The following is a 57671-nucleotide window of genomic DNA, read 5'->3' on the forward strand; positions in this document are numbered from 1 at the left end:
CGCCGATGATGTCGTCGGGCGGACCGTCCTCGGCGATCACGCCGCCGTCGAAGAACAGGGTGCGGGTGCCGACATCCCGGGCGAAGGCCATCTCGTGGGTGACGAGCAGCATCGTCATTCCGTCCGCCGCGAGGGAGCTGATCAGCGCCAGCACCTCGCCCACCAGCTCCGGATCGAGGGCCGAGGTGACCTCGTCGAACAGCATCACCTTGGGCGCCATCGCCAGGGCGCGCACGATCGCCACGCGCTGCTGCTGCCCGCCGGAGAGCTTCGACGGGTAGGCGTGCCGCTTCTCGTAGAGGCCGATGCGCTGGAGCAGCGCCTCCGCCTCCGCGACGGCCTGACGGCGCGGCATCCGCCGCACCCGGATCGGCGCCTCGATGACGTTCTCCAGCACGGTCATGTGCGGCCAGAGATTGTAGCTCTGAAAGACCATGCCGATCCGAGTGCGCAATTCGCAGAGCTGCTGCGGCGTCGGCTGGCGGCGGGCGCCCTGCTCGTAGTCGAAGGCGAAGCGCTCGAAATCCATGAAGCCGGATGTCGGCGTCTCGATGAGGTTCAGGCAGCGCAGGAACGTGCTCTTGCCCGAGCCGCTCGCGCCGATGATCGACACGACCTCACCCTCGTGGATGTCGAGGGAGATGCCCTTCAGGACCTCGTTGGCGCCGTAACTCTTGTGCAGCTTCCTGATCTTCAGGATCGGGGGCGCGGTCGTCTCGATCTGAGCCATCGTCAAACCTGATGTTATGCGATCATGCGCCGAATGATTGATTATACCTGCGCGTTATTCGCGCTATGACACTACATGTTTGCTCATCAAATCTCTTAATGTGGGGATTTTATTTCGATTTTGGCGCGGTTTTACGTTGCCAAATCCGATGCCATGTCTTAGCAGAGCCGGTATACCGCCGGCATTCAAGCGGTATTTTTGAGCATGGCTGCCTCCAACATGGTCATTGAGCCCATGGATCCCGGTATTCCCTGCGCGAGCGCGCCTGGCGCGTGCCTCATTGTTCAGCCGATCGACCGGGTCGGTCCGGCGCCGCGGCGGGCTCCGGCCGCGGAATCCCGGGGCGGCAACGGCCGCGCTCCCGCGATCCGCGCCGAACCCGACGTCGGGGAACGGCGGCTGGACGACGCGCGCACCGGTCAGCCGGCATGACCGGCCTCGCGATCGACCCGGATTTCTGCGCGGCGCTCTTCGCCGAGCTCCTCGGCTTCAGCCAGCACGCACCCGGCGTGACGCGGGCAGCCTACGGCGCTGGCGAGGAGCGCGCACACGCCCTGATGCGGGCCACCGGGCTGGCGCTGGGGCTCACCGCCGAGACCGACGCGGCCGGCAACCTGTTCCTGACGATGGCGGGACGCGACCCGACCCTGGCGCCCTGGATGGTCGGCTCGCACGTCGACACGGTGCCCCACGGGGGCAATTTCGACGGGGCGGCGGGCGTGATCGGCGGCCTCGCGGCCGTGGAGGCCCTGCGCCGGGCGGGCCTCGTGCCGGCGCGTCCCGTGACGGTGGCGGTGTTCAGGGCCGAGGAGAGCGTCTGGTTCCCGGCCTCCTATGTCGGCAGCCGGGCTGCCTTCGGCCTGCTGCCGCCGGAGGTTCTCGACCTGCCCCGCGCCGATACCGGCCGGAGCCTGCGGGACCACATGGCCGACCTCGGCCTGCGTCCGGAGGCGGTGGCGCGGGGCGAGCGGCTCCTCGATCCGGCGCGGATCCACGGCTTCGTGGAGATGCATATCGAGCAGGGACCGGCGCTGGAGGCGGCCGGGAGCCCGGTGGGGTTCGTCACGGCGATCAGCGGCAGCTTCCGCTATCGCAAGGCCGCCTGTTTCGGCCGCTACGGCCATTCCGGCGCCGTGGCGCGGAGCGCGCGCAGCGACGCCGTCTTCGCCCTCGCCGACCTGATCACCGGCCTGGATGCCCTCTGGGGAACACTGGAGGCGGAGGGCTGCCCGGCCACGATCACGCTGGGCGAGGTCGCCACCGACCCGGTCCAGCACGCCTTCGCCAAGATCCCCGGCGAGGTCCGCTTCTGCCTCGACGTGCGCAGCACCGAGCCCGTCGTGCTGGACCGGGTCGAGGCGGCGCTCGCCGAGCGCGTCGCCGCCATCGAGGCCGCCCGCGGCGTGCGCTTCGTCCTCGGCGAGCGCACCGGCAGCACCCCGGCGCGGATGAGCGCGGCACTCGTCGAGGCCCTGTCGGGCCACGCGCGCCGGCTCGGGATGCCGTTCCGCACGATGGCCAGCGGGGCCGGGCACGACACCGCGACGCTGGCCGGCCAGGGCGTGCCGAGCACGATGATCTTCATCCGCAACCAGAACGGCAGCCACAACCCCGACGAGGCGATGCGGATCGAGGATCTCTGCGCGGCCGCGACCCTGGTGGCCCACCTCGTCGCGGAAGCCTGAACCCCGCGCGCAAGAAAGGATGCACCGATGATCGTCGATCTGAACTGCGACATGGGCGAGGGCTTCGGCGTCTACCGCTTGGGCGACGACGCCGAGATGCTGACCGTGGCGACCTCGGCCAACATCGCCTGCGGCTTCCACGCCGGCGACCCTCTGGTGATGCACGAGACCCTGAGCCGCGCGGCCGCGAACGGCGTGCAGGCCGGCGCCCATCCGAGCTTCCTCGACCTCTGGGGCTTCGGCCGGCGGCCGATTCAGGGCGAGCGCCCGGCCGACATCGAGAAGGCGGTCCTTTACCAAGTCGGCGCCCTCCTGGCCCTGGCGCAGGATGCCGGCTGCCCGGTGCGCCACGTGAAGACCCACGGGGCGATGGGCAACATGGCCAACGAGGATGCCGACCTCGCCCTGGCGGTGGCCCGGGCGATCCGCACCCTCGACCGCGACCTGATCTTCGTGGTCATGCCCGGCCTGGAGACCGAGAAAGCCGGCGAGAAGCTCGGGCTGCCGATCGCTCGGGAGATCTACGCCGACCGGGCATACGCGGATGACGGCACCCTGGTGTCGCGCAAGCTCCCGGGCGCGGTGCTGCACGATCCCGATTCCGTGTCGGAGCGCGTGGCGCGGATGCTAGAGGACGGGGCGATCATCTGCCTGTCCGGGCGGCGCATCCCGACGCGGATCGACACGGTCTGCGTCCACGGCGACACGCCCGGCGCCGTCGCCATGGCGCACCGCCTGCGGGACGACTGCGCCGCCAAGGGGATCGCCCTGCGGCCGATGGCCGAGGTGCTCGGTGTCTGAGCCCGGCTACCGCCTCCTCGATAGCGGCGACCGGGCGCTCACGGTGGAGCTCGGCCGCGCGGTCGACCCCGCGATCAACGCGCAGGTCATCGCCCTCGACGCGGCGCTCCGCGGTGCCGGGCGCCCGGGGCTCCTGGAGACCGTGCCGACCTACCGCTCGCTCCTCGTCCTCTACGATCCGGACCTGCTACCCCGGGCCGATCTCGCGGCGCTGATCGCCGCGCACTGGCCGCCCCCGGACGGGGCGACGGGGTCGCTGCGCCGCTGGCGGGTGCCGGTCCATTACGGCGGCGCGCACGGCGCCGACCTCGCCGACCTCGCCGCCGGAGCCGGGCTCACCCCGGAGGCGGTGATCGCCCTCCATGCCGGCCGCGACTACCGCGTCTACATGATCGGGTTCGCCCCCAGCTTCGCCTATCTGGGCGGCCTCGATCCCCGGCTCCACGCGAGCCGGCGCACCGATCCGCGCCCCAGGACCCCGGCGGGCAGCGTCTCGATCGGCGGCAACCAGACCGGCGTCTCGCCGCCCCTGGAGCTGCCGAGCGGCTGGCAGCTCATCGGTCGCACGCCCGCGCGCTCCTACGATCCGGCCCGGGCCGAACCGTTCCTGTTCGCGGCCGGCGACCTGATCCGGTTCGAGCCGATCGACCGCGCCGCGTTCGACGCCCTCAGCGAGGCCGCCCGCGCCGGCGAGACCGTCGCGACCCTGGAGCGGATCGATGCCTGAGGGACTGCACGTCATCGCCCCCGGTGTTTCCGCGACCCTGCAGGATGGCGGGCGGCCGGGCTACCTGCGCTACGGCATCTCGGGGTCCGGGGCGATGGATCCAGACCTTCTGGCGCTCGCCAACGGCCTCGTCGGCAATCCGCTCGACGCCGCGGTAATAGAAATGGCGATGGTCGGTCCGACCCTCGTCTGCGAGACGGAGGTCTGCCGCGTCGCCCTCGCCGGGGCACCCTTCGCGATGAGCCTGAACGGCCGCGCCCTCGATCCGTTCACCGCTCACGACCTGCGGCGGGGGGATCGACTCATCCTCGGCGCCCCGCGGGAGGGCCTGCGCGCCTGCCTGGCGGTTGCCGGGGGCTTCGCCGTCGCGCCAATGCTCGGCAGCGTCGCGACGCACACCCGCACCCGTCTTGGCGGCCTCGACGGCAACCCCCTGGCCGCGGGCGACCTGCTGCCCCTCGCGGCGCCCGCGCCCCGCGACCGCCCGCTGACCCTGCCGCCGGCCCACCGGCCGACCTTCGGCGGCCCGATCCGTGTGGTGCTCGGGCCGCAGGCCGACGGCTTCACCAATGAGGGCCTGCGGACCTTCCTGTCCGAACCCTACACCCTCACGGCGCGGGCGGACCGGATGGGCTGCCACCTCGACGGGCCGCCGATCGCCCACGCGGACGGCTTCAACATCGTCTCGGACGGGATCGTGAACGGCTCCATCCAGGTACCCGGCCACGGGCGGCCGCTGATCCTGCTCGCCGACCGGCACACCACCGGCGGCTACCCGAAGATCGCCACGGTGATCTCGGCGGATCTCGGTCGCCTCGCGCAGGTGCGGCCAGGCGAGACGATCCGGTTCGCGGCCGTTGCCGTCGCGGAGGCCCAGGCCATCGCCCGCGCGGCGCGGCGCAGCCTGGACGCGCGGCTGGCGGCGCTGGTGCCGGCCGGCGGCGGCGCTCTCGACAGCGCGTTCCTGCTGTCCTGCAACCTCGTCGGCGGCGTCGTCTCGGCGCGCGCCCCGGATCCGGCGCCCTGACAGCGCCACCCCCTCCCCTGCGAAGCAAGAGACCGTCGATGCTCACGCCGTTCCATCTCGCCTACCACGTCACCGATCTCGACGCGGCCCGCCGCTTCTACGGCGGCGTCCTCGGCTGCCAGGAGGGCCGCAGCACCGAGACCTGGGTCGATTTCGACTTCTTCGGCCATCAGCTCTCGCTGCATCTGGGCGAGCCCTTCACCACCACCCGGAGCGGGAAGGTCGGCAATCACACCGTGATGATGCCGCATCTGGGCGTCGTGCTGCCGCTCGAGGCCTGGGAGGCACTCGCCGGCCGCATCGAGGCGGCCGGCATCGCCTTCGACATCCCGCCGGTCGTCCGCTTCGCCGGGGAGCCCGGCGAGCAGCGCACGATGTTCTTCTTCGACCCGAGCGGCAATCCGATCGAGATCAAGGGCTTCCGGGATCTGGCCGCCGTCTTCGCGCACTGAGGCTCAAGCGCCCTCCCCGTGGCAACGGCCCGTCGCCGGAGCGGCGACGGGCGGCCGGGGCGCACCGCCCGTCAGACGCGGCGGGCGTTCCAGAAGACGAACTGGCCGTCGACCACATCCCGGAGATCGCGCCGGAAGGCCGTCCGGTAGAAATACTGGCCGGTCGGCAGGTACGGCACGTCGCGCATCGCCAGCGTCTGCATCCGGGCCGCGATCGTCTTCCGCGCCGCCTGATCCGGCGCCTCGATCCAGGCCTCGCGCAGGCTCTCCAGCTCGGGCAGGTCCGGCCAGCCGAAGAAGCCCTTGGGGCCTCCGCAGCGCAGGACCTGCTCCACGACCGGGTTGGCCATGTCGAGGCCGGTCCAGGTCGTGTTGAAGATGTTCCAGCCGCCCTGGTCCGGGGGCGCCTTGCTGGCGCGGCGCGTGACCAGCGTGCCCCAGTCGGACACGACGTATTGCACGTTCATCCCGAGCCGCTGGAGCAGGTCGTGCATGATCTCGCCGAGGGCGCTGAGCACGGGATTCTCGCTCGTCGACATGAGCACGACGCGCTCGCCCGTGTAGCCGGCGGCCACGAGGTCGCGCTTGGCCTTGGCGAGATCGCGCGGCCGGGTGAGCACGTCGAGCCCGGCATCGGTGGCCATGGCGGTCCCCGGCGTGAACAGGCCGACATCCTTGCGCCACAACTTGGGATCGTCACCGGCCGCCGCCGCCATGAAGTCCGCCTGCGACAGGGCTTCGAGGACCACGCGACGGACCGCGGGCTTGTCGAAGGGCGGATAGAGGTGGTTCATGACGCCGGTGCCGAGATTTCCGAGCGGCGAGGCGAGCTGCGTGGCGATCTGCGGGCTGGCCTGGAGCGTCGGCACGAGATCGCTGATCGGGTTCTCCCACCAGTCGACCTCGCCGTTCTGGAGGGCGGCGGCCGCGGTTCCGGGATCCGGCATGACCTGCCACTCGACCCGCTCGAAATGGACCCGCTTCGGCCCCGCCACCCAGGACACCGGACCGTCGTCGCGGGGCCGGTAATCCGGGTTGCGGTCGTAGACCACGCGGGCGCCGACCAGCCGCTCCTTGGTGTTGAACCGGAACGGCCCGGAGCCGATCAGCTCGGGGATCTGCTGGGCCGGGTCGGTGGCGGCGAGACGCTCGGGCATGATGACGAGGACCGGTGGACCGAGCTTCGCCAGGGTCTCGAGCATCAGCCCATAGGGGCGCTTCAGGCGAATGACGAAGGTCCGGTCGTCCGGGGCCTCCAGGGCGTCGGTGCGGGCCATCAGGGCCTGCCCGAGACTGTCGCGCTGCGCCCAGCGCCGGATCGACGCGATGCAGTCACGGCCCCGCACCGGCTCGCCGTCGTGGAACTTCAGTCCTTCGCGCAGCCGGAAGGTCCAGCGCCGACCGTCATCCTCGACCGTGTGCCCCTCCACCATCTGCGGCTGCGGCGTGAACTGCGCGTCGAGGCCGTAGAGCTGGTCGAACACCATGAGCGCGTGGTTGCGGGTGACGTAGGCGGTGGTCGTCACCGGATCGACGATGGTCAGGTCGGATTGCGGCACGAAGCGCAGGACGCTCGCCCGGCCGCCCTGGGCCAGGGCCGGGCGTGCCGGCAGGAAGGGGGCGGCGGCCGCGGCGGCGGCACCGCCGAGGAAGGTTCGTCGCAGCATGGAGGTCACTCCTGGCTTTCCGGGTCAGGCGGGCGGGGACGGTTGCGCCGGGCGGCGCTTCGCGAGGCAGCCTTCTGCGGGCGCGCATGCCGCGGGAACACAACCTGCAAGCGCCGTTCCGCCCGGGCCGGTCACGGGGCGCGGACGGCCTCTTCGGCGCGCCGGCGTAGGGCCGCGCGGTCGATCTTATTGGTCGAGGCGAGGGGCAGCTCCTCGACGAACCAGACCCGGCGCGGGTGCTGGTAGGCCGGCGCGTGGGCGAGCGCGTGCGCCTTGAGAGCGGCCTCGTCGACGGTGGCGCCGGGCCGGCGGACCACGAAGGCGACGGGCTTGGTACCCTTGATGGAATCCTCCACAGGCACCACGCAGGCCTGGAGCACGTCGGGGTGGCGCTCCAGCACCAGCTCGACCTCGCCGGGGAAGATGTTCTCGCCGCCCGAGACGAACATGTCGTCGGTCCGGCCGAGGAAGTAAAAGAACCCGTCGGCGTCGCGGCGGAACACGTCGCCGGTGTCGTAGAATCCGTCCGCGGTGATCGGAACGGGGACGTCCGGCCGGTTGTGGTAGCCGAGCATGATCGCGGGGCTGCGCATCTGCAGAACGCCGGTCGCCGGCCCGTCTGGCCCGACGAGGCGCACCGAGACCTGGGGATGCGGCGCGCCGACCGACGCGACCGGCGTCGGCAGGCCGTCCGGATGGTCGCCGAACACGACCGGGCCGCCCTCGGTGGTCCCGTAGGCGTTGAGGATGCGGGCGTTCGGCAGGAGTGCGCGGATCTGCCGGGCCAGGGCGTCGTTGACGGGCGCCGAGCCCATTCGCACCGTCCGCACGCCGGTGAGGTCGGCCTCCGCCAGGAGATCCGGCTCCCGCAGCATCATGGCGATCATCGGCGGCACGGCGGTGAGCCACGTGCAGCGATGGCGATCGATCGCCGCAATGTAGGCCCGCGCCTCGAATTGCGGCAGCAGCACCATCGTGGCGCCAGCCGCGCAGACGAGGAGCGCCAGGGCCAGCGCGTTCATGTGGTAGAGCGGGGCCGCGACGAGCAGCCGGTCGTCGCGCAGGTTCGTCTCCGCGGCGCGGGTCCGCGCCACCCAGAGGTGGCTCGCATGGCTCAGCCGCACGCCCTTCGGCCGGCCCGTGGAGCCGGACGTGTACAGGAACAGAGCCGCCTCGCCGGGCTCCGGCACGATCGGCACGAAGGGTCCGGGATCGAGCCAGGCCGCAAAACCCTCCGGCCCGTCATCGTCGAACCCGGCGATCCGGATATCGGGGTCGAGCCCCGCCAGCATCGCCCGGCGCGGGCGGTCGCAGAGCACGAGCCGCGCCCCGCAATCGGCGAGCACGGCCGCGATCGTGGCCGGCGGGAACTTGTGATTGACCGGGACCGGGACCACGCCGGCCCGCATCGCGCCGAGCAGCGCCGCGACGGTGTCGGGCCGGTTGGTCGAGAGGATCGCGACCCGCGCGCCGCGGGAGATCCCGCCGCGTACGAGGCCGCGGGCGAAGGCGTCGGCCCTGGCATCGAGGCCGGCGCGGGTCATCACCTCGGGCCCGCCCTCGGGGGCGACGCCGATGATGAGTGGCCGGTCCGGCGGCCCGGACCGGTCGACGAGGTCGCCGAGATTGGTCGCACCCGTGGTCGCACACGTCATAGGGCCGCCCGGCACGCGAGATGGAGGTCGAAGGCCGGCAGCGTCAGATCGGCCGCGTCCGGCCCGTGCCGGACCCAAGTCGCCTCCGGGAGGACGGCCGAGCGGGCTTCGAGGGCGTCGAGGCCGCGAAAGTCCAGGCCGAGGGCGGCGAAACGGGCGGCCGGCCCCGGCACGATCACGATCCGCGTCTCCCCGACCCGGATCGTGAAGCCGGCGCCCACGGCCTCGGCCGGAGCGCCGATCGCGGCCGCGTAGAGGTAAGCGTCGGCCTCCGGCGCCGGGCTCTCGATCGTCAGCGCGTCGATCCCCGAAAAGCCGTTCGGATGGTCGAGCCATTCGGGGCGCCAGACGAGATCCGGGGTCAGGTGCTCGCAATGGTAGAGGCGACCCGCCGGAAACAGGTGTGCCGGCACCCGCACCGTGCGGAATTGGGCCTGTTCCGTGCGGCCGTCGACGGTCACCGGGCGCGAGAAGGCGACGGGCGGACTGGCCGCGAGCCCCGCTGCCGCCAGCCGCGCATGGGTCGCGTCGGCGTCCCGGCTCGCCACCACGAGCCCATTCAGGCCGAACGGGCTGTCCAGAACGTCCTGCCGCTGCGGCCCCATTTCGGGCACGCCGACAAGCTCCAGGTAGGGGCCTGCCGTCATCATCAGGTGGTTGATCGAGCCCAGCGAGTGGTGGCCGCGGGGTGTCAGCGAGAAGCCGAGGGCGGCGAACAGGTCCGCCGCCTCGTCCATCCGCCGCAGCACGTTGATCACGACGTGGTCGAGGGCCCCGTCCGCCGGGGCGCCGGGGGGCGGCCCCGTCATTTCGCCGGCGCCGTCATGTAGACGCCGCGGCCGCTCGCGAGCAGACGTCCCGCATCGTCGAGGATCTGCGCCTCGGCGACCGAGAGCTGGTTGCCGAACTTCACCACCGTGCCGCGGCAGGTGAGATCGCCCTGCATCGCGGCGCGGTGATAATCGACCCGCAGGTCCACCGTGGGGACGCCCCGGCCGGTCTTGGAGACCAGCGCCCAGTCGGCAGTGAGGTCGACGAGCGTCGCCAGGATGCCGCCGTGGACGTAGCCGCGCTCGGCGTTGACGACCCATTCGGGCCGCCACGTCGCCTTCAGCTCGATCGTGCCCTCGCCGACGGCGACGACGGAGAGGCCGAGCCACTGGTGGAACGGGCCGCGCAGCAGCAGCGCCTCGACCTGCTCCTTGCTGAGGGGGGTGTCGGACATGGCTTCGGGATCTCCTCGGGCGGGGCTGGTGGCGACGACGCGCGGCGGACCGGCCTCAGACGGTGTCAGGGGTGACGACGATCTTGCCCATGACCTCGCGGTCGCGGATCATCCGCAGGCCCTCGGCGGCCTCTTCCAGGGGCAGGACCTTGTCGATGGTCGGCTTCAGCGTGCCGGCCTGAATCATGTCCATCAGGGCCGACAGGTCGTCGTCGTAGAAGCTGTTCGAGCCGATCACCTTGAGCTCGAAGCTCCAGATGTAGCGGAGATCCTCCTTGGGATCGTGTCCCGCGGTCGCCCCGCAGACGAGCAGCGTGCCGCCGCGCTTCAAGCACTTGAGCGAGGGCACCCAGGTGTCGCCGCCGGTGAAGTTGATCACCACGTCGACCCCGCCCTCGTAGGTCCGGCGTTGCGGCTTGCCGTACTGCTGGATCGCCCACTTGGAGAAGTCGGTCTCGCGGTAGTTGACGACGTGGTCGGCGCCGAGCGCCGTCAGCGCCGCCATCTTCTCCGCGCTACCCGCGCAGGCGATCACCTCGGCGCCGAGCTGCTTGGCCAGCATCACGCAGCCGGTGCCGACGCCGCCGCTGGCGCCCAGGATCAGGACCTTGTCGCCGGCCTTCACGGTGTTGTGGGTGATCAGCATGCGGTGGGCCGTTCCGTAGGCCACCGGCAGGGAGGCGGCGTCCGCGTAGCTCACGTCCGGCGGCATTGCGATCAGCTGGCCCGTCGAGACCCGGCAATACTCGGCCATGCCGCCGTCGAGCATCTCGCCCATCAGGCCCTTGGCCTTGTTGAGCGGGTTGACCAGAACCCGGTCGCCGACGCGCCACTCCGCGACGCCCTCGCCGAGCTCGACGATCTGTCCGGCCATGTCGAGGCCGATCACCACCGGCATCGGCACCTTGATGCCGGGCATGCCCTTCACGGTGAATACGTCGTGGTAGTTGAATGAGGTCGCGCCGACGCGGATCAGAACCTCGCCCGGGCCGGGGGACGGCTTCGGATAGTCGTTCACCACCTTCAGCGTGTCGATGTCGCCGTGCGCCTCCAGCACGAGCGCCTTCATCGTCTCAGCCATCGGGAAAACCCTCTTCTGCAGGTCGGAAAGGCTACGGGATCGTCTTCGACCGCTCGTAGGGGCCGGGAACCAGGGCGGTGTCGGGCAGGCTGCCCTGGACGGCGCCGACCGCCTTGAACACGTCGAATTCGCGCTTCAGCGAGGCGATGTCGGCAGGCTCTAGGCTGACCGTGTAGATGCCGTCCCAGAGACCCGCGTAGGCGGCGGCGTCGGCATCGCTTAGGTTCGCGGCGGCCTTCAGGATCTTGGCCACCCCGGGCTTGTCGGCTTGGCCGAACGCGTAGGCCTTGCGCATCGCGGCCACGACCTTGGCGGGCGCGTCCGGATTCTGGGTCATCCAGGCGTTGCGCATCAGGCCGACGCCGAGGACCGGCGGCGCGTCCTGCTGGGTGAGGCGCTTCCACTCCTCCCGGAAGGTGCCCAGACGGCGCAGCTTGACGCCCGGCAGGAGCGCGAGGGTCACGGTGCGCAGGGCTGCCGCGTCGATGTCCTTCTGGACGAGGAATTGCGCCAGCCGGGAATCGTTGCCGGGCACGGCCTGGTAATCGGCGGGCTTCAGGCCGTGATTGGTCTCCAGGATCGCCGCCGCAATGGCGGCGGTGCCGCTGCCCGCGGGCGAAGTGCCGATCTTCTTGGCCCTAAGGTCGGCCATCGTCTTGATCGGCGAGTCCTCAAGGACGACGAACTCGAGGTCGGCCACCTGCGTCGCCAGGACGATGCTCATCGGCAGGCCGTCGGCGGTCACGCTCAGCGCCGTTCCCGCGCTCGCCGCGATCGCGAAATCGATCGCCCCGGCGGCCATGGCCTTGGTGGGCGCGTTCACGTCCGGAAACTTGACGTATTCGGCCGTCAGCCCCTCCTTCTCCATGAACTTGCCGGCCTCCAGCACGGCGCCGAAGCCGAGGCTGATGCCGGAGCTCCAGTAGCCGATGCGCACCGTCTCGGCGCGCGCGAGGGCGGGCAGGCCGACCGCGCAGAGCGCGGCGACGGCGAGGACGCGGATCCGTTTCAAGGCGTTCTCCAGGGGGTGCAAAGAGAGGACGTGCGACGGGCGTTTCCCCGCGTGGCTTCGGCCGTCACGGCTGCGCCACCTTCTTCCAGGCGAACAGGCGCTGCTCGGCCGGCTTCAGGACGAGCGTCTCGAGTCCGATCATCAGGGCGACCAGGGTGAGGGTCCAGGCGAAGACCTGATCGGTCTGGACGAGGTCCGCCGCCTGCCGCAGGCGGTAGCCGATGCCGCTGCTCGCCCCCAGCGACTCCGCCACGAGCACGACCCGCGCCCCGAAGCCGATGGCGAGGCGCGCGCCCGAGAAGAAGGCGGGCAGGATCGTCGGCAGGTAGATCTTGGTCAGCACCTTGTGGCGCGGCATGCGAAAGGTGCGGGCGAGTTCGAGATGCTCGGCGCTGACCGTGCGCGTGCCCTGCCAGACGTTGGTCAGGATCAACGGCATCGCGGTCATGAACACCACGAAGATCGTGGTCCAGTTCGACAGACCGAACCAGATCAGCGCGAAGATCGCCCAGATCGCCGACGAGACGGTGTTGGTCACCGTCAGCACCGGCTCGAAGAACCGGCCTAGGCGAGGGCTCGCGCCGAGCAGCAGGCCGAGCGGCAGCCCCACCAGGGCCGCGAAGGCGAGGCCCGCGCCGATCCGGCCCAGCGTGATGCCGAGATCGGCGGCGAAACTCGGCGTGGCGACGAGGCCGAGCCAGGCGTGCCAGACCCGCGCGGGGCTCGGCAGGACGAAGCTCGGCGCGTGCAGCGATCCGAGTTGCCACGCGGCCAGCGCCAGGGCGAGGAGGGCGAGCCTCTGGAGGAGCACGCCCGCCCGGCGTCCGGCGCCGGACGTCCGTGTCTGCCGGATCAGGCGCGGCGGGGTCTTCACGAGCATCGCGCGCTCGCGGCGGAGAGGCTGATGCGCAGGCGCCGGACCTCCTCGGCGACCTCCGCCGAGAGGGGGTCGCGGGGATACGGCAGGTCGATCGCCCGGACCGCACCGATCCGGCCCGGACGCGGGTGCAGAACGACCACTTGGCTCGCCAACACCACCGCCTCCTCAACGTCGTGCGTGACGAAGACGAGGGTCATCGCCCGCAGGTCGGCGATGCGCAGCAGCTCCGCGTGCATCTGCGCGCGGATCTCGGGATCGAGCTTCGAGAACGGCTCGTCGAGGAGCAGGATCCGGGGCTCGGTGACGAGGCTGCGCGCGAGCGCCACCCGGCTGCGCATGCCCCCCGACAATTCGTGCGGGTAGGCGTCGCGGAAGGCCTCGAGCCCGACGAGCCGCAGGGTCTCGTTGACCCGCCGCGCCCGCTCCGCCCGGCCCATGCGTCCGGCCTCGAGCCCGAAGGCGACATTCTGGGCGGCCGTGCGCCAGGGCAGCAGCCGGTCCTCCTGGAACATGTAGGTCATCGCCCGCCAGTCGCGGAAGGCGTGCGACGGGATGCCGTTCAGGAGGACGGCACCCTGATCGGGCTCGACCAGCCCGGCGATCATGTTCAGGAGGGTGCTCTTGCCGCAGCCCGACGCGCCCAGGATCGCGACGATCGCGTGCTGCGGGATCGCGATGTCGATGGCGTCCAGGACGTGGAGCGGCCCGCCCTCGCGCCGGTCGAACCACTTGCTGACGTGGTCGAGTTCGACGGCGTTCACGGCTCGCCCCCCTCGGCCCGGGACGTCCGCACCGGCGCCACCACGGCGGTGTCGCGCAGGCTGGCGATGACCTTCTCCAGGGTCATGTCGCGGAACGTCTCGACGTGGCGGCGCGCCACCAGGGCGGCGCTGTCGGCATCCCCCGCCACGAGATGCTCGATCATCGCGGTGTGGTCGTTCTCGATGTTCGGCCTGACCCCCTGCACGCCGAAGCCGAGGGCGACGAGGCGGGTCATCTCGTCGAGGAGGCCCGACAGGGTCCGGTACAGGCGTCCGTTCCCGGCCGCGGCGGCGATCGCGAGGTGGAAACCCCGGTTGGCCTCCAGGAAGAAGTCGATCTGGTTGCCCATTTCCACCGTGATCTTGCGGCGGCAGGCCTGCTCGAGGCGCTCCAGATGCGCCCGGTTCACGCGGCCGGCGGCGCCCCGGGCCGCGAGGGGCTCGAGCTCCATCCGGAGGGCGAAGACCTCGTCGACATCCTTCACGGTCACCGGGCTGACCCGGTAGCCGTGCCGCGGCATCGAGCTGACGAAGCCTTCCTGGGCCAGGCGCTGCAGCGCGATCCGGCAGCTCGCCTTCCCGATCTCGAACCGCTCCATCACCTCGGCCTCGGTGAAGCGCGTGCCGGGCAGGAGGCGGCAGGCGACGATCTCGCGCCGCATCAGGTCGTAGGCCTGATTGCCCTTGCGCGTGGCGTCGGGGACGGCGAGCACCGTCGCCATCGAGCGAGCCGGCCGGGACCTGTCATCGCGCGTCGTCATGGCCCCTCGCTGTTCGGGCATTGAGGCTCCCACAGCACGCTGTGAGCAGCTCACCGCACGCAGGACATGTGCCAACCACGCGTCCGCCCGGCGGCGCCCATTGGGCATTGGTGAGCAGAACGATTGTCGGATGCCGGCATTCGCCCCGGGCTGGGAAGCTCAGATGCGCCGGGTGATCAGCTCAGCACGCCCTGTGGGCATGTCATGCCGTATTTATGCGCAACCGGCGCGCGCTCTGTAAATGGAATACCCGTCCAATTTTCCCGAAGGTATTGGGATAAGGAACCTTTCGAAACTCTTCGACGCAGAACAATCTGTGTCTTCTTTAGGCAGGCGCCGCGCCCTACACGATGTCGGGCTGGCCGCGCCGGTGCTCGTGCCCCGCGATGACGCGGCGCAGGAGCCGGGTCAGGGTGTCCTGCTCCGCCGGGGTGAGGGCCTCGACGGTCAGGGCGTGCGCGGCCCGCGCCGCCGGCTCCATCGCGCTGTGGAGCGCGGCCCCCGCTTCGGTCAGCCGACAGACCTGCGCGCGGCGGTCGAGGGGCGAGGTCGAGCGGCTCACCAGGCCGCGCGCCGCGAGGCGTTTCAGGGCGCCGGTCGTCGTCGTCCGGTCGAGGGCGACCGCGCTCGCGAGGGTCGTCTGATCGGCCTCCGCCAGGTCCCGCAGCAGCGACAGCAGGCTGTACTGCAGCGGAGTGACGCGAAACGCGGCACAGCTTTCCGCGAAAAGGCTGACGTGGATCTGGTGCATGCGGCGGGCGAGGAAGCCCGGGCGCTCGCCCAGGGGCCAGTGCCGCGTGTCCGCCGCCCCGTTCGCCTTTGCCGACCCCGCCGCGAATCCGGCGTCCAGGCCCTCATCCATCGTCCGACTCCGCAGAACGGTTCCAGTCTTGGCACGCCGCGTGCAACGCCGGAATACGAAGCATGCTTCGCTTTTGGCAAGGGCGAGGCCGGCGCGCGCCGGCCGGAACCACGAGGTCGACATGGACAATCGCCGCTACGATCTGGTTCTGCGGGGCGGGCGGGTCATCTGCCCGGCCTCCGGCATCGACGGCATCCGCGACGTCGCGGTGCGGGACGGGCGCATCGCCGCCGTGGCGGAGACGATCCTGCCCTCGGCCGCCGCCGAGGTCATCGACGTCGCGGGCAAGCTCGTCCTGCCCGGCATGATCGACACCCACGCCCACGTCTACCAGTACGTCACCGGCCGGTTCGGCCTGAACCCCGACATGGTCGGCGTGCGCTCGGGCGTCACGACGGTGGTGGACCAGGGCGGCCCGTCCTGCATGACCCTGCCGGGCTTCCGCCACTTCATCGCCGAGCGGTCGCAGACGCAGGTGCTCGCCTTCCTGTCGGCCTACCTCGTCGGTGGCCTGGAGGGGCATTTCTACCCGAACCTCTACAGCCCGGACGGCGTCGATATCGATGCGACGGTGAAGTCGGCCACCGAGAACCGCGACCTCGTGCGCGGCATCAAAGGCCATGCCGAGATCGGCGGCTTCGCCCGCTGGGGCATCAAGGTGATGGAGATGGCCGCCGAGATCAGCCGGCGCGCCGACCTGCCGCTCTACGTGCATTTCGGCCAGCTCTGGGGCCTGCCGGAATCCGGCGCCAACGGCGAGGATGCCGACACCATCGTCGAGCGGGTGATCCCCCTGCTGCGGCCCGGCGACGTGCTGGCCCATCCCTTCACCCGCCACCCGGGCGGCTTCATCAACGAGCAGGGCGAGGTCCACCACATCATCCGCCGAGCCATGGAGGCCGGGCTGAAGGTCGATGTCGGCCACGGCAGCCACTTCTCCTACCGCGTCGCCCGCGCCTCGCTGCCGGCGGGCGTGATCCCCTACACGCTGGGCGCCGACATGCACGGCTACAACACCGAGGTGCCTCAACCCGCCGGCACCCCGGACGAACACCACGACGACGAGAACCATCCCTTCCTCGGCCAAGCCCGCTTCAGCCTGACCCAGGCGATGAGCTCGATGATGGCGCTCGGCATCCCGCTGGAGGACGTGGTGCCGATGGTGACGTCGCATCCGGCCGAGATGCTGCGCATGGGCGACCGGATCGGCGCCCTCAAGGTTGGATACGCGGCCGACGTCTCGGTGCTGCACGACGATCGCGGCCGCTTCCTGCTGCGCGACAACGAGGACACGCGGGTGATCGCCGACCGCCTGCTGCGCCCGGCCTTCTGCCTGCGCGCGGGCCGGCGGTTCGAGGCCGACTCGCCGATCCTGCCTCAGGCGATCGCGGCCTGAGGTGGCGCCGATGCCCGCCTTCGTCCTCGACGACGCGACACCGCCGGATCCGCGCCGCCGCTGGGACAGCCTGGACGCGGCGGCCCGGGGCGCCTGCTACGACAACAACGCGGGCGTGCCCGACAGCGCCGCGCAGGTCGCCGCCCGCAACGCGGCCTCCGCGACCTACCGGGCCGCGCATCCGGACGGGCTCGACATCCCCTACGCCGCCGGAGCGCGCACGGGCTTCGACCTCTACCCGGCGACGGAGACGGGGGCGCCCTGCCTCGTCTTCGTCCACGGCGGCTACTGGCAGCGCAACGCCCGGGCCGATTTCGCCTGCTTCGCGGAGGGCCTGAACGCGGCCGGCTGGTCCGTGGCGATGCCGGGCTACACGCTGGCACCCGAGGCGAGCCTCACCGGCATCGTCGCCGAGATCGGTGCCGCCCTCGACTGGCTCGCCGTGCACGGACCGGCGCGCGGGATCGGCGGGCCGACGATCCTTGCCGGCTGGTCCGCGGGGGCGCACCTCGCCGCTCTCCACCTCGGACATCCCGCCGTGTCCGCGGTCCTGGCGATCTCCGGCGTCTACGACCTCGCGCCGATCCGCGAGACCTACCTGAACGAGAAGCTCGGGCTGACCGAGGTCGAGATCGAGACGCTGTCGCCCCTGCGGCTGGCGGTCACGCCGAAGCCCATGACGATCGCCTACGGCAGCCGGGAGCTGCCCGCCCTCGTCCACGACGCACGCAACCTCCACGCCCTGCGCAGCGCCGCCCACGCGCCGGGCGCCCTGCTGCCTGTGCCGGGCGCCGACCACTTCTCGATCCTCGACGGATTCCGCCGGCCCGACGGCATCCTGGTCCGGGCCGCGCAGGACCTTCTCGGAGGCGCCCGATGAGCCGCGAGGGCGTCGGGGCCTCCCTGCCCCGCAAGGAGGACGACCGCCTGATGCGCGGGCGCGGCCAGTATGTCGGCGACCTCCGGTTGCCGGGCCTGCAGGACGTCGCCTTCGTGCGCAGTCCGATGGCGCATGCCCGGATCCGCGCCATCCACGTGCCGGAAGCCTGCCGCGACCGCGTCTTCACCGCCGCCGACCTCGAAGGGGTGCTGCCGATCCGGGCCGTCTCGGGGCTGCCCGGCTTCAAGGTCTCCGAGCAGCCGGTGCTCGCCACCGGCAAGGTCCGGCAGGTGGGCGAGTTGGTGGCGATGTGCGTCGCCCCGACCCGCGCGGAGGCCGAGGACATCGCCGCCTCCGTGGTGCTCGACCTGGAGGAATTGCCCGCAATCCACGACATGCTGGCCGCGCGCGAGCCGGGCTCCGCCCTCGTCCACGAGCACTGGGGCGACAACGTCTTCCTGGAGACCCTGGTCGACGTCGGCATCGAGAGTGCCCTCGACGCGCCGATCCGGGTCAGCCGCACCATCTCGACGGGGCGGCAATGCATGGCGCCGATCGAGGGCCGCGGCACCGTCGTGCAGCTCGATCACCGCCTCGACCAGCTCGTCGTCCACACCGCGAGCCAGATGCCGCACATCGTGCGCAACGGCCTCTCGGAGTGCCTCGGGATCGAGCAGGGGCGCATCCGCATCGTCTCGCCGGATGTCGGCGGCGGATTCGGCTACAAGGCGATCCTGCTCGCCGAGGACGTGGCGCTGGCGTGGCTCGCGCTCCGCTGCGGCCACCCGGTCCGCTGGCTGGAGGACCGACGCGAGCACCTGACCGCCAACGCCAATTGCCGCGAGCACCATTACCGCATCACCGCCTACGCGGAGCGGGACGGGACCCTGCGCGGCATCGACTGCGAGGCCACCGTCGATTCCGGCGCCTACTCGGCCTATCCGTTCTCGGCCTGCCTGGAGGCCGCGCAAGTCGCCAGCATCCTGCCGGGGCCCTACGACTTCCCGGCCTATCGCTGCCGGACATGGTCCGTGGCGACCAACAAGTGCCCGATCCTGCCCTATCGGGGGGTGGCGCGCACCGGCGTCTGCTTCGCCCTAGAACTGGTGCTCGACGCGGTCGCCCGCGCGGCGGGGGTCGCGCCCGAGATTGTGCGCGAGAAGAACCTCGTGCGGCCTGACCAGATGCCGTTCGACAACATCACGAAGAAGCACTTCGACAGCGGCGACTACCCGGAGGCCCTGGCCCGGGCGCTGAAGGCCATCGACGTGGAGGCGGTCCGCGCACGCCAGCGGCAGGGCGAGCCGGATGGGCGCCGGATCGGCCTCGGCCTCGCGATCTACTGCGAGCAGGCGGCGCACGGCACCTCGGTCTATTCCGGCTGGGGGATCCCGATGGTGCCGGGCCACGAGCAGGCCAGCGCCCGCCTGACCCCGGACGGCGGCCTGGAGCTGCGGATCGGCGCCCATTCCCACGGCCAGGGTCTGGAGACGACCCTCGCCCAGGTCGCCCACGAGATCCTGGGCGTGCCGGTGGCGCGTACCCGCCTCGTCCACGGCGACACGGCGATGACACCCTACTCCACCGGCTCCTGGGGCTCGCGCGTGATGGTGATGGCCGGCGGCGCGGTCGCGGCGGCCTGCGAGGAACTGCGCGCCCGCGCCGTGCGGATCGGCGCCCACCTGCTCCAGGCGCGGCCCGAGGCGTGCCGCTTCGAAGGCGGCCACGTCGTCGGCCCCACGGGCGACGTCCCGCTCGAGGCCATCGCCCGCACCTGGTACCGGCGCCCGCAGGATCTCGCGCCCGACACCGATCCCGGCGGCCTCGAAGTCACCGCCGGCTACAAGCCGGTGCGCGATTCCGGCACCTTCTCGTACGCGGCGCACGCGGCCGTGGTGGCGGTCGATCCCGATCTCGGAGCGGTCGAGATCCTCGACTACGTCATCGTCGAGGACGGCGGCACGCTGGTGAATCCCCTCGTGGTCGACGGCCAGATCTACGGCGGCCTCGCCCAGGGGATCGGCACGGCGCTGTTCGAGGAGGTGCGCTTCGACGGGCGCGGCCAGCCGCTCGCCTCGACCTTCGCCGACTACCTCCTGCCCGGCGCCGCCGACGTGCCGATGGCGCGCATCGACCACATGGAGACGCCCTCGCCCTACACGCGCTTCGGCCAGAAGGGCATCGGCGAGGGCGGCGCCATCGCGCCCCCGGCGGCGCTGGCCAACGCCGTCAACGACGCGCTGGCGCCGCTGGGCGTCGAGATGCTGCATTCCCCCGTCACCCCCCGACGCATCGTGGAGGCCGTGCTCGCCGCCCGCGCGCCCGCCGAGACCGCGCGGGAGGCCGCATGAAGCCCGCACCCTTCGCCTGGGAGCGGCCGGGCAGCCTCGCCGCGCTCTTGGACCGCCTCGCACAGGCCACCTGCAACGTGAAGCTGATCGCGGGAGGGCAGTCCCTCGGGCCGATGCTGAACCTGCGCCTCGTCGAGCCGGATCTCATCCTCGACATCACCGGCATCCCCGAGCTCCACGAAGCCCGGGTCGAGGGCGACACGCTCGTCCTCGGGGCCTGCGTGACCCATGCCGACATCGAGGACGGGCGCGTTGCCGACGTCACCGGCGGCGCGCTGCAGCGGGTGGCGTCGGCGATCGCCTACCGGCCGGTGCGCAACCGCGGCACGGTCGGCGGCAGCCTCGTCCACGCCGATCCGGCCGCCGACTGGGTCAGCGCCCTGACGGCCCTCGGTGCCGAGGTCGAGATCGCGGGCCGGAACGGCCGCCGCACCCTGCCGGTGGAGCGCTTCGTCACCGGCGCCCTCGAAGTGGCGCTCGGCGCGGGCGAGATCCTCGTCGCCGTGCGCGTGCCGGCGCTGCCGGCGGGCGCCGCCTGGGGCTACGTCAAGCACTGTGCGAAGATCGGCGAGTTCGCCCACGCCATCGGAGCCGTGCGCCTCGAACCCGGCGCGGGCCGGGGCCGGGCCGTGATCGGCGCGGTCGAGGGGCCGCCCGTGCTCCTGGCCGATGCGCGCCCGCTCTTCGGCGGCCGCATCGGCGCCGACTTCGCCGCGCGCTTCGATTCCCGGGTCGCGGATCAGGCCCTGCGGGAGGCCGGGATGGCCGACGCGGTCGAGCGGCACATCCACGTCACCGTCCTCGCCCGCGCGGTGGCGGCGGCCGGGCCCGTTCCCCACGCCAAGCCCCTTCCGGAGGCCGCATGAGCGCCGCGCTGGCCGAACCCGGGGCGTCCCGCATGGCCCTCGCGCTGACGGTGAACGGCCGCGCCGTCCGGGTCGCGGCCGAGCCACGCAGCCATCTCGGCGACGTGCTGCGCGACGGGCTCGACCTCACCGGCACGCATCTGGGCTGCGAGCACGGCGTCTGCGGCGCCTGCACGGTGCTGCTCGACGGCGAGCCCGCCCGCGCCTGCCTGACCTTCGCGGGCGCCTGCGCGGGCGCCGCCGTCACCACGATCGAGGGTCTCGACACGGACGCGATCACGGGCGAGCTGCGGGCCGCCTTCAACCGCGAGCATGCGCTCCAGTGCGGCTACTGCACGCCCGGGATGCTGGTGGCCGCCCGCGACCTGGTCCTGCGGCTGCCCGAAGCCGACGAGCGGCGGATCCGCGTCGGCCTGTCGGGCAATCTCTGCCGCTGCACCGGCTATGCCGGCATCGTCCGGGCCGTGATGGCGGTGATCGCGGACCGGCGCGGGCGCGGCATCCCCCCGGAGACCGGCGCGGGGCGTGCCCTCGGCCCGGTCGGCGCGCGGGTCGGCGAGGCGATGGTCGCGCCCCTGACTCCGCCGGCCAAGCCCCTCGCCCCGGTCGCGCCCGCCGCGGTGGCGGATCTGTCCGACACCTTTGAGCCGGCTCACAGCTTCACGCAGGCGCTCGACCTCGCGCATCCGCCGGAGGCCGTCTTCGCGCTGCTGGGCGATATCGACGCGGTCGCCGCCTGCCTGCCCGGCGCGGTCCTGACGACGCGGCCCGCGCCTGACGCCGTGGAGGGCGGCCTGCAGGCGCGGATCGGACCGATCGCCGTGACGTTCCGCGGTCGCGCCCGCCTCACGCGGCAGGAGGCGGCGCGGACCGGCTCGGTCCACGGCGCCGGAACCGACTCCGGCGGCCGCTCGGCCACCGAGGGCCGGATCCGCTACCGGGTCGAGGCTGGACCGGCGCCGGGCACCGCCCGGGTCGCACTCGACGTCGGCTACACCCTGACCGGGCCACTCGCCCAGTTCGGCCGCCCCGGCCTCGTGCGCGACCTCGCCGGCCGCATCGCGGCGGAGTTCGCCCGCAACCTCGATGCCCGGCTCTCGGGCGTCGCGGCCCCGGCCCCCGCCGGCCTCAACCCGCTCCGCCTGCTCCTCGGCCTCGCCCGCGCGCGCCTCGCGGCGTGGTTCGGCCGCGCCTGATCCCACCCCGCCTGAACGCACCGGAGACACGCGAATGCCCAGCAGGTTCACCCTCACGACCGCGATCCTGCTGGCGCTGACGGCGACGGGCGCCCGGGCGGACGCGATCCGCATCGGCGTCAACGAGCCCCTGACCGGGCCGTTCGCGGCCTCGGGCACCTACGTGGTGAACGGCGCCAAGATCGCCGCCGACGAGATCAACGCCAAGGGCGGCGTCCTCGGCAAGACGCTGGAACTCGTGATCGAAGACAACAAGAGCAACCCGACCGAGGCCGCCGCGGTCGCCGAGAAGCTGATCACCAGCGACAAGACCCCGGTGATGATGGGCGCCTGGGGCTCCAGCCTGACGCTCGCCGTGATGCCCAAGCTCGCGGATTACGAGACGCCGATGCTGGTCGAGACCTCCTCGTCCGGCAAGATCACGACCTCCGGCAACCCTTACGTGTTCCGGATCTCGCCGCCCTCATCGCTGGAGGCCGAGACCTTCGCGCCGATGGTCGGCCGCCTCGGGCTGAAGAAGGTCGACTTCCTCGTCCTCAACAACGACTTCGGTCGCGGCGCAGCGACCGATTTCGGTAAGATGCTCAAGGACAAGGGCGTCGCGGTCGGCCTCGTCGAGACCATGGACCAGGGCGCGCAGGACATGAGCGCCCAGCTCGCCAAGCTGAAGGCCTCGGATTCCGACACGATCATGATCACGAGCTCCGTCGATCAGCTCGTGCTGCTGTTCAAGCAGATGGCGGCGCTCGGCCTGAAGAAGCGGGTCATCACCACCGGCGGATCCCAGAATCCGGACCAGATCATCGCCCAGGCCGGTGCAGCCGCCGACGGCACGATGCACCTCACGACCTTCCTGCCCTGGTCGCCCGACAGGACGCCGGACCCGAAGGCCACCGAGGCCTTCATCGCCGCGTGGAAGAAGCGCGGCTTCGACTTCGCCGGCGTGACCGAGAGCTTCCGCGGCTACGACGGCATCCGCGCGATCGCCCACGCCATCGAGAAGGCGGGCTCGGCCGATCCGGCCGCGATCACCAAGGCCTTCTGGTCGGTCGACTTCGTCGGGCTCAACGGTCCGATCCGCTTCGCCAAGGCCGGCCCCGCCGGGAAGGAGAGCGGGCAGAGCAAGCCCGACGTCTACCTCATCGAGATCAAGGACGGGAAGGTGATCGTGCCGGCACTGTAGGGCTGCCGCCGCGCGCCGTCCCTCCCCCCTCGGCGGGGGCTTACAGGATCACACATCGGGTTCGGCCACGCGGTTTCAGGACCGAGCGCGGGTCCCCTCTCCCGAGCGGGAGAGGGATAGGGTGAGGGACGAGAGCTTTCAGAACGAGGCGCGTCCTGTCGCGCATCGATCGCGCGCTCGATCCGAAGAGTTCTCATCCCTCACCCCAACCCTCTCCCGCACGGGAGAGGGGGCCTGTCGCGCTCTGCCGCCCGCGGCGGTGCAAAACGAAGATGTGTGACCATCGTCGCTGCGGGGGAGGGAGACGCGCGGTGCCGGCTCCCGAATTGGCAACCCGCGTGTCCCCGCACGCAGCGAGGCGCCGGTCGTCCGGCACGCAACCTGCCAGGAGAAGCCCATGAACGAACTGGTCCAGCACCTCGTCAACGCGCTCATCCTCGGCGGTACCTACGCGCTGTTGGGGATCGGCCTGACGCTGATCTTCGGGATCATGAACGTCGTGAACTTCACCCACGGCGCGCTCTACACCGTCGGCGCCTACGTGATGTACCTCGCGGTCGCGGCGCTGGGGCTGAACTTCTTCCTGGCGCTGCCGGTGGCGATCCTCGGCGGCCTCCTGCTCGGGGCCGCGATCGAGCTGGTGCTGCTGCGGCCGTTCCGGGGCTCGGATATCGACACCACCATGCTGGTGATGATCGGCGCCGGGATCATCCTGCAATCGGGCACGCTCTGGACCTTCGGCGGCGTCGCCAAGGCGATCCCCGCGCCCTTCCCGGAGGCGCCGCTGGAGATCGGCCCGGTCTCGGTGTCGTGGCTGCGGCTGTTCGTGCTCGGCGCGGCGTTGACCCTGATCGCCCTCACCTACGCGCTGATCAACCGGACCAAGCTCGGGCTCGCCATGCGCGCCGCCTTCCAGGATTCCGACACGGCGGCGCTGATGGGCGTCGACGTCCGCCGGATCTACACCGCGACCTTCGCGCTGGGCTCGTCGCTGGCGGCGGCCGCCGGCGCGCTCCTCGGTCCCGTCTACGTGGTGTTCCCGCAGATGGGCGGCCTCGCCGAGCTGAAGGCCTTCGCCATCGTCATCCTGGGCGGGCTCGGCAACGTCACCGGCGCGGCGATCGGCGGCTTCATCCTGGCGCTCGCCGAAGAACTGGGTGCCGGCTACGTCTCCTCCGGCTACCGGGACGCGATGGGCTTCCTGATCATCATCGCGGTCCTGCTCTACAGGCCGACCGGGCTGTTCGCGAAGGCGGAGCGCATCGGATGACCCGGCTTCTCCCCCTCGCCCTGCTCGCCGGCCTCGTCGCCCTGCCCCTGGGTCTCGGCGCCAACCCCTACCTCCTCAACGCGCTGATCGTGACGGGCATCCTGACGATCGGCGCCATGAGCCTGAACCTGCTCCTCGGCTTCACCGGGCAGCTCAGCCTCGGCCACATCGCGTTCTTCGGCATCGGCGCCTATGTCAGCGCGCTGACGAGCCTCGGCTTCGACGTCGATCTCGGGTTCGGCATCCGCGCGGTCCACGAGCCGTGGCCGGCGGTGGCCGGCCTCCTGCTGGCGACGGTGGCGGCGGGCGGCTGCGGCTACCTGATCGGGCGGCTCTCCTTCCGGGTGCGGGGCGCCTACTTCGTGATCGTCACGATCTCGTTCGCCGAGGTCGTGCGGCTCGTGGCCCTCAACTGGGTGGAGCTGACGCAGGGACCGCTGGCGCTGACCAACATCCCGGCCATCACCCTCGGTCTACCGGGCCTCGGGATGTGGACCCTGAAGACCAAGCTCCAGAACTACTACCTCGTGCTGGCCGTCGGCACGCTGTGCTGGCTGATCATCGCCCGCCTGGTCGGCGGGCGCTTCGGCCGGGCGATGCGGGGCCTGAAGGAGAACGAGCCCCTGGCGCTCTCGGTGGGCATCAACGCCACCCGCACGCTGACCGTCGCGGCCGTGATCTCGGCGGCGATGGCCGGCGCGGCCGGCAGCCTCTACGCGCATTACCTGCGGATCATCGATCCCGACGTGTTCCTGTTCGCCACCACGGTCACCATGGTCATCATGGTGGTGGCGGGCGGCAAGGGCAGCCTGATGGGCCCGGTCGTCGGCGGCCTGATCTTCGGCCTGCTGCCAGTGGCGCTCCGCCCGGTCATGGCGCCGGAGGCGCAGTGGATCGTCTACGGCCTCGTGCTGATCGTGATCCTGTTCGTGATGCCGCGGGGCATCGTGCCGGGACTGTCGGCGCTGCTCGGCCGCCGGCAGGTCCGGTCGATCCCGGTCCTCGAAGCCAACCCGGCGGTGCAGCGATGAGCGCGATCCTCTCGGTCGAGCATGTCGGCGTCCGCTTCGGCGGCCTCGTCGCCATCGCCGACCTGCATTTCGACGTCCAGGCCGGCGAGATCGTCAGCCTGATCGGCCCGAACGGGGCTGGCAAGACCACGGCCTTCAACGTGATGACGGGCTTCCTCAAGCCCAGCCAGGGCGATGTCCGCTTCCGCGGCACGTCGCTGAAGGGCCTGCCGCCGCACGCGATCACGCGGCTCGGACTCGCCCGCACCTTCCAGCGCACCAGCGTCTTCCCGGACGACACGGTGTTCGACAACGTGATGATCGGCCTGCACCAGATGGGCGCCGCGGCGGGCCGCGCGCCCGTTCTCGACGCGCTCCTCGGCCGCGCGGGGGCCGGCGAGAGGCAGCTGCGCGCCCGCGCCGCGGCGCTGCTCGACTGGGTCGGGCTCGCCGGCCGGGCGCAGGAGAAGGCCGGCGCCCTGGCCTACGGCGAGCAGCGCCTCGTCGGCGTGGCGCTGGCGCTCGCCACCGAGCCCGCCATGCTGCTCCTCGACGAGCCGGTCTCGGGGATGAACGCCTCCGAGACGCGGGTCTTCGTGCGCCTGATCCGGCAGATCCGGGAGCGCGGCGTCACCATCCTACTCGTCGAGCACGACATGCCGATGGTGATGGAGGTCTCCGACCGCATCGTCGTCCTCAATTACGGCCGCCTGATCGCCGAGGGGCCGCCGGACCGGATCCGCAGCGACCCGGCGGTGATCGAAGCTTATCTCGGCCAGGGCAGCGCGGCCCGGCAGGCCGCCGCTGCCGCGCAGGAGGCGGTCCATGCTTGAGATCCGCGACCTCGTCTGCGGCTACGGCCACGTCACGGCGCTGAAGGGGCTGACGATCGACGTGCGCGAGGGCCAACTCGTGGCCCTCGTCGGCGCGAACGGGGCCGGCAAGTCCACGACGCTCCGGGCGATCTCCGGCCTCGTCGCGCCGCGCTCCGGCGCGATCCGGTTCGCCGGCCGGGACATCGCGGGGGCGGAGCCCCGCCGGATCCTGGCGGCGGGCATCGCCCATTGCCCGGAGGGCCGGCGCGTCTTCCCGCAGATGACGGTCGCCGAGAACCTCGCCATGGGCGCCTATCTCCGCCGCGACCGGGCGGCGGTCGCGGCGGACCTGACGCGCATCTACGGGGAGTTTCCGCGCCTCGCGGAGCGCCGCGATCAGGCGGCCGGCACGCTGTCGGGCGGCGAGCAGCAGATGCTGGCGATCGGCCGCGCGCTGATGGGGCGCCCGAAGCTCGTGCTGTTCGACGAGCCTTCCCTGGGGCTCGCCCCCAACATCGTCGAGCGGATGTTCTCGGTGATCGGGGCGATCCGCGATGCCGGCACGACCGTGCTACTCGTCGAGCAGAATGCGTTCGCGGCCCTCGAATTGTGCGATTACGCCTACCTGCTCGAAACCGGCCGCATCGTACTCGCGGGGCGCGGGCAGGACCTCATCGCCGATCCCCACGTGCGGGACGCTTATCTCGGTGGCTGAGACGGACGGGCCAGAGCGGATTTGCCTCGGCCCGCACGACCTTCTCGCCGGGCGGAACTCGGTGGCGATCACCGTCCGAGGATACCATCTGCTTCTCGTGCGCGATGGCGAGCGGATCGTAGCCGCCGAGCGGGCCTGCCCGCACGAGGGGGCAGACTTGTCTCTCGGCCAGTGCGTCGGTGGACGGCTGCTCTGCCCCCGGCATCTCGCCTCTTTTGATCTCCGAGATGGCTCCGTCTCACCGGGCTGGTCGTTTCGAGCCCTTCGCCTGTTCGAGATCGAGTCGGCTTCGGACGGGCTATGGCTCAGGATGAAATGATGTGTCTCGGGCCGTCCTGACGCTGCACGGCGTTCCCGCGGTGCAGGCGCCTCAGCGCGGCCGCCATGCCCTCCAGCCGGTCTGCGGGTGCCGCGTCCATCTCGCGATCACGCCGGCCGTCGATCCCGTTGCGCACGGTCGGGAGCCTGAAGCCGAGATCGGCGGCCGCCGCGCGGCGAGACCGTCCGCTCGTCTGAGCAAGACGGGCCGCCGCGGCGCCAGACCCAAGTGTGGACGGCTTCCGCGTTCACGGACAGCGCTCTCCGTGTCTTCGAGGTGAGTCCACAGTTCAGTTGCATGCCGCCCTCGGAATGGTGAACCGGGGTCGGGGCAGGCGTCGTGCGGGGCGCGGCGACCGTCAGCGGCGCAGACCGGCGCGACCCGTGCCGCCCGGGCGCGTCTGGCTGGCCACGATGAACCGTCTGCGGCGGTGATCGCGAAGACTGCACGCGTTCACGGCAACTGCACGTGCGGAGACGCCTGCCTGCCCTTCCAGCGCCAGGCGCGCGCGACGCGCCATACAGCCAGCGTGAAGATCGCCTCGCCTGCGAGAACGCCGACCATCGAGTACAGCGGCCCCACCACCCAGACCATGACAACGACGAGGATGACTGAGATCACCGACGAGTAGACGCTTGAGAAAGCCAGCACCCGGAACTGCCCTGCGGCTTGCAGCAAGATACTTTCCGGGGTGCGGACAAGGCGGAGGCCCATGATCGCCAACCAGAGGACAAATGCCTTCTGAACATAAAGCAAATCGTAGTCTTTCGAAAACAGAAGCGAGGGCGCGAAATAGGCGACAATGACGCCGAGACCCAAGGTTGCGAACCAGCCGCTCATGAGAATGAATCGAAACAGGGACAGCGTGCGATCGACGTCGCTCCATCGCTGTTGGGCGACGAGCCGTGCGAGACGCGGTCTCTCGAATTCTCCGAGGGCGTTCATCAGGATGATGGCCGGCCGGATCAGGAGTGCGCTCGCCGCGAGCGCCGCAAAGGCGACGGCACCCGAGATCAGGGTCACGAAATAAGCATGTGCGTTGCCGGTGGCCTCCGTCGTGACCAGTCCGAGCAGCGACCAGCTCGAATGCTCTTTCCAGACGGCACCATAGCGCGACAATTCTTCGAGGCGGGGCAATCGAAGCTGTTCCGCGAGATGACGAGGCCCGAACGCCAGCAGACCGCCGGCTGCACTGAGCATCAGAAATCCGTAAGCGAAGAGGGGGGAAGCGCTGCCCTGCCACGCGATCAACCCGATGCCGACGCCGAGGACGACGCCGGATACGATATCGGACAGGGTGGCACGTTTCGGCAGGCCGATTGCATACGCGTAGGCGCGACCGAACCAGCGCAGCATTGTCAGGCTTGCAAATCCTCCGAATAGGGCCGCAGGTAGAATTTCAATCCCGAGAGCAGCACTGAGCGCAGTAAGCAGTATAAAAACTAACAAGCCGATGATGACATTTACACCAAACAAACACTCGACAGTAGCGGCATCGCCTGTTTTGCCGGCTCTCGCCATCACGACGGGAAGGGGGGCACATAAAAAGGCGCCGGAAAAGCTCATCAGAAATTGTGATGTCACCATAAGGAACGAAAAAGTGCCAAAATCCTTCGGGCTCATCAGATGGACAAGAACGACTGACAGAACGAATTGTGTCGCTGACAGCACCAACGGGCCGGATACGGCAAGCATGTAGGGCGCGATGATTTGCACGGCCTGTGCAACGGCGATCTTCATGGAAAGATTTCGTTTCCAAACGAGCATTCCAGCACCAATTCAAATATAATACGTCTCGCCTCGAAGGGCGAATAAAGAGCGTTGTTGCAATTCAGGCATGAATCCTGCTAAGGTCACGATATCCTTGAGCACTAGCGATTAAGCGCCGACTTTTGAATGAACGCCTAATCGCAGAAAATATCAAGTCCTTAAAATGGAGTAACGCTCGCAGTAATTTGTGCGTTTTTTAGTTTAGCCGTTGAATTCGCGGCTCGAATATAAATAGAGCGCACGCCAGTAGGATGTCGTTGATGCTGCACGATCAAGACATGAAGCCTTCGATAGGCACGGTGTTGCGATGCATGTGGAAACATAAGGCATTGATGGTCCTGGCGGTGGGCGCCGGTATTGCCCTGTTTTTATCTGCTTATTTGTTGATCGCACCGGTCTATGAAGCGTCTACATCGCTTCTTGTCAGTCAAGCTTCGGAAAATATTTCCGATGGCAGCCGGAAGCAGCTTGAGTTGATCACCTCTCAAGCTCGAATCGCGGAAAGCGAGGATGTCGTTCGCGGCGCAATCAATCGCGTCGGGCTCGATAAATTCAAAGGCGTCGGCCAATCCCGCCTTCCCGGATTGGGAGGATGGCTGAGGCAGATCGTCCATGGCCGGCGTGACACAGAGGAGGCAGTCCCGGAGAACGCTGGGGGTAAGGACTCAGGCATCTCCGATATCGATCTGGTCGCCTCCGTCCTGAGCCGACGCCTCACGGTGCGGACTGAACCCAATTCCGAGGTCCTGAAAATCTCGTTTCAATACACGGATCCACGTCTGACGGCGGCGTTCGTGAACGCCGTCGCCGAATCGTTCATCGAGCGCCAGATCCGTCTCGCCGATACGCCGGGCGCCATTGATTTCTTTCGCGAGCAGAAAAAGCGATTCAACGAAGAAGTGGAGATGCGCTCCCGACTGTTGGAGCATTTCTCCCGCCGGGAACGAATGTACTCCGTGGAGGATGAGCGAAGCCTGCTTTTGCATCGGGCCAGCGACATTGCGGCGGCTCTGACGGCGACGCGCAGCTCGCTGGTCGATAAACAGGGTCAAAAGGGGGCGCTTGTCGCACAGCTGCGACTTCTCAAGCCGGTGACACAATCTCCGTTCGTGTCGAATCTGGTCGAAAATCTCGGCGGTGACGAGAAAGGTCGGTCGCCGTCACGCGGCCCTTCAGAGAACACGGCCGGCGCGGGCGACCCGCCTTTGTTGATGGTGCGCGTCTATCAAGACTCGATGGTGGCGCTACTGAAGGTCAATTCCGAGATCGCCGGCCTTCTCGATCTCGTCAAGCAGCAGGAGCAGGAGATCAGCACCGTCAACCGAGACCTGACGACGCTTGTGAGCAAACAGACCGAATTCGAGAGGCTGAAACGCGACGTCGCCCAGGCGACCTTGAATGCTGAACTCTACGCGAAGCGGACCACCGAGGAGCAAATCAATGCCGATCTCAGATCGGCAAAGCTGACGAACATCCGTGTGATTCAGTCGGCTACGACTCCGCTCCGAGCCGTTTTTCCCAACGGGGCTCAATTCCTCGGGCTCGGCGTCGTGTTCGGTCTGATCCTGGGTGCATCGGCGTCCCTGATGCTCGAAATGTACGGCCCGCGACCGGTGTCCGACGCGACGGCCCCGGACGCGCCGGCCGCTCCAGGTCGATTCACCGCCGCACACGCCTCGACACCCGGCGCGCAGGCCAATGAGCTTCTCCGGAAGGCGTCGGCCTATTTCGCGATGGCCGACCTCAAGCGCCGCGCACGGACGCAGTCAGGATCTTAGAGCGCTGCTCAAGCCGGGATGACGCTGTTGCCGTGACGCCGCAGCTCACTCGGGCCTCTCCGCGAAGGTGCCGATGGCCATTCTTGCACGTCGCGCTCCGGGGCACTCGGTCGCGCATACGACGCGACCGCGCGATCTCGGCAGCCTGATCGGACAGGGACGCAACCGGGCCGGAGGAAGAAGCCCGCATCGATCCTGCCGACCGAAAACGCGGGGCGAGCGCCCGTTCAGCGAGGTACGCTGCGGCTTCGCATTGGCCATCGTGCGTGAACGCCCGACTTGTCCCGGCCATCCGACACCGTTGCCGAACAGCTGGAGCACACCCAAGGGATGCGAGACACCGAAGTGTGATCAGAACGCGATCGGTGCAGGCTCGGCGCCCGATAAGCCCGTTGTCGCAATGGAACGCCGCAGGGCCGCGATGACTTCGTCTTGCTCATCCTCACGCAGGCTCGGGTATAGCGGAAGCGAGAGCGTACCTTCGCCCCAGTGCCACGAGATGGGATATCGAAGCTGCGCTTGCGCAGTGCGGTAAAGGCTCAGCGCGGGAACACAGCGATAGTTCACGGTCGCACCGATCCCGGCCTCGCCGAGAGCATTCAAGACGGCATCCCGCGCCCCGCCCGGAACGTGGATCGGGAACAGATGCCGCGCCGAGACAGCGTCGGCGTCGATGGTCGGCCATTTGAAGGGCGTCCCCGCGAGTGCAGCCTCATACCGTCTGCAGAGACGTTCCCGGATCTGCAGTTGCAGGTCGATCTCAGCGATCTGCGGCTCCAGAAGGACCGCGAGCAAATCCGGGAGGTTGGCCTTCGTCCCCAAGCGGGCGATGTCCCAATGGCGGTAGGTGTGCCCCTCGAAACGCCGGGCCGCGCTCGCCGACATGCCGTGTTGAACGGTCTGAGCCAAGGCATCCGCCAGAGCCAAATCGTTTGTGACGACGGCGCCGCCTTCGCCGCAGGTCACATTCTTGGTCGCGTAGAACGAGAAGATCGCCGCATCGCCGAGCTGGCCCGGACGCCGGCCGTCTCGCGTGCCTTCGAAGCAGTGCGCCGCGTCTTCAATGATTTTGACCGACTCGGGGATCACGGCCCTGAGCGACGGTATATCCACCATCTGGCCATACAGGTGAACCGGGATGACGGCTCTGGTCCTCGTGGTCACCGCCTGCCCTGCCTGGGTCAGGTCCATGAGCAACGTTCGCGCATCAACGTCCACGAAAATCGGTGTCGCTCCAACTTGCCGGACGACATTGGCTGTCGCGGCGAATGTCATGGCAGGAACGATGACCTCGTCGCCCGGTCCGATATCGAGGGCGAGCAAAGTTGCGACCGCGCCCTGCGTCCAGCTTGACGTCAGCTTGGCGCTCCCGACCCCGAAGAAGCGGCGCAGCGTCGTTTCGACCTCCTGGCACCGCGGACCGCTCGTGAGAAAGGGACTCGCGAGAACCGACGCGACACGTTCAGCGTAGCAAGCCGGGAGGGCGTGTCGATAAAATGGGACAGCCATTCAGCTGACCTCGCTGAAAGAGGGTTGTTCGGTATCAGTATACACCGTCCGGGCAGTCGGAATACCGAGCGGTATAACAGATCAAGCCCCCCACGAGACGGCCGTCCGATCGTCTGATCTGCTCTGATGTCTGTCGACGCGACGCGCGTCAGGCTCGCGCGGGCCGACACGGCCGAGGCCGCTTTGCGCCTTTGGTCCGGTCGCCAAGGGTCGCGGCCCCCTGAGCATACGGCGCACCCGCGGCGCAGGGCCCAAACACGCGCCGGCTCAATGAAGGCCCCATTGCCTGCGCGGATCCCGCAGATGCCATCGGGTTTCTCGCGCGACGCGATCGCTGCTGCCTTGCTCAAGTCCAAGCTGCGGACAGGAGATCCCGACTGCCGTGCCGGCGGGGACGTCGTTGAGACCGGGGGCCGAGCTCGGCGCCGTCCTCGGTTGCATCGGCTGAGGCGCGACGCGGTCCAGTTCACCGCTCATGAGCGTCGTCGCGATAGGGGTCCGGTGGTCGGCCTTACCGAGGTGCTGCGCTGGCAAATTACTGTTTACGCTTCTGTAACGATTGACGAGGAGAGTTCGCGATCGGCGTGAGCTGGCGATTGCTCCAAGCGAGGATGCCCAGACATGGTCTTTATCATCGCCTCGGCTTTCGCAGCGGCTCTCGTTGCGTTCATCTCCACGATCGGCAGCGGCTTGGTTTTCTCGATCCTCGCGGTCTTCATCTCTGGCAATTGTGCCGCTCTGCTCGCTGGATGCTGGCTCATGCGCCAGCGGGGCGCGGCTTAACGGGATCGGTTGCTGGCGAACTGACCGCTCGACCTCTTGATCGCTCGCGACGCGCAGTACAACCTGGCTGCGCGGCAACGAATCGACCGCCGGTTCCGGGGATAAGCGCGCGGTTCCAGGATCAAGACGACCGCACCAGCCGAAGCCGCTCGGACCACCGTTCGACACGACGTTGCCGACACCTCAGCGATCGCGAAATCGCGGCGTCTGGCTCGGGTGAGCCGCTGCATCCCCGGCCTTCCGGAACGGAGGACTCCAGGCGGCGCGATTCGACCGGACCGGCGCGGCTTCGGCGGGTCTCGCGCCGCTCCAGCCGACGAACGTGCGCGGCAAGGCGCGAGGGGATGATCCTCGGATGCGCGACAGTCCGTTTTGACGCCGCGCGCGGGAAAGCAGCACGGGGGCATGATCAGCGCTCTCGAAGAAGCATTCAGGCCGTCCTGAAGGTGACCGTCTTGTGTCCAATATAGTTGGCGACGGCACCGGCCATGATACCGATCGCGTGCGCGGCAGGCGCCGCGATCTCTGTAAGGCCGAGCGGCATCAACAGCCCATCGCGTGCGACAATCGCCACCGCCACGGTGACGAGTCCCCCGATCAGATTGACCAGGAGGAACCCCCCGAGTTGCGCGGCAAGGGATCGCGACGAGCCCGGGAAGACGAAGCTGCGGTAGATCAGGAAGCCAATCACCATGCCGAGCGCGGTCGCTGTGGCGACCGCAAGCGCGAACGGCATTACGCTGTTGAACAGGAAGCGTGATGCCCAACTCACGCCCGAGGCGAAGCCGCCCGCGAGCAGAAATCGGACGCGCTGGTCGAGGCGGATGAGGTCCTGCAGGTAGAGCCGCATCATCTCAGACCGAAAAGCCCGCCCAAGCCAGCACGAAGCACATCGCGAGCGCACTGCCGGCCGTCAACGCCAGCCGGTCCGTCAGCGCGAAGACAACCGGATCATCCTGCAGCGTGCCGCGCTGGCACGCGACCCAGATTCGCCCCAGGATGATCGACAGCGCCAGGGGGAAGCCCCAGAGCCATGCCACATCGCCATAGAAGGTCTGCTTGAACGCGTCGTCGATCACGTAGAACACCAAGATCAGGAGCGCGGACGTGCCCGCGGCGACACCGGCGGCCAGCACGAGGGGCAAATCCACTGCCACGTAGCCGCGTCCGTTGATCTGAGCCGCGCCGCGCGCCGCCGCACGGGCGATCTCTGTGTGGCGCTTCGCCAAGGCCAGTGAGGTGAACAGGAACATCGAGAACACGAACAGCCACGGCGAGGCGATGGCCTCCACAGCGGCGGTGCCCACCGCCAACCGAATCGTGAAGAGGCTGGCGAGCGTCAAGGCGTCAAGCAGGACCACCCGCTTGAGATAGAACGAGTAGGCGAGCGTCAGCCCGGTATAGGCTGCCAGCGTGAGAACCACCTTCGGGCCAGCCAGTGCGCCGAGCAGGAATCCGGCTCCCAGGCCGGCCGGCACGGCGGCGAGGCCGTAGACGATCGGAAACTGGCCGCTGGCGAGAGGACGGTTCTTCTTCGACCAATGCCGACGATCGTCCGCCACGTCCCAGATGTCGTTGAGGATGTAGGTCGCCGAGGCGATCAGGCAGAGCGCCACGAAGCTGATCGCGAGCGACCCGAGGGCGGACGGGTCGAGGAAGCGGTTGGCCAGGACTGCTGGCACGAGAACAAGCGCATTCTTGGCCCATTGATGGGACCGCATGCTCTTGAGGAGCAGGCGACCATAGGGCGGGCGCCGGAAGACGCCGGCGACGTCGGCCGCTCTGCCGGCCGCGCGCTCCACCCCCGGGGAGGCGCCGACCACGATCGCCTGCCGGGCGGCATGCCACACCGGCAGATCGGCGCGGCTGTCGCCCGCATAGTCGAAGCCGAGCGGGAAACGGCGGGCAAGCTCAGCCGCTTTGGCGGCCCCTTTCAGATTCGTCTGCCCGTCGCTGGCGATGACGCTGCTGATGAACGGGAAGCGGCGGGCGATCTGGGAGGCCGTGACATTATCGGTGGCGGTCGACATGTGAATCGGCCGGCCTCCCTTGGCCTCGGCCTCTGCGAAGGCGACCAGCTCGGGGTTTTCCGGCAGCGCCTCGATGTCGAGCGTGACAGCCTGGGCCATGCGCCGCTTGAGGTGGGCGCGGCCGCCCATCGCCCAGTAGAGCATGCGCAGGACGTTCAGCGGATCGGCCCGCACCAACGCAAGCGCCTTCTCGTAGAGGACATCCGTCCGCAGGAGCGTTCCGTCGAGATCGAGGATGAGGGGAACCTCGCGAGACCCGAGTTTCGGCCAAGCCGGGTGCCGAATGGCCTCGCCCCCCGAAGCGATGTGCCCTGACAGCACGGATCCGGCTCCCAAGCTCGGAGACCGGCCATACTGAATGCGGCGGGTGATATCGTGCAGAACAGATCGCATCATCACAGACCGAAAGCTCCGCTACCGATTTAAACAGGGCCACCTCAATCACGACTGCTGGATTGCCGTAATCCATATCCGGCTGGTCAGGTCACGACCGAGATGACAATTTCCCAGCCGAAGACTCATTGCCGGAGTCGCCACAGCGCCGTTCTTCGGGGCCACGCGGCGACTGGAGAGGCTGCCATCGCGGGTCTCAGCGCAGCGAAAAGCATTCTGCGTCCTCTCCGAATGCGTAGGGCTTCGCTTTGCAGTCGGCCGGTTCCCCGACCAGGAAACCGGATCCCATGTAACCCACGTAGACACGGCCGAAATGATCGGTGTCGGCGCCGAGAACAGTGACCTGATCCAAGCTGCCGACGGGGAAAGCCCCTATCTTCGTCCAATTCTCACCTTCATCAATCGATCGCCAGAATCCATATTCGCCATTCAGCCGACCGGATAAGAAAATTGTAGGATAACCTGCCTGATCAGGTCGACCAAAAGCGATATCATCCACTTGACTGATACCGCGGATCGAGGTCCAGGTTTCCCCGCCGTCGCGGCTGCGCCTCAGGGGCGTCCCCGTTGCGTACGGGATGCCCGACGTGAAGAAGAGCTCGCCCGGTCGACCTGGCACGGCGCGGAGCTTCGCGGCGTACCCGGTGTTCGGCGCGATCTCACCCTTGAAGACTTGGCGCCAAGTCTCGCCACCGTCGCCCGTCCGCCAAAGCCCTTGGAGCCGCTGATTCGCCCCCTCCCCGCTGTGAACGAGATAGAAGACGCCGGGCCGCGTGCCGTCCGCCGTGAGTGTCTTCCGCGACAGGTATATGTGCGGATGTGAGCCCGTGAACGGAAGGGACTCGCCGCTCAGTACCACCCGTCGCCAGCTTCGACCAAGATCTTTCGTGTAGAACGGAGCGCGGTTATAGGTCGGCTCCCAGACGATGTTGTTAGTGTCGCCGGCCGAGACCGCGATCGTACCGAACGCCATGCGCCAGGGGTCCTCGGGACGGGTCCCCGGCGGGGTCGGAAGCGCGGCGAATTTGGTCCAGCTGTCGCCGCCATCCAAGCTGTACCCGGCCAGCACGGCATCGCCGTCTTCCGAGCAGCAGGACGTTCGGGTATCGGACGCATTCGTCACGACGAAACGCGGATTGGCGGGTGTCAGCGCCACTTGCTGTGCTGCGATCAGCACACGCTCTTTCGGACCGTATGTCGTTGAGTACGCCGTCAGGTCCCGCTTGACGTGAATACCGAAATCCCAGACCGCAAACAGGGGGGCCTGCCCTGCGGCTTGGTTAACGTCGTTCGCGACGAGCTCCTCAATCCCCCGGGTCTGGCTGACCCACGTCACTGTCCGCGAAGAGTCGGAGAGGTCGGCGTAGAACACGCCCATGCCTGCGCCAGCCCAGAGCCGATCCTTCTTCACAGGATCGAACATGATACGGCTCATGGCGAAGTAGGACGCATTGCTGACGCGAAGCCATGGCGGGTCGCCGAACCCGACCCGGGACTCATGCGCCAGTCGTGTCCACAACCGTCCTCCGTCATTCGATCGGAACACCGTCCCGCTTTGATCGATGACGAGGATGCGTGAATCGTCCGGGTCGATCGCCACGGCTGCGAAGGGCAGGCTCGGCAGGCCTCCGTTGGATGTAAGGCTCTGCCATCCACCCCCGCGATAACGCCAAGCCATTCGTGTCTCGCGATCGACACCAAAGAAGGTCCCGTCGCGCGCGAAGGCGCCCTGCGTCAGAAGCGACGGCCCGCCCTGCCCGTCTGATGCCAGACGGGAAAAGCTTCGGCCGCCGTCAGACGAGGCGAAAAGGCCGTTCCCGGCCGACATCGCCCAGACGCGCCCTGCGACTTGGCCGCCCGGTTTCTCGAACCACGTGATGATGCCGGGGCTCTGATGGCCGTCCTGAGCCGGGCGTAGATCCATCGCCGGAGGCACGGTCGGGATGCGTGACCACGTCACCCCTCCGTCCTCGGTGCGCCAGAGACCATCCGCCGGGGTTCCGAAGAGCGCAACGTCCGGGCGCACAGGGTCGACCGAAATGAACGGCCCGTAATTGCGGAACTCGCTATTTGGGTCGAATCCATGCTCGAACGGAGCCGTCGATGAGACGGCAAAGGACCGCCCTCCATCCCGCGAGGTAAAGACCCGTCCCTTCAAAGCCAGATAGATCCGGCGCGCGTCGGACGGGGCAACGACGACCTCGTACACCCCCTCGTTGAGTCCGTTCTGAACGTGAAACGTCGACGGCATCGACGCGGTGGTCACCAATTGGATCCACCGATTGGCCGTGTCGCTCCAGATATAAGCTCCGTACACATCCGCTCTGACGACGCGCGTCGACCCGCTGGCATCAGATGAGTATCCGGTTATGAATCCACCGCCGCCGATCTTCACCGGCCGCCAGAGATAGGTCTCCGCACGAGCGACGGGCAGCACCACGCCCCCCCAAAGCAACAGGGCGAAACCGCGTAACGACACGGACAGCGACAGGCGCATCATCGACGAGCGTCCCTGATCGAACGGCCGACCGAGCCTCCACATGCGATGCGCGACCGCAGATCGCCCGGTCATCTTCGGGTCCGCAAGACCGAGTTCAGCCAGCATCAACTCAACCAACATTGGCTGGAACCATGAACCCTAGTGCAGCAACGGACCGCCAATTGACCCGATCCCGGCACCACACAGGGCTTTGCCAGACCTGTCGGTCGCCGATCGATCCGCACCTGCGCCTTCCGGAGAGCATCGCGGTGTTCGGCCGCATCGCGAATTGAACCAAAGCGAACAATTGGCCTACCACTGATTCAGTTATGGTCAGGACGCCCACAATCAGCCTCGCCTTCCCTTTTTCTCGATCTACGAATTACAAACTCAAGAACTTAAACACAGCCATCGAGATAAAGGCCTAGGGTTTTAGATCCACGTCCTGCGCGAATGAAACATCAAGCCCGAATTTCACCGATATCAGCAACCCTCACTCGCCGATTATTCAGCGCCTGATGATCACCGCGTCTAATCGATCCGTTGGCGATCGGCGCGATGCGGCGAACCCCGCAAAAAAACCGATTGCAACCGTGTTCCACGCCACGAACGAATATAGCCCGGCTTGCACTGAGCCGCGCCGCAGCATGAGAAACAGCACGGGTAGGACAATCGCCACGAGAAGGTACGCGAGGTAATGCCAGTCTGAGACTGCCAACATCGTCAATGTGAGAATTGCGGCCCACCAGATCACGACGACAGCGCATGTCCAAAACTGCGTAAGTTTAGAAAGCGCTTGCCGACCGCGAGGCCGGGCGAGGATTGCCCGAGAAACTTGGCCGACGCCGTTCGCGTAGCCAGATAGAAATCGAGCCCGCAGGAGCTTATAGCTTTCGGACGTATGCCCATAATGCACGATGGCAGGAACATTGAGCCGGGTGAGTTTCCAGCCATCCGCAATCAATCGCGAAGCGAGCTCAAATTCTTCAAATGATTTCAAATTTCGGTCTGCGAAATACCCGCTCTGCTTTACCGCCGAGACGCGATAAAGCCCCCCACAATCGAGACGATCGATCAGACGAGGGTAATAAGCGCATCTCCTTTCCGCATTGATTTTCCGTGTGCGGAATTCATGGTTCTCGACATTCGCCTCTTCGACACGGCCCCCGACCCCGGCGAAATCCGAATGCGTCTCCAAAAATGGTATCGCACACCGCAGGAATGAAGGATCGATCTCCATATCACCGTCGAGAAGGTAGAAGAACTCTCCGCGGGCGAACATATACGCGAGTTGGGCACCAGCGCCGCACGAGCGTTCGGCTGGATTCGCCAATTGGACGATCTTTACGTCGTACCGCAACGCAATCTCCAGCGTACCGTCCGTGGATCCGCTATCAGCGATCAAGACTTCACCACCGTACGGAGCGGCGGCCTCAAGCGCAGTTTCGATCGCCCGCCCGATCCGGGCGGCCTCATTGAAAACCTTAATCCCAATTGTGAGCTTCATTGCCAGTTCCGCATCGAAGGACTCTTTCAGACGAACGTCACCCATCCCTCGGCCGAAAACCGGCGTTAAGACACAAGATCCTCGTAGAGCGACAAGGTATTATCGAATGAAAGAGCTGCCGCGATATGTCTTGATCGCAAAGCCATGTCCTCATAATATTCATGATCGAAAGACAATCGGTCAATAGATCGTGCCAAGCTACGCGCATCGTCGAGATCAACTGAAATGCCGCAGTGTCGGCCGATCTCGTCAGTGATAAATTCCAATTGGACCGGGATATTCGAAACGACAAGCGGCAACCCAAGTTTGGCCGCTTCGATGAGTGCGAGGCTATGGCCTTCGAAGCGACTCATCTGCACGAAGACATCGGCCGCCGCGAGCATGCGAAGTGCATCTTTGCGGCCCATGAGTCCGAGAAATTTTACCCGATCCGTTACACCGAGGCAGTCAGCCAGTGACCGCAGTCTCGTCTCCTCAGGTCCATGCCCTATGATGCTCACAATCACGTTTGGCATGTACAACGCCGCTTTGATCAAGACGTCGTAATTCTTTTGCGCTGAGAGGCGGCCGAGGCTTATAACGCGAAAAGGGGCATCACCCCCGATGCGCGGTTGCCTCATCCGGGACAATTCCGAAAGATGCTGCTCGATCGCAGGAGAAAGCGCGTTGCTGATGACCCGCTGCTTTGATCGCAACCACCCCCGACCCCGGTGATACGACGTCGCGACCGTCTTCGAGACACTGACCGACGCCGAGACGTTCGGCGGCACAGAGGCATATCGATCAAGCCAATTCATAGGCCATTTCAACGTATTCGCAGGCGTATGATGCGATGTGATAGCTCGAATGCGCCGGTAAGAAAGCAAAGCCGCCGCGGGCACCAATAGGTTTGTGGCAGGCATCGCTGTCACGACACAATCTGGCGTATCCTTCCTGAAGAGCAGAACAAGATCTCTGACCAAGCAGAGAAGACGGCGCATCGATCGTGGCTTCTCAGAGACCACATGTTGCCAAGGGACGCGTTCATCGCCAGCCATCGATGTGTCGGCACTCGGCCAAAGCGCGATGAGACGTGTTCGAAATCCCTTAGCCGCCAATCCAGCAGCCAGATCGCTCCACAGCTCGCCGACACCACCGGATGACGAATGGTTGGCAAAAAAGTAAACGGTCGGCTGCGACCGTATCGAGGCTTTCCGTACGGAACGCTGGATCGGCTCCGTCAACGATACCACAGCGCACATCCCAATCCGCCTCATTGATTGTCACCTAGCCCGGCACCTGAGCATGGATCCGGTTTTCTGTAATTAGTCCACAATCAATATTCGGATATAGAAAGATATGATATCATTTGAGTACAACTGGTCCACGATAGATCGGATCGTCGGACGTTTTGGTCAAAAGATAAAATAAAGCGACGGGGTTAGACCATAAATAGCGAAACAATAATCGTCTCGGCTCCTGATAAATCCTGTAAAGCCACTCAAGACCGATATCTTGCATCCATCGCGGCGCTCGAGGAACGTCCTCAGCGATGTGATCGAAGAGCCCGCCGCAGGTTCTGATCCAGGCCAAACCGCCCAGTTTCCTCTGCCATGAACAAGCGATCTCTTCCTGCATCGGACTGCCTAGACCGAGCCATAAGACTTGCGCTCCTGTGCGGAGTATCTCAGAACAGATCTCATCCTCGTCGGCGCGATTGAAATACCCGTCGCGGCACCCAACCACCTGTAGATTCGGAAAAATCAGCTTCAACTTTTGCGATGCACGCAAAGCCACCTCAGGCTTTCCGCCCAGGAAATAAAAACGTATGCACTTCTGGGATGCTAGATCGGCGCAATCATGAATGAGATCAGTCGTCGCCACCCGCTCGGGCAAGGGACTTCGACAGAACAGGCGCGACGCAAAGACGAGCGATGCACCGTCAGCATCGACGATTGAAGCCTTGGAAATCAGTCGTCGAAAGTTTCTATTCAGATGAAATCTCGCAATTACCGATCCATTGGACGCGACGATTATTCGGGGCTCTGCGAGATGCCCCAGAGATACCAAACGGCAATCCTCGTCCATGCGGCGTGCCAGTTGTTTGCGCGATAGCACTGCGGTGGGAATCCCACCAACACGGATCAGGGACGTTCGACCACTCGATTCATTGAGTAGAGCACCGTGAACCAGCTGCCGCTGAAAAGTGTTGTCGTCACGAGAACCGGAACGACTGTCGTTCAGTCGCACGGCCCCGTCTGCACGGAGCCGGCGCTGCACAGCACCTGACCATCTGAAGTATGTCGACAACCGGCCAAAATGCGACATCTCTACATCCCTCCTATAGCGCTCGGGAGTAGGGCCTACACGGCATCTTAACAGTTTGTTAACCTATATCCAGGCGATCACCGGAACGCAATACCGAATTCGATGGACCTAAAAAGGCACTTTGAGTCGAGTCTCCGCCCTCATCGAGAGCGGAAACTGGATTGATCAAACGCGCCTCAAATCCCTGGTTAAAAAATTGCCGCTCCGCTCATAAAATCGGCAATCTGAGGACATCTAGCCGGCATCAAACGGCTTGATTACCATCTTCCGATCACTCGGCTCACGAGAAACATCCCAGGGCCCTCAACCGACAAACCGTTTTAACGTCACCGCCGATCGCGAGCAGCATTCGCGCGACAGAGTTCGGCTCTTCGACGCGAAAGACAGAGCGATTGAGCGTTTCTGGCTGCGTTTCCATCCGTCTCGTAGCCTGCAGTGAAGTGCGCTTTGCTTTCGTCGGCAGAGCGACACGAGCGGCGTGACGGGGGGCCATCCATTTGTCAGATTCCGGCGACTTTCTAGGAAAACGTGCGAAGAGACAGGCCTTTCGGTTCCGCCGATCTCAAAACGCGATGTCTGTTTTCATATTCTTTGTGCCAGCATGATAATCTTATGGTGTATCCACGAGCCGATTTTCTCAAGAATCGTATTATCACAGCAGCGGAAAACGGTGCGTAGGCACTGATCATCCTGCCATCATTGACATGATTTTGACCGTTTCTATGGACCATCCCTCATGGGCCGCACACCTAATCTGAACATCAACCAGTCATCTGTTAAAACCGATTTTCAGCACCGGTAAATGCAATCAATGTATGAAAATTAACCCTATTGCCAGGCGGTGCTATAGCCGATATAGAGAATTCGGCCACGTCATCGAGGCCGCACACCAAGTCCGAAATGCGGCCCGGATCTATAGAGTGGGCTGCCTATTAGCGTGCGCCGCGCACCAGTGCTTTTGCGAGTTCTGGGGACACGTCGAGTTGCGAAGTCGTTCTTAAAAATCTCGGAGCTGCGAAAATGCCAAACAGCAGCCTTCAGCGATAGTATTTCGCAACGTTCGTATGGTGCAATCTCGCGCGAAGCCGTACTTTTCGAAAAATCCCAATACAACAAATGGATATATCAAGCTTATTCGAGCTATATTGGAAAATGAACTATACTTTTAGTCATTGATGATATACTATAACGCGTCGGAACGCTATCTATTTATATTTATTTTCAGGTGACATGAAATAAAGCTGGGAGGACATTTTCAATACGCCGCTTTGACTCAATCGATTATGCGAAATAGATCGAGGAGACTTAAGCGATGAGTTCTGCTGAACACGGGTTGCTTGTGACCTCAGGTCCTGAAGCTCGAGCGGGGGCTGACCACACATCCAATATTCGGCACAGCGCGCATGTCGCAATCGATATAACTGTTGCGGCAGCCGCCATCCTCCTTCTTATGCCTCTTTTCGTTTTGATCGCCATTTTGATCTCGCTCGACAGTCCTGGCCCTATTTTGTTCCGGCAGGAACGGACTGGACTGAAGGGTCGCAAATTCAATATATATAAATTTCGGACGATGCATGTTCAAGAAAACGGACCCATCGTGCAACAGGCGAGTCGCAGCGATGTGCGCGTAACTCGGATCGGAAAATTTCTAAGACGCAGCAGTCTCGACGAACTTCCGCAACTGCTAAACGTAATCAAGTGTGAGATGGCGATTGTCGGACCTCGTCCACACGCTGTTTCCCACGACATTTACTATGGAAAAATAATCCCCAATTACAATGCTCGGTTCAACGTGCGCCCCGGTATCACCGGATGGGCACAGATTAGTGGGTCACGGGGCGCAACGCCTTACTCTGCCGATATGGAAAAGCGCCTTGCGCTCGATCTTTGGTATGTATCAAACGCAAGCCTTATTCTTGATTTCAAGATTATCGTGAAAACCGTTTTAATGTGCCTGGCATTCAAGCTGGATGCTTACTGAAATCGCAATCTAAAAAGAATGCAACGGATTTTTGTTGGCGCCCGAGATTAGAACGGATGCTGCGTTCCCCGGGACGGCTGCACATATTGGCGCTTCGGCGTCCCGAAATCCGGTAGCTCCAAGCGAGGTTTTCGCGATGCAGAAGACAGTTGCTGTTACTGGCGCCGCGGGATACATCGGTTCTGTTCTCGTCACACAGCTTCTGAATGTCGGCTATCGCGTTCGAGCAATCGATGCTTTTTTTTTCGGGCATCAGTCATTGCTTAGCCTTCAAGACCATCCCGCGATGGAGATTCTGCGGTGTGACATCCGCAATTATCCGCCAGGAGTTTTCGATGATTGCGACGTTGTTGTTGATTTAGCCGCATTGTCGAATGACCCGTCCGGAGACCTCGATGCCGAACTAACGCGTTCGATCAATGAGCGGGGACGGATCGCCTCGGTGATGCTCGCTGAGCGGGCTGGGGTCAAACGCTATCTCTTTGCAAGTTCCTGTGCCGTCTATGGTGAGCATATTGGCAGTGACGTGAATGAGGATTCTACGCTTCGGCCGCTCACCTTATATGCAGAGACGTGTGCAAAAGCCGAAGAGGTCGTATTGAGCCGAAACAGATCGGATTTCACCACCGTATCCTTGCGGAATGGTACCGTTTTTGGCCTTTCGCCACGGATGCGGTTCGACTTGGTGGTCAATAAAATGGCGCTCGATGCTTATGAACTCGGCTGCATCAGTGTCGTCGGAAATGGCGCACAATGGCGCCCTCTCATTCACGTCGAGGACGTCGCGCAAGCGTTTTTGCTTACCCTTGATGCGCCCGATCGGTCCATTGCCGGCCAAGTGTTCAACATAGGGCGTGAAAATTACCAGATCTTGGAAATTGCATACCAAGTCTGGTTAGCGAGTGAGGCTGCAACAGCGATCTCCTATGTGGGTGTCGGTGAAGATCGTCGAAACTATCGCGTCAGCTTTGCCAAGGCTGAGAAAGTACTCGCGTTCCGGGCGCATCGGTCGATTGGGTGCGCCGTCTCGGACGTCCAAAGGGCGCTCCGGGATGGGCGGGCCGGTAATGCGCCTTGCTGTCATACGGTCGAATGGTATCGCTCCCTCTTAGCGACGAAGGGCACCAGTCTCGGTTTCGGGCCCCGGCATGTGAGCAGCAATATGAGTGCGATCAGGTGAACGGGTCCAAGCCAAAAACGAGTTGTCTGCGCCGACGAAATCCGAGGCAATCTGGCTTCAGGTGCCCAGAAGCGACTTTACCGAGCCGAACTTTCATAGATGGAAACACCGTTTTCTCGATAAAGGCCGCGGGTGACCCGCGGTCGCTACCGCAAAGATTCGAAAGATGAGGCTTGGGCTTTTGGACGCCTCTCCGATGTCTGTGGCGACATAACGGAGGCTTTTGCGTCCTTGCCTATGTGCGCCAATCGATATTGGTAAATATAAACTGTTCCCAGCGCGCGGCGAACTGCACCGACCCGCGCTGGTGTCAACGCGCGGCCGGTCGTCTTGCAGATTACAGTCCATATCACGGCAGGATTGCCACCGAATAATTTTGGCCTTGTGAGCACAGATCGGATACCGAAGCTGTCATCTGGTCGCACGGCACCGGCCTCAGAGCCCGTGATTCAGATGGACACACAAAGCTGATTTCGTCAGATTTCGACCGTTCGCATCGACTTTATAAGTAAACGCAGCAATCGCAAGTAACAATCAAAGAGGCAAATCACAGTGGCCCCGCTCGCTCAAATCAATCAGCGCCAAGATCGAATCTCTTGAATCGCAAGCGAGCTAAAGCGATGCCACACAGCGAGAGATCTGTATGCATGTAGCGGGACAATAGCCGGAAAGATGCGATGCATCGTCATATATAGTACAGTCGCGCAGAGCAGTAGCATCGACGCAAAAAATAAAAACGCAATGATCAAACCGTCAGCAGCCCGAGCCGATCGAGATCGGGATCCGTGGGTGCTGTCCTGAACCTCAAGTGCGGGCTGAGCTTGGCGCAAATCCAGACACTCTATTATTCAGCAGGTGATTAACTACGCATATCTAACGCTCCATGTCGATACCGAGCCGACGAAAATATAGCTCGCCGGAGAACAATCGAGCTCCCGTCACTCGGTATATCCTGCGGCGTGACACGATGCTGAAGCCGCTTCGACTGGCCCGCTCGATTGCCACTGCAGAAGGTATACTGCCCCCCGGACGGCATGGGAATGGGTCTCAATTGCCCGGCTCCAGAGCCCTCAGGGTCACTGGATAGGCTGGCTGGTGCGCGGATGAATCGTGTTGTTCGATTGCAAGCCAGTTCGACAGAAGCCACTTGTCGGTCGCCATGCCCGGCCGGGTGGCGGATTGATTCCAGCGGCGCCTCAAGGATGAAGAGTTAACCGGCATCTGGTGGGCCAGAGGGCCTCGGCCCCACGTGGGGGCGCCTTCGATCGCAATGGTGCCGTGAGCCGGCGACAACCCAACCCGCCCTGTGATCCATCTTTGTCCGGGCGCGGGCTGCGTCGTTTGTGTCATCGTTCTAGGCACCTCTCAGGTTGCTTACGCTCACTGAAGATCGTTCTCGGCTCTGATGTCAGGACCGAGTCCCGCGCTCAGTGCCGAGCCGCCGAACATTCAATTCTGGCATCCTTCGCAGATGGATCGAACAGACTGCCGAATGAGGACCTCCGCCTGACGATCCCGCTTTGCAATCTCGGCGTTGCTGACCTGACGGCGCGGTGCCTGAATACGCCGTTGCGAGCCTTCCGACTTCGGCTCGTTCGTCGAGGGCGCAGCCGCAAAGGCCGGCAGGCGTTCGACCGTTGTGACGGCTGCATCACCCATTCGATCGTGGGTGCGATGAGCGAGCACGGCTATCGGGTCGACGCCATTGCCGGTCTGACGTCGGCGGGGCGTTTCGAGAACCCCACTGTCATCGAGATCGGCCACCGGTGCGGGATCCACGGTCGTCATGGAAGGGCTTGATTCCAAAGCCGTCAAGCTCAGACATCCACCCAAACCTCCGCTCAGACAGATCGAAAGACTGAAGGAGGCGATTCGCCATTGCTTCGAAGCCATTTCGGGCCCTCATGAATGAGATCTAGCCAAAACGAATTGGTCCGACGATGGATCGCCCGTATAGGTAGTCCTCCGGCGATACGCTTACCGAATTTGATTGCAGAACGCTGATCGAAATGTGCGATTTCTGGGACCATACTGCTTTCGGAGGGCTGAGCAGATGATAAAGGTTGCATTCTTTTCGGTACACAAATGGCTTTGAAAACAGACGGGACTCGAGCGCGGGCCAACCGGCGCCAGCCTTTCCATCAGTGATTGATCAGTTCGAGGTGTTGACCGGCGGCGCCGGCGTCGCTCGATCCAAGATGGATTTCAGCTATCTCTGCATCGCGTGAGAGAATTGAACCCTCGTCTAGAGCCGTTCCCGCTTACGTAGCGACGGCTAAGTCGTTGTCGTAGACGACGGCGGCGAGGCTGTTGCGGCACTCGTCTGGGGTGAAGCGGGTGAAGGCGTGCCGGATGGCGTTCCAGAGGTCTGGCACGGTGCGGGCGACTGCGCTCCGCAGCAGGGCTTTCAGCTTGGCGAAGATCTGTTCGATCGGGTTGAACTCGGGGCTATAGGGCGGAAGGTAGAGCAGCCGGGCGCCGGCCGCCTCGACCCGCTCGCGGATGCCGCTGACCTTGTGAGCTTGCAGGTTGTCGAGGATCACGATGTCGCCGGGCCGCAGCACCGGGACGAGGCGGTTGGCGACGTAGTCGCGAAAGCGCTGGCCATTGGTAGCGCCATCCGCGAGGTCGAAGGCGCACAGGCCGATGGTGCGCAGAGCGACGGTGATAGTGGTCGTTATGTAATGGCCCTGGGGCACGAGGAGCCGGCAGCGCTTGCCGCACGGGGAGCGACCGTAGCGGCGGGCCATGTTGGTGGCGGCTGCCGTCTCGTCGAGGAAGACGAGCTTGTCGAGGTCGAGGTCAGGCTGAGCCGCGAACCACGCCTCACGCGCCGCCTTCACGTCAGCCCGCTCCTGCTCAGTTGCGTACAGCGCCCCTTTTTACGGGTGATCCCATGGCGAGCGAAGAAGCGTGACAGCCCGCTCGTGCTGGTCTGCACGCCCTGCTCGGCCAGGACGTCGCGCAACTCGCGCAGGAAGCGTTCGGGCCGGGCCTCGTCGAGGGAGAGGATCAGATCCGCATGCTCCTCGATCGCCGGCAGGCGGTCGTCGCCGTGCGTCGGTTTGGGGGCGACGTGACCCTGCTGCGCAAACCGTTGCGACCAGCGGCTGGCGCTCGACACGCTCACCCCAAACCGCTCCGCCGCCTGATGAAAGGAAGCGCCCTCTGTCACGGCCGCCACGACGCGCTCGCGCAGATCGACAGACAACGGTGAAGGCATCGCTGGCTCCTTCACCCGTCAACGCTCCAGCCACCGTCCTGTCGCAACACCGCAAGGCACGGCTCTACTTCGCCTTCAAAGGCCGCTTACATATCTCAGCCGCGAATGAGCCGTGGATAAGAGTGCAATTTAAAACCCAGGAATGACCTGACCGGTATTGTGGACCGAGTCGCGTGAGCGACTGTCTTGCCGGTCAAGCGGTTTGCCATGGCGTTCCGTCCCTCAGGATGGCGTTGAGGATGGTGATCAGCTTCCGAGCAGTGGCAATCAGAGCAACGAGCTTAAGCCAGGCGACACGGCAAACTGCCCCCCCCTGACGCCATGAGGACCTGCCCCCCTCGATGAGCGAGGAGGTTGAGATGATCAGGAACGAAGATCAGGCTCTTCAGCGGACGGACGATCCGCGGAGGGCCGAGATGAAGACGCCGGACGACGTATCGGCGATGGTGCGGCTGACGGCGCTGGGCTGGGGTGCCAAGCGGATCGCGACCGAGCTCGGCTGTTCGAAGAACACGGTCAAGCACTGGCTCCGTCAGGGTGATTGGCTTCCCTCTAAAACGCCGTCTCGATCGAAGCGGCTCGACGGCTTGATGGACTGGTTGGCCGAACGGTTCCGGCAGCATGCCGGCAACGCCGACGTCGTGCGCCAGGACCTCGCCAACGAGAAGGACATCCACGTCAGCCTGCGCACCGTGGAACGGGCTGTGGCGCCGTTGCGGCGGGACCTGGTGATCGCCGCAACGGCGAGCGTGCGGTTCGAGACGCGGCCAGGTGAGCAGATGCAGATCGACTTCGGCGAGCGGCGGATCGAGATCGGCGGTGCGCCAACCCGGGTCTCGCTGTTCGTTGCGACGCTCGGTTACTTGCGTCGACTGCACGTGCGCGCCTTCGGCCACGAACGGCAGGAGGACTGGTTCGCCGGATTGGAGAGCGCCTTTCAAGCCTTCGGCGGCGTGCCGCATGAGGTGCTGCTCGACAATGCCCGCGCCCTGGTCCTGCACCATGACCCGGTCAGCCGCAAGGTCATCCTGCATCCGCGGTTGCACGCCTTCTCCCGGCATTGGGGCCTCCGGGTGCGGGCCTGCGCCCCGTACCGGGCGCGCACGAAGGGCAAGGACGAGCGCGGCGTTGGCTACGTCAAGAGGAACGCTGTGGCCGACCACCGCTTCGCGAGCTTTGCCCCCCTGGAGGCGCATCTCGATGCCTGGACGCGGGATGTGGCCGACCGGCGCGCGCACGGCACGACCGGTGAGGCGCCGGGCGCGCGGTTCGCCCGGGACGAGGCCCGGGCGCTGCAGCCCCTGGCGGGCGTGCCGCCGTTCTCCGCCGCACGCGATCTCGTGCGCCGGGTCGGGGCAGACTGCGCGGTCAGCGTGGACGGCAACGCCTACTCGGTGCCGTGGCGGCTGATCCTCCCTCGGTGTCGCGGACACAAGGAGATCATTTCGCGGTCCTCTCGGCTTGCTCGGGCGTGAGATAGCCGAGTGCCGAGTGGATGCGTTGCCGATTGTAGTAGCCCTCGACGTAAGCGAACAGATCACGCCGCGCTTCATCCCGGGTCGCCCGTCGTCGCTGATGGACGAGCTCGACCTTGAGCGTGTGGAAGAAGCTCTCCATCGGGGCGTTATCGTAGTAGCAAGCCGTGCGGCTCATCGACGGCTTCACCCCCATACCGGCGAGCTGTCTCCGGCAGGCCTCGGCCGCGTACTGGCTACCGCGATCCGAGTGGCAGATCAGCCCGGCGGCCGGCCGCTGCCTCTGGGCGGCCATCATCAATGCCGCTACGCTCAGCTCGGCGCGCATGTGATCGCGCATCGACCAACCGACGATCTTGCGCGTGGCCAGATCGAGGACGGCGGCCAGGTACAGCCAGCCCTCGCCGGTCGGCAGGTAGGTGATATCGGCCAGCCAGACCGTGTCGGGTCGCGCGGCTGAGAAGTCCTGCTTGAGGAGATTGCGCGCGATGGGGAGATCGTGACGGCTGTCGGTCTTACAGGGCCGGAACCGACGACCCGCCAGAGCACGGATGCCATGCCGGCGCATGAGACGCTCCACCCGTCCGCGGCTGACGGACCGGCCCTCAGCTCGCAGGGCGGCATGCACGCGTGGGGCACCGTAGCGTCGGTGATGGGCGGCATGGATGCGCCGGACGTCGTCCAGGAGCTGACGGTTGGAGGCCGAGCGCGCGCTCTCAGGCCGTGACCGCCAGCCGTAGAAGCCGCTGGGTGAGACTCCGAGCACGCGGCACATGAGACGCACCGGCCAGGTCCGCGCATGCTGCTCGATGAAGGCGAAGGTCACTTGGGCATCTCCGCGAAGATGCCGATGGCTTTTTTTAGTACGTCGCGCTCCATGCGCGTGCGGTCGAGCTCGCGCCGCAGTCGGCCGATCTCGGCGGCCTGATCGGAAGAGGACGCAACTGGGCTTGGTGGCGAGGCGCCCATCGATCCAGCAGACCGCGGCCCGGGCGAGGCCCCGTTCAGCGTGGCGCGCCACTGCCTCAGCATCGAAAGCTGGATCCCGAGCTCGGCCGTGACCTGCATCTGCGGCCGGCCGCTGCTCTCCAGCAGGGCAACCGCTTCGCGTTTGAACTCGGGTGTGAACTCGCGTCTCGTCTTCGCCATCCGACACCTTCCCCGCTCAGCATGAGCGTATCAGAGGTGTCCGCGGTGCCGAGGGAGGATCATCCAACGCCTCTATGACGCGCCGGACGCGGTCTCGAATGCAGGATGGAGCTTGACTCGCTCGCTGCCGCTCAGACGCGATCAGTCCTACGATCTGACGGCGTCTCGTGACGAGATCAGCCAACGCCTGAGTCTCGGCATCGGCCCGGGCGCGAACGGGCGGATTGGTGGCCGCCGCGAACCGGGCGATCACGGTGTCGTCGATGCGGTCGGATTTGGCACGTTGGCCCAACGCGCGAGCGAAGGCACGGACCTGTGCTGGGTTCACGATCACGGTTGGCAGCCCCCAGGTGGTGAGAGAACGTGCCACCATGGCTTCCAAACCGCCGGTCGCCTCAAGGACGACGAGCTTCGGCTTCAGGAGCCGGAGGCGTTCGCACAGCTGCTCCACGCCCTCGGTCGTACGATCAACGGCGAAGTTTGCCCCTGCGGGATGAACGTGAATATCGAGGCGGTCACGAGCCACGTCGATCCCGACAACAGGAGCGCCCATCTGATCCCATCCTTGCGCAACCGGGCCTAGCGTTGAGCGGCCCAAGCGACTATTCGGGTTCGATGGAACGGCGGGCGAGGCCCCTGGCTCACTTGCGGGCTTGGTAACCCCAGAGGCTAACGGTCTCTCACTCGCCACCGCGCCGAGGAGCATACCCGACGCGGGCGGAATCAAGTTACAAGAGGCTACTGCATGGCCGCTGCCATGGGGAGCCGGAAGGCCAGATCCGGGTAGCTGACAGGCGCAGGCGGGAGGTCGCCCAGGGACGGATGCGGCCGAACGCGGTTATAGGTCTTTTGCCAGAGGGTGATCACAGCCTGGGCTTCCTTGAGCGAGTAGAAGATCTCCTGGCGCAGACACTTGTCGCGCAGCTTGCCGTTGAAGCTCTCCCAGTATCCGTTCTCCCACGGCGAGCGGGGTGCAATGTTCTGGATCTGCGGCCCCGTTTTTGGCGACCCATTTGCGCAGTGCCTTTGAGATCATCTCAGGGCCATTGTCGCAGCGGATGTGCTCCAGGAGGCCGTGCAGGCACACGGCGTCGGCCAGCGCCTCGATCACGCCGATGCTGTTGATGCGCCGCGCCACCTTCAGCGCGAGGCACGCCCGGCTATGCTCGTCGATCAGCGTCAGGATGCGCAGGCTCCGGCCGTCGTGCGTTTGAGCCTGCACGAAGTCGAAGCTCCAGACGTGATTGCGGTAAAGCGGCCGCAGCCGCACGCACGAGCCGTCGTTGAGCCAGGGGCGGCTGCGCGGCCGGTGCTTCTGGGGGACCTTGAGCCCCTCACGACGCCAGATGCGCTGGACCCGATCCTTGCCCACTCGCCAGCCGTCTACTCTCAACAGCGCGGTGACGCGGCGGTAGCCGTAGCGCCCGTATTCGGACGCCAGGGCGATGATGGCGCGAGTCAGCTCACCTCGTCGGCCAACACGGTGGGCACGTAGCGTTGCGTGCCGCGGTGCTGGCCGACGATCCGGCAGGCGTGACGTTCCGAGAGGCCGAATTTCTCCTGGATCGCCGCCACTGCCTGCCGACGTCGTTCGGGGGCTACAAATTTCCCGAGGCGACGTCCGCCAGCACCTGCTTTTCCAGGGACAGGTCCGCCACAAGCCGCCGCAACCGAGCGTTCTCGCGCTCCAGATCCTTCATCTTCCGCGCCTAGTCGACCTGCAAGCTGCCGTACTCCTTGCGCCAGCGATAGTAGCTCTGCTCGGAGATCTCCGCCTCCTTGCACGCCAACGCCAAACTCTTGCCCTGGGCTGTCTGCACCTCGATCTGGCGCAACTTCAGCACGACCTGCTCCGCGCTCGTCTTCTGACCTCGCTTCATGTCCCAGCTCCTTCGGTCCTGGCTGATCCTCTCAATCAGCCCGGTCCAAAGCCAGCCGGTCAGGTCAGTGGCGATGATGGCAATGATTGTGAGAATCACCGGCTATATCGATCTGGACACATCGACTATTACGATATAAAGTCAGAATAAGTGATTTGGGTGTAGATTCTGTCGCTTCGTCTATTCGCAGCTGCAGCAAGGCGGCGCTAGCAACGCTTTCGGAATAGGATTCCCGTTGATTTTGCAGAGCTAAAGTCTATTCGTTTTCTCAGAGAGGACAACAACATATCTATGAGGACAGGTCCACTCAGCGTCTTCGAGCAAAATTTGCGATCGTCCGCTCATGAGAGCGTCGTATCAATTGCTTTTTTTGCACTTTGTATTATGGTCGTCACTGCTCCAATCACTCAGGATGGGTTGAGCGGCGGCACCGCTTCCATGACCGAAGGAAATCCGTTCCGACAACTTGGATATGTACTGATTTTATTAATTATATTGGCTGGAACGGGCATCCATCGCGACTTTCTAGGCTTGTCCGCGCTTCCGGGAAACGTTCGTGTGATCTTGGCCTACTGTTGGCTGAGTATCGTCTGGGCAATCGATCCGTCAATTGCGACCCGTCGCTTGGCCTTGACAACGATCGTTGCCCTGTCCGTTGCTATTGCCATTCAATCACTCGGTGTAGCGAAGAGCATTGTGCATATCCGAATCGCTCTAATTTTGGCGCTCTTCGCAAGTTACGTAACCGTTCTTTTCTTTCCGAGCGTCGGTATACACCAGCCGGAGGCCGGCCGAGATGTCGCTCTCATTGGTGATTGGCGGGGAATTTATCCCGAGAAGAACTTTATGGGCGCACTCTGTGCGATAACCGTACTGTGTTTTTACTTCATGGAGCAAAGGCACCTGTCCTTTCTAAGATGGATCGTTATCATTGCGGCTTTTTTATTTTTGATCAAGACCGGATCCAAAACTTCGACCACACTCGCCTTATTGGCCCTGCTATCGGGGCACGCATTTCGTGCCAACAATCATCGGGATTGGCCGCTAGCCTTCGCAGCGGCAATGACGGGCGTCTTCTGTTTCGGGGTCATTCTGCTGTGGTACGGCGAATGGCTGATGGAACCCTTGGATCGCGATGATACACTGACAGGTCGTTCACAAATCTGGCGCGTATTGATAGCTTATATTTCCGATCACTGGCGTCTTGGTGCCGGATATGGTTCTTTTTGGTACATCGGAGGTGTTAGCCCGGTCTATGATTATGCGAAAGGAGGAAGCTGGTTCGAAATTGCCTCTCAGGGCCATAACGGATACTTAGATATCGCGTCGCAGATCGGTTTGCCTGGCCTCGCGATCGCATTATACTTTCTTATTGTCAGGCCTGTCGCGACATTGTTGAGCCATCCCGCCTACAACAACAAAACTGGTGCTCTTTTTATGGCTATATTTGTATTTTGTGTGGGTCACAATTTCACAGAGTCTACGCTCCTTTCTCGCGATCATATTCTTCAGTTTATGATTATCGTCGTTATCTGCATGATGAACGCCGTAGATGGAAATTATCGGCAGCAACAATTCTGAGATTTGTTCAAATGGCGGAAAATATGCTAATGATTGATTCTGTCACGATCTTGATCGTATTGGCACCAAGCGATTTACGACGGGGCTTTAATGAAGTTCACATATGGGATCGCGTAGCCAAACTCGTCTGATAGCATTTGCCGACAAGATGGTCCGCATCGATTAGTTTCGGCCCGATCTTCCCTGACCGGACCCAACCCAAGACGCAAGTCGGCTGTCGAATGCATCGCAGGCACCACGGGACCAGGCGCTTCCCTCGCGTCTGACCTGTTCAGAGTTCGGCGCCTCAAACATCGGAACCACCGGGGGGTACGCCTCCATCCGTTCGGACGTGCCAGGAGCCGTCGCGCACCACGTTGGAGCGTTCAAGCCATGAGGGGGATCGACAAGGCCGAGGTCGCCCGGCTTGTGAAGCCGCCAGGGCGAAGAACCCTACCGGCACGATCGATTCGCGGAGCGTAATTCGGTCTCCTGATCACCTGATGACGTGATCGCACGATCTGCTTTCAACGTCCGAAGATCCGAGGCGCAATCGATCGCTTTCACTCTCTCGCTATCAAAAATGTTTGCGAGCCTCCAAGTTTGTTGGCATCATCCGCCAAATTCTACGAAGCGAGAGAGCCCTGACGGCGCACAGCCGAGCGTCATTTTATCTTATATAGCTTCTGTTTTAGCGAGCAATATCCAGCCAAGACAGAAAATACAGCAGCTGCATTAGTTTCGTATATCGATTTTCGACTGGATTTTTGGTTCCATATGCCATTCCTATCAAGTTGCGCTTGCGTGTTTTTGCTTATATCGTTGCCTTATAAGCAGCAGTTCTCCCATGGGCACCATGTCGGCGATTGCGTCACAGGCTGTGAATCTCCTTTTCGCGGGGTCCTCGGTGATAGCGCCGGGATTTCTATTGGTCGCCTTGCTAGCCGATGTGATTCCGATGCGAGTGAGAGTCTTGGCAGCTTTCGTGCTGTCGCCGGGACTTTTGTCTCTCGAGCTCCCGGTCGCAATAGCATTCGGTGTAGAATTCAGGCAGTTTACATACTTAGCAAGCGCGCTGAATGCTCTCGTAGCGGGCGCTCTTATTCTTTACTTCCGCCCAAGATTTAGTTTTCGTGGCTGCGGGTATTCCGCGCTTCTGGCTTGCGCTTTGGCGGCCCCGATCATCTTTACGGTTCTTAATGAAACATTCCGAACGGATTACAGTTGGCACAACATGATGCAGATCGCGGCTATACAGCAGATCAATTCGCTGCCGCGATTGCCGGAAGAGTTTGAGATGGCTGGGCTTCGGCTGAATTATGGTTGGCTTGGGTGGACGCAGCTGTCTCTAATTTCAAACCTTGTCGCGATTTCGCCAACGAGACTTTACTTATCTCTAAATATTTTGCACTTTATCTCGATGTTCATCATCATCGTAGAGTGCTCGATCTTTTTTCTTGGTCAGCGCCATAACTCTGCGAAGGTAGCCGCAAGTACCGCAATTGCACTCCTCGCCGTCGGTCTACCCGATATCATACTCGGCATAGCCAAAAATGAATACCATGCATTGGGAGACGCACGCATAACGCCAATGATGGAAAAAATTCAGAATATGGACACGATGGTTTTCGGGTTGTCTTCGTTTGCCTTAATGGTCTTTGCAGTACTGGGCTACCTTAATTTCAAGCGGTCTTCATTCCTCTTACTTGCGATCATAGCGTCTTTTGTGAGTTCTTTGGTCTATCCGCTTTTCTTACCATCATGTATGGCGGTCGCCGCGGCACTGATTGCCTTTGAAATCCTGCAACAAGTCCGTGGAGTGGGATCGTCCGGTCGTCGGACTCTAATCAAGACCGGCCTGATTTTTGCCCTTTGGATCGCGAGCTTCGGCATAGTGGTTCTCTATGGGCTCTTCCTCGGACGAGATTCGGAAGTTCCGCCCTTCGGGCTTGTCAAGCTTCGTGACTTTCCTCTCCAATTCATCAGGTGGGGATGGATCTATTGTGCAATAGACGCGATATTACTGTCAGTTCTCATATTTCGATGGAAAATCATATCCTGGCCGACGTTATTTTTCATCGGCGTGACATTCGGACTTCAGTTGGCCTACGTCGTGATCGCGGTTCGCGACGGCGTCGGATATAAATTCCTCTTCACGGCGCTGCTGTTCGCGGCCCCCGTGGTCGCGGCTGAAATTACCCGATGGGCGGACAGGGGATCGAGATCCTCAGTCGTGGCGGGCGTATTGATCGTTTTGTTTCTGTCGTGCGTGGTCTACGAGTTTCCTCGCTGGACCAATCCCGATTTGCGCTACGCGACCCCCTTGGACATTTATGCATCGGATATCGCGCCTGACGCGAAGGCGATGCCATCCTGGCTTCGGGTCGTTCGCGAGAAAGCGCCGCCCGATGCCGTGCTTTTTACTGCGCCTGACGAGCGGCCGATCGCGGTATTTGCCAGGCGTGCCCTATACGTGTGTGGCGATGTTCCGGTTCCGACATCTCGAGCCGGGTACTCCATGAGTTGCACCCGGGAACTCACGTCTGTGAAGGGCTACTCTCCAAAGAGGGTGGTTGACAGAATGGAGCTTCTGAGCCTAGCGCTCAAAAAGGAGGTCAGCGATGCCGAAGCGGAGACGTTGATGAAAGCGTTTCGCGCGCTTAGCCGGCCGATGATTTTCCATACTAGCGGCTTTTCAGGATTTACGCGCTGGCTTAGGGAGAAGGAAATTGGCCGACCGATTTTCGTTTCCGAGACGGATGTCGTTTGGTCGGTCGACAAAACTGGTGCTGGGCTTGATCCTGCAGACAGTGCTGCCTCCTACAGGCAGGGGCCCACATGAATCGAGCGGGCGCGAATGAGCGCCAGTTTTGGCCGGCCGCCTCAGGTGCTACTGAACGGCTGCCCTCTCGGATCGCTTTGAGTGCAAGGCACGGAAAGCGGAGTGCGCAACCGGTAAGGCTGCACGATGAATAGAGCCGCTAAGCCCGTCATCCCTTTCGGGCCGGCCGGGCATCTCCGCGCGTTCTGTAAGGAAGAGAGTTCGGCCGCTTGTTCCGAGCAGGAAGGTTTCGACGGCCTCGGTGGAACAGGGCTAGACGATCCGCTTCGGTGGCGGCACGGACGGATCCTGATTGTGCAGAGATCAGTACCTGTCTTCCGGGCTCACACCATCACTCGCTTCGGGTTCTTCACCAAGATTGGGGGTGCTCGCGCCTTGCCGGTTGGGAGCGGCCTTTGGCGCCGGACGAAGGGGCAATGTCCGGGCTACTGTGGGCCGCACTGTTGCAGGTCGGCCTGGTGGACCAGCCTTGCCGGCGGGGCCTGCTGGCCCGGCAGG

Annotated in this window: 46 protein-coding genes and 4 pseudogenes (2 of these 50 only partly in view); 25 read left to right on the top strand and 25 right to left on the bottom strand. The window is 65.1% G+C overall.

Annotated features, from left to right (window positions below; translation table 11 throughout):
* Window positions 1-730, bottom strand: the 5' portion of a protein-coding gene (locus MCBMB27_RS13045) for an amino acid ABC transporter ATP-binding protein (protein ID WP_075380620.1). The gene continues 77 nt to the left of window position 1, outside the view; only the first 730 of its 807 coding nucleotides appear in the window; the start codon lies at window positions 728-730; the stop codon falls past the left edge of the window.
* Between the two features lie 204 nt (window positions 731-934).
* Between MCBMB27_RS13045 and MCBMB27_RS13050 the strand changes: the two genes are divergently transcribed.
* Genes MCBMB27_RS13050 through MCBMB27_RS13075 form a run of 6 tightly spaced genes read left to right on the top strand, consistent with a single transcriptional unit; the run spans window position 935 to window position 5422 of the window.
* Window positions 935-1162, top strand: coding sequence for a hypothetical protein (locus tag MCBMB27_RS13050; RefSeq protein ID WP_075380621.1), 228 nt, complete (start codon window positions 935-937; stop codon window positions 1160-1162).
* On the top strand, window positions 1159-2415 hold the full coding sequence (locus MCBMB27_RS13055) for a Zn-dependent hydrolase (protein ID WP_053610069.1): 1257 nt from the start codon (window positions 1159-1161) through the stop codon (window positions 2413-2415). The genes MCBMB27_RS13050 and MCBMB27_RS13055 overlap by 4 nt, the downstream gene beginning before the upstream one ends.
* 27 nt (window positions 2416-2442) lie before the next feature.
* Window positions 2443-3216 carry a LamB/YcsF family protein gene (locus tag MCBMB27_RS13060; protein WP_043758616.1) on the top strand — a complete coding sequence of 258 codons (774 nt, stop codon included), beginning with the start codon at window positions 2443-2445 and terminating at the stop codon, window positions 3214-3216.
* Complete coding sequence (gene pxpB, locus MCBMB27_RS13065) at window positions 3209-3943, top strand: 5-oxoprolinase subunit PxpB (protein WP_053610070.1); 735 nt, start codon at window positions 3209-3211, stop codon at window positions 3941-3943. Before MCBMB27_RS13060 ends, pxpB begins: the two co-directional genes overlap by 8 nt.
* Window positions 3936-4970, top strand: a complete 1035-nt coding sequence (locus MCBMB27_RS13070; RefSeq protein WP_075380622.1) for a 5-oxoprolinase subunit C family protein — start codon at window positions 3936-3938, stop codon at window positions 4968-4970. Before pxpB ends, MCBMB27_RS13070 begins: the two co-directional genes overlap by 8 nt.
* A 38-nt stretch (window positions 4971-5008) precedes the next feature.
* Window positions 5009-5422, top strand: a complete 414-nt coding sequence (locus MCBMB27_RS13075) for a VOC family protein (RefSeq protein ID WP_043357614.1) — start codon at window positions 5009-5011, stop codon at window positions 5420-5422.
* A 71-nt stretch (window positions 5423-5493) separates the two neighbouring features.
* On the opposite strand, the gene MCBMB27_RS13080 is transcribed toward MCBMB27_RS13075, so the two are convergent.
* From MCBMB27_RS13080 to MCBMB27_RS13125, 10 genes are all read right to left on the bottom strand, one after another.
* Window positions 5494-7089: an ABC transporter substrate-binding protein gene (locus MCBMB27_RS13080; protein WP_053610072.1), complete on the bottom strand. Its 1596-nt coding sequence runs from the start codon at window positions 7087-7089 to the stop codon at window positions 5494-5496.
* A 131-nt stretch (window positions 7090-7220) separates the two neighbouring features.
* Entirely contained in the window at window positions 7221-8744 is a 1524-nt protein-coding gene (locus MCBMB27_RS13085; RefSeq protein ID WP_053610073.1) for a class I adenylate-forming enzyme family protein, read from the bottom strand.
* Window positions 8741-9553, bottom strand: a complete 813-nt coding sequence (locus MCBMB27_RS13090; RefSeq protein ID WP_075380623.1) for a VOC family protein — start codon at window positions 9551-9553, stop codon at window positions 8741-8743. Before MCBMB27_RS13090 ends, MCBMB27_RS13085 begins: the two co-directional genes overlap by 4 nt.
* Window positions 9550-9969, bottom strand: coding sequence for a PaaI family thioesterase (locus tag MCBMB27_RS13095; protein WP_043354697.1), 420 nt, complete (start codon window positions 9967-9969; stop codon window positions 9550-9552). The genes MCBMB27_RS13090 and MCBMB27_RS13095 overlap by 4 nt, the downstream gene beginning before the upstream one ends.
* 55 nt (window positions 9970-10024) lie before the next feature.
* Complete coding sequence (locus tag MCBMB27_RS13100) at window positions 10025-11050, bottom strand: quinone oxidoreductase family protein (RefSeq protein WP_075380624.1); 1026 nt, start codon at window positions 11048-11050, stop codon at window positions 10025-10027.
* A gap of 31 nt (window positions 11051-11081) precedes the next feature.
* Window positions 11082-12062, bottom strand: coding sequence for an ABC transporter substrate-binding protein (locus tag MCBMB27_RS13105; RefSeq protein ID WP_075380625.1), 981 nt, complete (start codon window positions 12060-12062; stop codon window positions 11082-11084).
* A gap of 64 nt (window positions 12063-12126) precedes the next feature.
* Window positions 12127-12942, bottom strand: coding sequence for an ABC transporter permease (locus MCBMB27_RS13110; protein WP_053610078.1), 816 nt, complete (start codon window positions 12940-12942; stop codon window positions 12127-12129).
* Window positions 12933-13703, bottom strand: coding sequence for an ABC transporter ATP-binding protein (locus tag MCBMB27_RS13115; RefSeq protein WP_075380626.1), 771 nt, complete (start codon window positions 13701-13703; stop codon window positions 12933-12935). Before MCBMB27_RS13115 ends, MCBMB27_RS13110 begins: the two co-directional genes overlap by 10 nt.
* Window positions 13700-14464 carry a GntR family transcriptional regulator gene (locus tag MCBMB27_RS13120; RefSeq protein ID WP_083683516.1) on the bottom strand — a complete coding sequence of 255 codons (765 nt, stop codon included), beginning with the start codon at window positions 14462-14464 and terminating at the stop codon, window positions 13700-13702. The genes MCBMB27_RS13115 and MCBMB27_RS13120 overlap by 4 nt, the downstream gene beginning before the upstream one ends.
* 343 nt (window positions 14465-14807) lie before the next feature.
* Window positions 14808-15326: a MarR family winged helix-turn-helix transcriptional regulator gene (locus tag MCBMB27_RS13125; RefSeq protein ID WP_043387770.1), complete on the bottom strand. Its 519-nt coding sequence runs from the start codon at window positions 15324-15326 to the stop codon at window positions 14808-14810.
* A gap of 121 nt (window positions 15327-15447) precedes the next feature.
* Between MCBMB27_RS13125 and MCBMB27_RS13130 the strand changes: the two genes are divergently transcribed.
* The 11 genes from MCBMB27_RS13130 (at window position 15448) to MCBMB27_RS13180 (ending at window position 27327) form a co-directional block, all read left to right on the top strand.
* Complete coding sequence (locus tag MCBMB27_RS13130; protein WP_075380628.1) at window positions 15448-16722, top strand: amidohydrolase/deacetylase family metallohydrolase; 1275 nt, start codon at window positions 15448-15450, stop codon at window positions 16720-16722.
* A gap of 10 nt (window positions 16723-16732) precedes the next feature.
* On the top strand, window positions 16733-17602 hold the full coding sequence (locus MCBMB27_RS13135; protein WP_075381956.1) for an alpha/beta hydrolase: 870 nt from the start codon (window positions 16733-16735) through the stop codon (window positions 17600-17602).
* Complete coding sequence (locus tag MCBMB27_RS13140) at window positions 17599-19953, top strand: xanthine dehydrogenase family protein molybdopterin-binding subunit (RefSeq protein ID WP_075380629.1); 2355 nt, start codon at window positions 17599-17601, stop codon at window positions 19951-19953. The genes MCBMB27_RS13135 and MCBMB27_RS13140 overlap by 4 nt, the downstream gene beginning before the upstream one ends.
* Entirely contained in the window at window positions 19950-20819 is an 870-nt protein-coding gene (locus MCBMB27_RS13145) for an FAD binding domain-containing protein (RefSeq protein WP_075380630.1), read from the top strand. The genes MCBMB27_RS13140 and MCBMB27_RS13145 overlap by 4 nt, the downstream gene beginning before the upstream one ends.
* Window positions 20816-22015, top strand: a complete 1200-nt coding sequence (locus MCBMB27_RS13150) for a xanthine dehydrogenase family Fe-S subunit (protein ID WP_075380631.1) — start codon at window positions 20816-20818, stop codon at window positions 22013-22015. The genes MCBMB27_RS13145 and MCBMB27_RS13150 overlap by 4 nt, the downstream gene beginning before the upstream one ends.
* A gap of 34 nt (window positions 22016-22049) precedes the next feature.
* Window positions 22050-23198 carry an ABC transporter substrate-binding protein gene (locus tag MCBMB27_RS13155; RefSeq protein ID WP_053610085.1) on the top strand — a complete coding sequence of 383 codons (1149 nt, stop codon included), beginning with the start codon at window positions 22050-22052 and terminating at the stop codon, window positions 23196-23198.
* A 397-nt stretch (window positions 23199-23595) separates the two neighbouring features.
* Window positions 23596-24468: a branched-chain amino acid ABC transporter permease gene (locus MCBMB27_RS13160; protein WP_075380632.1), complete on the top strand. Its 873-nt coding sequence runs from the start codon at window positions 23596-23598 to the stop codon at window positions 24466-24468.
* On the top strand, window positions 24465-25499 hold the full coding sequence (locus MCBMB27_RS13165; RefSeq protein WP_075380633.1) for a branched-chain amino acid ABC transporter permease: 1035 nt from the start codon (window positions 24465-24467) through the stop codon (window positions 25497-25499). The genes MCBMB27_RS13160 and MCBMB27_RS13165 overlap by 4 nt, the downstream gene beginning before the upstream one ends.
* Window positions 25496-26311 (top strand): ABC transporter ATP-binding protein, encoded by an 816-nt coding sequence (locus tag MCBMB27_RS13170; protein WP_043347347.1) that lies wholly within the window; start codon window positions 25496-25498, stop codon window positions 26309-26311. The genes MCBMB27_RS13165 and MCBMB27_RS13170 overlap by 4 nt, the downstream gene beginning before the upstream one ends.
* Window positions 26304-27008 (top strand): ABC transporter ATP-binding protein, encoded by a 705-nt coding sequence (locus tag MCBMB27_RS13175; protein ID WP_043387758.1) that lies wholly within the window; start codon window positions 26304-26306, stop codon window positions 27006-27008. Before MCBMB27_RS13170 ends, MCBMB27_RS13175 begins: the two co-directional genes overlap by 8 nt.
* A complete protein-coding gene (locus MCBMB27_RS13180) occupies window positions 27001-27327 on the top strand; it encodes a Rieske (2Fe-2S) protein (protein WP_081948780.1) in 327 nt (108 codons plus the stop codon). The genes MCBMB27_RS13175 and MCBMB27_RS13180 overlap by 8 nt, the downstream gene beginning before the upstream one ends.
* Window positions 27328-27340: 13 nt before the next feature.
* On the opposite strand, the pseudogene MCBMB27_RS30565 reads toward MCBMB27_RS13180, so the two are convergent.
* Window positions 27341-27544 (bottom strand): annotated as a pseudogene (locus MCBMB27_RS30565) (IS3 family transposase); the annotation flags it as partial.
* 236 nt (window positions 27545-27780) lie between these two features.
* Complete coding sequence (locus MCBMB27_RS13185) at window positions 27781-29067, bottom strand: polysaccharide biosynthesis protein (RefSeq protein WP_139231643.1); 1287 nt, start codon at window positions 29065-29067, stop codon at window positions 27781-27783.
* A 290-nt stretch (window positions 29068-29357) separates the two neighbouring features.
* On the opposite strand from MCBMB27_RS13185, the gene MCBMB27_RS13190 reads away from it, so the two are divergent.
* Complete coding sequence (locus MCBMB27_RS13190) at window positions 29358-30875, top strand: GumC family protein (RefSeq protein WP_075380635.1); 1518 nt, start codon at window positions 29358-29360, stop codon at window positions 30873-30875.
* A 351-nt stretch (window positions 30876-31226) separates the two neighbouring features.
* Here the strand turns inward: MCBMB27_RS13190 and MCBMB27_RS13195 are convergent, their stop codons facing one another.
* Window positions 31227-32384, bottom strand: a complete 1158-nt coding sequence (locus tag MCBMB27_RS13195; protein WP_075380636.1) for a DegT/DnrJ/EryC1/StrS family aminotransferase — start codon at window positions 32382-32384, stop codon at window positions 31227-31229.
* A gap of 621 nt (window positions 32385-33005) precedes the next feature.
* Between MCBMB27_RS13195 and MCBMB27_RS29620 the strand changes: the two genes are divergently transcribed.
* The gene (locus MCBMB27_RS29620; protein WP_159020337.1) at window positions 33006-33167 is read left to right on the top strand and encodes a hypothetical protein; all 162 of its coding nucleotides are present in this window, start codon (window positions 33006-33008) and stop codon (window positions 33165-33167) included.
* A gap of 430 nt (window positions 33168-33597) precedes the next feature.
* Here the strand turns inward: MCBMB27_RS29620 and MCBMB27_RS13200 are convergent, their stop codons facing one another.
* From MCBMB27_RS13200 to MCBMB27_RS13225, 6 genes are all read right to left on the bottom strand, one after another.
* Entirely contained in the window at window positions 33598-34020 is a 423-nt protein-coding gene (locus tag MCBMB27_RS13200; protein ID WP_075380637.1) for a GtrA family protein, read from the bottom strand.
* 1 nt (window position 34021) lies between these two features.
* Window positions 34022-35515 carry a UbiA family prenyltransferase gene (locus MCBMB27_RS13205; RefSeq protein ID WP_335633095.1) on the bottom strand — a complete coding sequence of 498 codons (1494 nt, stop codon included), beginning with the start codon at window positions 35513-35515 and terminating at the stop codon, window positions 34022-34024.
* 271 nt (window positions 35516-35786) lie between these two features.
* Window positions 35787-38195, bottom strand: a complete 2409-nt coding sequence (locus MCBMB27_RS13210; protein ID WP_210187519.1) for a WD40/YVTN/BNR-like repeat-containing protein — start codon at window positions 38193-38195, stop codon at window positions 35787-35789.
* A gap of 382 nt (window positions 38196-38577) precedes the next feature.
* Window positions 38578-39621: a glycosyltransferase family 2 protein gene (locus MCBMB27_RS13215; RefSeq protein WP_236952965.1), complete on the bottom strand. Its 1044-nt coding sequence runs from the start codon at window positions 39619-39621 to the stop codon at window positions 38578-38580.
* A 20-nt stretch (window positions 39622-39641) separates the two neighbouring features.
* The gene (locus MCBMB27_RS13220; RefSeq protein ID WP_159020339.1) at window positions 39642-40808 is read right to left on the bottom strand and encodes a glycosyltransferase; all 1167 of its coding nucleotides are present in this window, start codon (window positions 40806-40808) and stop codon (window positions 39642-39644) included.
* A gap of 112 nt (window positions 40809-40920) precedes the next feature.
* On the bottom strand, window positions 40921-41805 hold the full coding sequence (locus MCBMB27_RS13225) for a WecB/TagA/CpsF family glycosyltransferase (protein WP_210187518.1): 885 nt from the start codon (window positions 41803-41805) through the stop codon (window positions 40921-40923).
* Window positions 41806-43195: 1390 nt separating this feature from the next.
* Here MCBMB27_RS13225 and MCBMB27_RS13230 point away from each other — a divergent pair.
* Both MCBMB27_RS13230 and MCBMB27_RS13235 read left to right on the top strand, forming a co-directional pair.
* On the top strand, window positions 43196-43864 hold the full coding sequence (locus MCBMB27_RS13230; protein ID WP_075380640.1) for a sugar transferase: 669 nt from the start codon (window positions 43196-43198) through the stop codon (window positions 43862-43864).
* Between the two features lie 136 nt (window positions 43865-44000).
* Window positions 44001-45044 (top strand): NAD-dependent epimerase/dehydratase family protein, encoded by a 1044-nt coding sequence (locus MCBMB27_RS13235; RefSeq protein ID WP_075380641.1) that lies wholly within the window; start codon window positions 44001-44003, stop codon window positions 45042-45044.
* Between the two features lie 1449 nt (window positions 45045-46493).
* On the opposite strand, the gene MCBMB27_RS29625 is transcribed toward MCBMB27_RS13235, so the two are convergent.
* Together MCBMB27_RS29625 and MCBMB27_RS28840 are read right to left on the bottom strand one after the other, a co-directional pair.
* A complete protein-coding gene (locus MCBMB27_RS29625) occupies window positions 46494-46832 on the bottom strand; it encodes a hypothetical protein (RefSeq protein ID WP_139231642.1) in 339 nt (112 codons plus the stop codon).
* A gap of 473 nt (window positions 46833-47305) precedes the next feature.
* A protein-coding gene (locus tag MCBMB27_RS28840) for an IS630 family transposase (RefSeq protein WP_107646918.1) occupies window positions 47306-48267 on the bottom strand; the annotation gives its coding sequence in 2 pieces (ribosomal slippage) (window positions 47306-47916 and window positions 47916-48267; 963 coding nt in all).
* 359 nt (window positions 48268-48626) lie between these two features.
* Here MCBMB27_RS28840 and istA point away from each other — a divergent pair.
* Window positions 48627-49679: pseudogene (gene istA, locus MCBMB27_RS13250) on the top strand (IS21 family transposase); the annotation flags it as partial.
* Window positions 49680-49707: 28 nt separating this feature from the next.
* Here the strand turns inward: istA and MCBMB27_RS13255 are convergent.
* The 3 genes and pseudogenes from MCBMB27_RS13255 to MCBMB27_RS13270 form a co-directional block, all read right to left on the bottom strand.
* A protein-coding gene (locus MCBMB27_RS13255; RefSeq protein ID WP_091955320.1) for an IS3 family transposase occupies window positions 49708-50891 on the bottom strand; the annotation gives its coding sequence in 2 pieces (ribosomal slippage) (window positions 49708-50606 and window positions 50606-50891; 1185 coding nt in all).
* Between the two features lie 49 nt (window positions 50892-50940).
* Window positions 50941-51444: pseudogene (locus MCBMB27_RS13265) on the bottom strand (IS110 family transposase); the annotation flags it as partial.
* Window positions 51445-51629: 185 nt separating this feature from the next.
* A pseudogene (locus MCBMB27_RS13270) lies at window positions 51630-52771 on the bottom strand (IS3 family transposase).
* A 417-nt stretch (window positions 52772-53188) separates the two neighbouring features.
* On the opposite strand from MCBMB27_RS13270, the gene MCBMB27_RS29630 reads away from it, so the two are divergent.
* The 3 genes from MCBMB27_RS29630 to MCBMB27_RS30570 form a co-directional block, all read left to right on the top strand.
* Entirely contained in the window at window positions 53189-54352 is a 1164-nt protein-coding gene (locus MCBMB27_RS29630) for an O-antigen ligase family protein (protein ID WP_139231641.1), read from the top strand.
* 826 nt (window positions 54353-55178) lie between these two features.
* Window positions 55179-57173: a hypothetical protein gene (locus MCBMB27_RS29635; RefSeq protein WP_139231640.1), complete on the top strand. Its 1995-nt coding sequence runs from the start codon at window positions 55179-55181 to the stop codon at window positions 57171-57173.
* A gap of 416 nt (window positions 57174-57589) precedes the next feature.
* A protein-coding gene (locus tag MCBMB27_RS30570) for a hypothetical protein (RefSeq protein ID WP_043758650.1) crosses the window boundary here: on the top strand, window positions 57590-57671 show its beginning. The gene runs 146 nt beyond the window's last position; the window shows 82 of its 228 coding nt (coding positions 1-82); the start codon lies at window positions 57590-57592; its stop codon lies beyond the right edge, outside the window.

This window comes from Methylobacterium phyllosphaerae (assembly GCF_001936175.1).
Lineage (GTDB): Bacteria > Pseudomonadota > Alphaproteobacteria > Rhizobiales > Beijerinckiaceae > Methylobacterium > Methylobacterium fujisawaense.

Bases quoted from the DNA above. Each gene is read 5' to 3' on its own strand.
- MCBMB27_RS29620 (WP_159020337.1), top strand. From the start codon at position 33,006: ATGGTCTTTATCATCGCCTCGGCTTTCGCAGCGGCTCTCGTTGCGTTC.
- MCBMB27_RS13100 (WP_075380624.1), bottom strand. From the start codon at position 11,050: ATGGCTGAGACGATGAAGGCGCTCGTGCTGGAGGCGCACGGCGACATC.
- MCBMB27_RS13090 (WP_075380623.1), bottom strand. From the start codon at position 9,553: ATGACGGGGCCGCCCCCCGGCGCCCCGGCGGACGGGGCCCTCGACCAC.
- MCBMB27_RS13145 (WP_075380630.1), top strand. From the start codon at position 19,950: ATGAAGCCCGCACCCTTCGCCTGGGAGCGGCCGGGCAGCCTCGCCGCG.
- MCBMB27_RS13055 (WP_053610069.1), top strand. From the start codon at position 1,159: ATGACCGGCCTCGCGATCGACCCGGATTTCTGCGCGGCGCTCTTCGCC.
- MCBMB27_RS13110 (WP_053610078.1), bottom strand. From the start codon at position 12,942: ATGCTCGTGAAGACCCCGCCGCGCCTGATCCGGCAGACACGGACGTCC.
- MCBMB27_RS13130 (WP_075380628.1), top strand. From the start codon at position 15,448: ATGGACAATCGCCGCTACGATCTGGTTCTGCGGGGCGGGCGGGTCATC.
- MCBMB27_RS13060 (WP_043758616.1), top strand. From the start codon at position 2,443: ATGATCGTCGATCTGAACTGCGACATGGGCGAGGGCTTCGGCGTCTAC.
- MCBMB27_RS13075 (WP_043357614.1), top strand. From the start codon at position 5,009: ATGCTCACGCCGTTCCATCTCGCCTACCACGTCACCGATCTCGACGCG.
- MCBMB27_RS29635 (WP_139231640.1), top strand. From the start codon at position 55,179: ATGGGCACCATGTCGGCGATTGCGTCACAGGCTGTGAATCTCCTTTTC.
- MCBMB27_RS13155 (WP_053610085.1), top strand. From the start codon at position 22,050: ATGCCCAGCAGGTTCACCCTCACGACCGCGATCCTGCTGGCGCTGACG.
- MCBMB27_RS13230 (WP_075380640.1), top strand. From the start codon at position 43,196: ATGAGTTCTGCTGAACACGGGTTGCTTGTGACCTCAGGTCCTGAAGCT.
- MCBMB27_RS13195 (WP_075380636.1), bottom strand. From the start codon at position 32,384: ATGGCTGTCCCATTTTATCGACACGCCCTCCCGGCTTGCTACGCTGAA.
- MCBMB27_RS13210 (WP_210187519.1), bottom strand. From the start codon at position 38,195: ATGCTGGCTGAACTCGGTCTTGCGGACCCGAAGATGACCGGGCGATCT.
- MCBMB27_RS13125 (WP_043387770.1), bottom strand. From the start codon at position 15,326: ATGGATGAGGGCCTGGACGCCGGATTCGCGGCGGGGTCGGCAAAGGCG.
- MCBMB27_RS13165 (WP_075380633.1), top strand. From the start codon at position 24,465: ATGACCCGGCTTCTCCCCCTCGCCCTGCTCGCCGGCCTCGTCGCCCTG.
- MCBMB27_RS13080 (WP_053610072.1), bottom strand. From the start codon at position 7,089: ATGCTGCGACGAACCTTCCTCGGCGGTGCCGCCGCCGCGGCCGCCGCC.
- MCBMB27_RS13185 (WP_139231643.1), bottom strand. From the start codon at position 29,067: ATGAAGATCGCCGTTGCACAGGCCGTGCAAATCATCGCGCCCTACATG.
- MCBMB27_RS13215 (WP_236952965.1), bottom strand. From the start codon at position 39,621: ATGGGTGACGTTCGTCTGAAAGAGTCCTTCGATGCGGAACTGGCAATG.
- MCBMB27_RS13095 (WP_043354697.1), bottom strand. From the start codon at position 9,969: ATGTCCGACACCCCCCTCAGCAAGGAGCAGGTCGAGGCGCTGCTGCTG.
- MCBMB27_RS13085 (WP_053610073.1), bottom strand. From the start codon at position 8,744: ATGACGTGTGCGACCACGGGTGCGACCAATCTCGGCGACCTCGTCGAC.
- MCBMB27_RS13135 (WP_075381956.1), top strand. From the start codon at position 16,733: ATGCCCGCCTTCGTCCTCGACGACGCGACACCGCCGGATCCGCGCCGC.
- MCBMB27_RS13190 (WP_075380635.1), top strand. From the start codon at position 29,358: ATGCTGCACGATCAAGACATGAAGCCTTCGATAGGCACGGTGTTGCGA.
- MCBMB27_RS13160 (WP_075380632.1), top strand. From the start codon at position 23,596: ATGAACGAACTGGTCCAGCACCTCGTCAACGCGCTCATCCTCGGCGGT.
- MCBMB27_RS13235 (WP_075380641.1), top strand. From the start codon at position 44,001: ATGCAGAAGACAGTTGCTGTTACTGGCGCCGCGGGATACATCGGTTCT.
- MCBMB27_RS13070 (WP_075380622.1), top strand. From the start codon at position 3,936: ATGCCTGAGGGACTGCACGTCATCGCCCCCGGTGTTTCCGCGACCCTG.
- MCBMB27_RS13200 (WP_075380637.1), bottom strand. From the start codon at position 34,020: ATGATGCGGCTCTACCTGCAGGACCTCATCCGCCTCGACCAGCGCGTC.
- MCBMB27_RS13120 (WP_083683516.1), bottom strand. From the start codon at position 14,464: ATGACGACGCGCGATGACAGGTCCCGGCCGGCTCGCTCGATGGCGACG.
- MCBMB27_RS13140 (WP_075380629.1), top strand. From the start codon at position 17,599: ATGAGCCGCGAGGGCGTCGGGGCCTCCCTGCCCCGCAAGGAGGACGAC.
- MCBMB27_RS13170 (WP_043347347.1), top strand. From the start codon at position 25,496: ATGAGCGCGATCCTCTCGGTCGAGCATGTCGGCGTCCGCTTCGGCGGC.
- MCBMB27_RS13175 (WP_043387758.1), top strand. From the start codon at position 26,304: ATGCTTGAGATCCGCGACCTCGTCTGCGGCTACGGCCACGTCACGGCG.
- MCBMB27_RS29625 (WP_139231642.1), bottom strand. From the start codon at position 46,832: ATGACGACCGTGGATCCCGCACCGGTGGCCGATCTCGATGACAGTGGG.
- MCBMB27_RS13150 (WP_075380631.1), top strand. From the start codon at position 20,816: ATGAGCGCCGCGCTGGCCGAACCCGGGGCGTCCCGCATGGCCCTCGCG.
- MCBMB27_RS13050 (WP_075380621.1), top strand. From the start codon at position 935: ATGGCTGCCTCCAACATGGTCATTGAGCCCATGGATCCCGGTATTCCC.